Source organism: Stutzerimonas stutzeri (genome assembly GCF_002890915.1).
Classification (GTDB): domain Bacteria; phylum Pseudomonadota; class Gammaproteobacteria; order Pseudomonadales; family Pseudomonadaceae; genus Stutzerimonas; species Stutzerimonas stutzeri_AF.
This window is the reverse complement of record NZ_POUT01000002.1, coordinates 113,564-170,757: the sequence shown is the minus strand read 5'-3', so window position 1 is coordinate 170,757 and position 57,194 is coordinate 113,564. Positions and strand designations below refer to the sequence as shown.

General features: G+C 66.7%; 50 protein-coding genes (2 of these 50 running past the window's edge). 17 read left to right on the top strand and 33 right to left on the bottom strand.

Annotated elements, in window-relative coordinates; all coding sequences use genetic code 11:
- The 7 genes from eno to CXK94_RS04465 form a co-directional block, all read right to left on the bottom strand.
- Nucleotides 1-292: the start of a phosphopyruvate hydratase gene (eno, locus tag CXK94_RS04495; protein ID WP_102893453.1), read on the bottom strand. It extends 998 nt beyond the left edge of the window; the window shows 292 of its 1,290 coding nt (coding positions 1-292); its start codon is at nt 290-292; its stop codon lies beyond the left edge, outside the window.
- A gap of 33 nt (nt 293-325) precedes the next feature.
- Entirely contained in the window at nt 326-1,171 is an 846-nt protein-coding gene (gene kdsA / locus CXK94_RS04490) for a 3-deoxy-8-phosphooctulonate synthase (protein WP_037042033.1), read from the bottom strand.
- Nucleotides 1,168-2,799 carry a CTP synthase gene (locus CXK94_RS04485; protein WP_102893452.1) on the bottom strand — a complete coding sequence of 544 codons (1,632 nt, stop codon included), beginning with the start codon at nt 2,797-2,799 and terminating at the stop codon, nt 1,168-1,170. Before CXK94_RS04485 ends, kdsA begins: the two co-directional genes overlap by 4 nt.
- Before the next feature lie 168 nt (nt 2,800-2,967).
- A complete protein-coding gene (gene tilS, locus CXK94_RS04480; protein ID WP_102893451.1) occupies nt 2,968-4,257 on the bottom strand; it encodes a tRNA lysidine(34) synthetase TilS in 1,290 nt (429 codons plus the stop codon).
- Nucleotides 4,258-4,311: 54 nt separating this feature from the next.
- On the bottom strand, nt 4,312-5,079 hold the full coding sequence (locus CXK94_RS04475) for a PAS domain-containing protein (protein ID WP_102893450.1): 768 nt from the start codon (nt 5,077-5,079) through the stop codon (nt 4,312-4,314).
- Nucleotides 5,076-5,762, bottom strand: a complete 687-nt coding sequence (locus CXK94_RS04470; RefSeq protein ID WP_102893449.1) for a response regulator — start codon at nt 5,760-5,762, stop codon at nt 5,076-5,078. The genes CXK94_RS04475 and CXK94_RS04470 overlap by 4 nt, the downstream gene beginning before the upstream one ends.
- Nucleotides 5,759-6,898: a sensor histidine kinase gene (locus CXK94_RS04465; RefSeq protein WP_102893448.1), complete on the bottom strand. Its 1,140-nt coding sequence runs from the start codon at nt 6,896-6,898 to the stop codon at nt 5,759-5,761. The genes CXK94_RS04470 and CXK94_RS04465 overlap by 4 nt, the downstream gene beginning before the upstream one ends.
- 338 nt (nt 6,899-7,236) lie before the next feature.
- Between CXK94_RS04465 and CXK94_RS04460 the strand changes: the two genes are divergently transcribed.
- The 7 genes from CXK94_RS04460 (at nt 7,237) to CXK94_RS04435 (ending at nt 17,655) form a co-directional block, all read left to right on the top strand.
- Complete coding sequence (locus CXK94_RS04460) at nt 7,237-8,622, top strand: NAD(P)-binding domain-containing protein (RefSeq protein WP_102893447.1); 1,386 nt, start codon at nt 7,237-7,239, stop codon at nt 8,620-8,622.
- A gap of 134 nt (nt 8,623-8,756) precedes the next feature.
- Nucleotides 8,757-11,102 (top strand): DUF1989 domain-containing protein, encoded by a 2,346-nt coding sequence (locus CXK94_RS04455; protein WP_102893446.1) that lies wholly within the window; start codon nt 8,757-8,759, stop codon nt 11,100-11,102.
- Nucleotides 11,103-11,351: 249 nt separating this feature from the next.
- Nucleotides 11,352-12,350 carry a methyl-accepting chemotaxis protein gene (locus CXK94_RS22810; protein ID WP_102893445.1) on the top strand — a complete coding sequence of 333 codons (999 nt, stop codon included), beginning with the start codon at nt 11,352-11,354 and terminating at the stop codon, nt 12,348-12,350.
- 215 nt (nt 12,351-12,565) lie between these two features.
- Nucleotides 12,566-13,972: an ammonium transporter gene (locus CXK94_RS04445; RefSeq protein ID WP_256045978.1), complete on the top strand. Its 1,407-nt coding sequence runs from the start codon at nt 12,566-12,568 to the stop codon at nt 13,970-13,972.
- A gap of 55 nt (nt 13,973-14,027) precedes the next feature.
- A complete protein-coding gene (locus CXK94_RS22365) occupies nt 14,028-14,204 on the top strand; it encodes a hypothetical protein (RefSeq protein ID WP_180984381.1) in 177 nt (58 codons plus the stop codon).
- A gap of 138 nt (nt 14,205-14,342) precedes the next feature.
- On the top strand, nt 14,343-16,160 hold the full coding sequence (locus CXK94_RS04440; protein WP_102893443.1) for a methyl-accepting chemotaxis protein: 1,818 nt from the start codon (nt 14,343-14,345) through the stop codon (nt 16,158-16,160).
- Nucleotides 16,161-16,176: 16 nt separating this feature from the next.
- Nucleotides 16,177-17,655 (top strand): aldehyde dehydrogenase family protein, encoded by a 1,479-nt coding sequence (locus tag CXK94_RS04435; protein WP_102893442.1) that lies wholly within the window; start codon nt 16,177-16,179, stop codon nt 17,653-17,655.
- 195 nt (nt 17,656-17,850) lie between these two features.
- On the opposite strand, the gene CXK94_RS04430 is transcribed toward CXK94_RS04435, so the two are convergent.
- The 11 genes from CXK94_RS04430 to glnT form a co-directional block, all read right to left on the bottom strand.
- Nucleotides 17,851-18,543, bottom strand: a complete 693-nt coding sequence (locus tag CXK94_RS04430) for a type 1 glutamine amidotransferase (protein ID WP_102893441.1) — start codon at nt 18,541-18,543, stop codon at nt 17,851-17,853.
- Nucleotides 18,544-18,553: 10 nt separating this feature from the next.
- Nucleotides 18,554-18,895, bottom strand: coding sequence for a DMT family transporter (locus CXK94_RS04425; protein WP_037037761.1), 342 nt, complete (start codon nt 18,893-18,895; stop codon nt 18,554-18,556).
- A 69-nt stretch (nt 18,896-18,964) separates the two neighbouring features.
- A complete protein-coding gene (locus CXK94_RS04420) occupies nt 18,965-20,098 on the bottom strand; it encodes an aminomethyltransferase family protein (RefSeq protein WP_042857350.1) in 1,134 nt (377 codons plus the stop codon).
- A gap of 59 nt (nt 20,099-20,157) precedes the next feature.
- Nucleotides 20,158-21,183 (bottom strand): heme-dependent oxidative N-demethylase family protein, encoded by a 1,026-nt coding sequence (locus CXK94_RS04415; protein WP_102893440.1) that lies wholly within the window; start codon nt 21,181-21,183, stop codon nt 20,158-20,160.
- 44 nt (nt 21,184-21,227) lie between these two features.
- A complete protein-coding gene (locus CXK94_RS04410) occupies nt 21,228-22,172 on the bottom strand; it encodes a PDR/VanB family oxidoreductase (protein WP_042857351.1) in 945 nt (314 codons plus the stop codon).
- Nucleotides 22,169-22,708, bottom strand: a complete 540-nt coding sequence (locus CXK94_RS04405) for a dimethylamine monooxygenase subunit DmmA family protein (protein WP_042857352.1) — start codon at nt 22,706-22,708, stop codon at nt 22,169-22,171. Before CXK94_RS04405 ends, CXK94_RS04410 begins: the two co-directional genes overlap by 4 nt.
- A gap of 333 nt (nt 22,709-23,041) precedes the next feature.
- A complete protein-coding gene (locus CXK94_RS04400) occupies nt 23,042-24,370 on the bottom strand; it encodes an ammonium transporter (protein WP_042857353.1) in 1,329 nt (442 codons plus the stop codon).
- Between the two features lie 111 nt (nt 24,371-24,481).
- Entirely contained in the window at nt 24,482-25,804 is a 1,323-nt protein-coding gene (locus tag CXK94_RS04395; RefSeq protein ID WP_102893439.1) for an FMN-binding glutamate synthase family protein, read from the bottom strand.
- A gap of 93 nt (nt 25,805-25,897) precedes the next feature.
- Nucleotides 25,898-26,581: a protein glxC gene (locus CXK94_RS04390; RefSeq protein ID WP_102893438.1), complete on the bottom strand. Its 684-nt coding sequence runs from the start codon at nt 26,579-26,581 to the stop codon at nt 25,898-25,900.
- Between the two features lie 12 nt (nt 26,582-26,593).
- Entirely contained in the window at nt 26,594-27,499 is a 906-nt protein-coding gene (locus tag CXK94_RS04385; protein ID WP_102893437.1) for a class II glutamine amidotransferase, read from the bottom strand.
- Nucleotides 27,500-27,596: 97 nt separating this feature from the next.
- Nucleotides 27,597-28,931, bottom strand: coding sequence for a type III glutamate--ammonia ligase (gene glnT, locus CXK94_RS04380; protein WP_102893436.1), 1,335 nt, complete (start codon nt 28,929-28,931; stop codon nt 27,597-27,599).
- A gap of 252 nt (nt 28,932-29,183) precedes the next feature.
- On the opposite strand from glnT, the gene CXK94_RS04375 reads away from it, so the two are divergent.
- The gene (locus tag CXK94_RS04375; protein ID WP_037037745.1) at nt 29,184-29,783 is read left to right on the top strand and encodes a helix-turn-helix domain-containing protein; all 600 of its coding nucleotides are present in this window, start codon (nt 29,184-29,186) and stop codon (nt 29,781-29,783) included.
- A gap of 6 nt (nt 29,784-29,789) precedes the next feature.
- Here CXK94_RS04375 and CXK94_RS04370 read toward each other — a convergent pair whose 3' ends face one another.
- The gene (locus CXK94_RS04370; RefSeq protein ID WP_180984380.1) at nt 29,790-30,632 is read right to left on the bottom strand and encodes an IclR family transcriptional regulator; all 843 of its coding nucleotides are present in this window, start codon (nt 30,630-30,632) and stop codon (nt 29,790-29,792) included.
- A gap of 108 nt (nt 30,633-30,740) precedes the next feature.
- On the opposite strand from CXK94_RS04370, the gene CXK94_RS04365 reads away from it, so the two are divergent.
- The 9 genes from CXK94_RS04365 (at nt 30,741) to CXK94_RS04325 (ending at nt 40,631) form a co-directional block, all read left to right on the top strand.
- Nucleotides 30,741-32,051 (top strand): NAD(P)/FAD-dependent oxidoreductase, encoded by a 1,311-nt coding sequence (locus tag CXK94_RS04365; protein WP_102893434.1) that lies wholly within the window; start codon nt 30,741-30,743, stop codon nt 32,049-32,051.
- Nucleotides 32,052-32,231: 180 nt separating this feature from the next.
- Nucleotides 32,232-33,098, top strand: coding sequence for a formyltetrahydrofolate deformylase (gene purU / locus CXK94_RS04360; protein WP_102893433.1), 867 nt, complete (start codon nt 32,232-32,234; stop codon nt 33,096-33,098).
- Entirely contained in the window at nt 33,095-34,018 is a 924-nt protein-coding gene (folD, locus tag CXK94_RS04355; RefSeq protein WP_102893432.1) for a bifunctional methylenetetrahydrofolate dehydrogenase/methenyltetrahydrofolate cyclohydrolase FolD, read from the top strand. Before purU ends, folD begins: the two co-directional genes overlap by 4 nt.
- A complete protein-coding gene (locus CXK94_RS04350; RefSeq protein ID WP_102893431.1) occupies nt 34,000-35,241 on the top strand; it encodes an FAD-dependent oxidoreductase in 1,242 nt (413 codons plus the stop codon). The genes folD and CXK94_RS04350 overlap by 19 nt, the downstream gene beginning before the upstream one ends.
- A 90-nt stretch (nt 35,242-35,331) precedes the next feature.
- Nucleotides 35,332-35,640, top strand: coding sequence for a sarcosine oxidase subunit delta (locus CXK94_RS04345; RefSeq protein ID WP_102893430.1), 309 nt, complete (start codon nt 35,332-35,334; stop codon nt 35,638-35,640).
- The gene (locus CXK94_RS04340; protein ID WP_102893429.1) at nt 35,637-38,540 is read left to right on the top strand and encodes an FAD-dependent oxidoreductase; all 2,904 of its coding nucleotides are present in this window, start codon (nt 35,637-35,639) and stop codon (nt 38,538-38,540) included. Before CXK94_RS04345 ends, CXK94_RS04340 begins: the two co-directional genes overlap by 4 nt.
- Nucleotides 38,541-38,542: 2 nt before the next feature.
- A complete protein-coding gene (locus CXK94_RS04335; protein WP_102893428.1) occupies nt 38,543-39,223 on the top strand; it encodes a sarcosine oxidase subunit gamma in 681 nt (226 codons plus the stop codon).
- 158 nt (nt 39,224-39,381) lie between these two features.
- A complete protein-coding gene (locus CXK94_RS04330; RefSeq protein WP_102893427.1) occupies nt 39,382-40,167 on the top strand; it encodes an IclR family transcriptional regulator in 786 nt (261 codons plus the stop codon).
- Between the two features lie 17 nt (nt 40,168-40,184).
- Entirely contained in the window at nt 40,185-40,631 is a 447-nt protein-coding gene (locus tag CXK94_RS04325; RefSeq protein ID WP_102893426.1) for a GNAT family N-acetyltransferase, read from the top strand.
- A gap of 129 nt (nt 40,632-40,760) precedes the next feature.
- On the opposite strand, the gene CXK94_RS04320 is transcribed toward CXK94_RS04325, so the two are convergent.
- From CXK94_RS04320 to frr, 14 genes are all read right to left on the bottom strand, one after another.
- Complete coding sequence (locus CXK94_RS04320; RefSeq protein WP_014819915.1) at nt 40,761-41,711, bottom strand: acetyl-CoA carboxylase carboxyltransferase subunit alpha; 951 nt, start codon at nt 41,709-41,711, stop codon at nt 40,761-40,763.
- Nucleotides 41,712-41,895: 184 nt separating this feature from the next.
- Entirely contained in the window at nt 41,896-45,429 is a 3,534-nt protein-coding gene (gene dnaE / locus CXK94_RS04315; RefSeq protein ID WP_102893425.1) for a DNA polymerase III subunit alpha, read from the bottom strand.
- 107 nt (nt 45,430-45,536) lie between these two features.
- Complete coding sequence (gene rnhB, locus CXK94_RS04310; RefSeq protein ID WP_102893424.1) at nt 45,537-46,193, bottom strand: ribonuclease HII; 657 nt, start codon at nt 46,191-46,193, stop codon at nt 45,537-45,539.
- The gene (gene lpxB / locus CXK94_RS04305; RefSeq protein ID WP_102893423.1) at nt 46,193-47,326 is read right to left on the bottom strand and encodes a lipid-A-disaccharide synthase; all 1,134 of its coding nucleotides are present in this window, start codon (nt 47,324-47,326) and stop codon (nt 46,193-46,195) included. Before lpxB ends, rnhB begins: the two co-directional genes overlap by 1 nt.
- A gap of 1 nt (nt 47,327) precedes the next feature.
- Nucleotides 47,328-48,104 carry an acyl-ACP--UDP-N-acetylglucosamine O-acyltransferase gene (lpxA, locus tag CXK94_RS04300; protein ID WP_102893422.1) on the bottom strand — a complete coding sequence of 259 codons (777 nt, stop codon included), beginning with the start codon at nt 48,102-48,104 and terminating at the stop codon, nt 47,328-47,330.
- The gene (gene fabZ, locus CXK94_RS04295; protein WP_037037726.1) at nt 48,101-48,541 is read right to left on the bottom strand and encodes a 3-hydroxyacyl-ACP dehydratase FabZ; all 441 of its coding nucleotides are present in this window, start codon (nt 48,539-48,541) and stop codon (nt 48,101-48,103) included. Before fabZ ends, lpxA begins: the two co-directional genes overlap by 4 nt.
- A 100-nt stretch (nt 48,542-48,641) precedes the next feature.
- Nucleotides 48,642-49,700: a UDP-3-O-(3-hydroxymyristoyl)glucosamine N-acyltransferase gene (gene lpxD, locus CXK94_RS04290; RefSeq protein ID WP_102893421.1), complete on the bottom strand. Its 1,059-nt coding sequence runs from the start codon at nt 49,698-49,700 to the stop codon at nt 48,642-48,644.
- A gap of 1 nt (nt 49,701) precedes the next feature.
- Nucleotides 49,702-50,205 carry an OmpH family outer membrane protein gene (locus tag CXK94_RS04285; protein ID WP_037037767.1) on the bottom strand — a complete coding sequence of 168 codons (504 nt, stop codon included), beginning with the start codon at nt 50,203-50,205 and terminating at the stop codon, nt 49,702-49,704.
- A gap of 48 nt (nt 50,206-50,253) precedes the next feature.
- Nucleotides 50,254-52,605, bottom strand: a complete 2,352-nt coding sequence (gene bamA, locus CXK94_RS04280; protein ID WP_102893420.1) for an outer membrane protein assembly factor BamA — start codon at nt 52,603-52,605, stop codon at nt 50,254-50,256.
- 68 nt (nt 52,606-52,673) lie between these two features.
- Nucleotides 52,674-54,026: an RIP metalloprotease RseP gene (gene rseP / locus CXK94_RS04275; RefSeq protein ID WP_102893419.1), complete on the bottom strand. Its 1,353-nt coding sequence runs from the start codon at nt 54,024-54,026 to the stop codon at nt 52,674-52,676.
- Between the two features lie 62 nt (nt 54,027-54,088).
- Nucleotides 54,089-55,279: a 1-deoxy-D-xylulose-5-phosphate reductoisomerase gene (ispC, locus tag CXK94_RS04270; RefSeq protein WP_180984379.1), complete on the bottom strand. Its 1,191-nt coding sequence runs from the start codon at nt 55,277-55,279 to the stop codon at nt 54,089-54,091.
- Entirely contained in the window at nt 55,276-56,091 is an 816-nt protein-coding gene (locus tag CXK94_RS04265; RefSeq protein ID WP_102893417.1) for a phosphatidate cytidylyltransferase, read from the bottom strand. The genes ispC and CXK94_RS04265 overlap by 4 nt, the downstream gene beginning before the upstream one ends.
- The gene (uppS, locus tag CXK94_RS04260; RefSeq protein WP_037037721.1) at nt 56,085-56,846 is read right to left on the bottom strand and encodes a polyprenyl diphosphate synthase; all 762 of its coding nucleotides are present in this window, start codon (nt 56,844-56,846) and stop codon (nt 56,085-56,087) included. The genes CXK94_RS04265 and uppS overlap by 7 nt, the downstream gene beginning before the upstream one ends.
- A gap of 146 nt (nt 56,847-56,992) precedes the next feature.
- Nucleotides 56,993-57,194, bottom strand: the final stretch of a protein-coding gene (frr, locus tag CXK94_RS04255) for a ribosome recycling factor (protein WP_037037719.1). 356 nt of this gene lie beyond the right edge of the window; 202 of the gene's 558 nt are visible here — the last part of the coding sequence; the start codon falls outside the window, past its right edge — the gene reads right to left on this strand; it ends in the stop codon at nt 56,993-56,995.

The window sequence follows — 57,194 nt, the reverse complement described above, 5'->3', positions numbered from 1 at the left end:
CCAGCTCGATCATCGCCTGGTCCAGGCCCTTCTGGTTGACCGGGTCCTTGCCCAGCAGCAGATCGCGGATCGGGCCGTTGACGTTGGCCACGGCGGTCAGCACGCCCTTGCCCAGGTAGCGGCTCTTGTCGCCATCACGCAGCTCCAGCGCCTCGCGCGAACCGGTGGATGCACCGGACGGCGCACAGGCACTGCCGATGATGCCGTTGTCGAGGATCACGTCGGCTTCCACGGTGGGGTTGCCACGGGAATCGAGAACTTCACGCCCCTTGATGTCGACGATCTTTGCCATTGTTGTTAACACTCCGTAGATAGCTGCAAGGCTTCAAGCAGTTTCGATTGGCGGGAAATTCTTGACCAAGTCATCCAGCTGCTTGAGCTGGGTGAGGAAAGGCTCCAGCTTGTCCAGGCGCAGGGCGCATGGACCGTCGCACTTGGCATTGTCCGGGTCCGGATGCGCTTCGAGGAACAGCCCGGCCAGCCCCTGGGACAGGCCGGCCTTGGCCAGGTCGGTGACCTGGGCACGACGGCCGCCGGCCGAGTCGGCGCGACCGCCGGGCATCTGCAGGGCATGGGTGACGTCGAAGAACACCGGGTACTCGAACTGCTTCATGATGCCGAAGCCGAGCATGTCGACCACCAGGTTGTTGTAGCCGAAGGACGAACCGCGCTCGCAGAGGATCAGTTGGTCGTTGCCGGCCTCTTCGCATTTGCGCAGGATGTGCTTCATTTCCTGCGGTGCGAGGAACTGGGCCTTCTTGATGTTGATCACCGCGCCGGTCTTGGCCATCGCCACCACCAGGTCGGTCTGCCGCGAAAGGAAGGCCGGCAGCTGGATGATGTCACAGACCTCGGCCACCGGCTGCGCCTGCCAGGGCTCGTGCACGTCGGTGATGACCGGCACGCCGAAGGTCTTCTTCACTTCCTCGAAGATCTTCATCCCCTCTTCCAGGCCGGGGCCACGGAACGAGGTGATGGAGGAGCGGTTGGCCTTGTCGAAGCTGGCCTTGAACACGTAGGGAATGCCGAGCTTCTCGGTCACCCGCACGTATTCTTCGCAGGCCTGCATGGCCAGGTCGCGGGACTCCAGCACGTTGATCCCGCCGAACAGCACGAACGGCTTGTCGTTGGCGATCTCGATGCCGCCTACGCGGATGGTCTTCTGGCTCATGCCTTCTTCGCCTTGTAGTCCAGTGCGGCGTTGACGAAGCCGCTGAACAGCGGATGGCCGTCACGCGGCGTGGAGGTGAATTCCGGGTGGAACTGGCAGGCGACGAACCAGGGATGGTCCGGCGCCTCGACCACTTCCACCAGCGCGCCGTCGCCGGAACGGCCGGTAATCTTCAGCCCTGCCGCCTGCAGTTGCGGCAGCAGGTTGTTGTTCACTTCGTAGCGATGGCGATGGCGCTCGACGATGCGCTCCTGGCCATAGCATTCGAATACCTTCGAGCCCGGCTCCAGGCCGCACTCCTGGGCGCCCAGGCGCATGGTGCCGCCCAGGTCCGAGGTATCGCTGCGGGTTTCGACGGCGCCACTGGCGTCTTCCCATTCGGTGATCAGGCCGACCACCGGATGGCTGCTGTTCTTGTCGAACTCGGTGGAATTGGCGTCTTCCCAGCCCAGCACGTCGCGGGCGAACTCGATGACCGCGACCTGCATGCCCAGGCAGATGCCCAGGTAGGGGATCCTGTTCTCGCGCGCATAGCGGACCGTGGCGATCTTGCCTTCCACGCCACGCAGGCCGAAGCCGCCCGGCACCAGGATGGCATCGACGCCTTGCAGCAGGCCGACGCCCTGGTTCTCGATGTCTTCGGAGTCGATATAGCGCAGGTTCACCTTGGTACGGCTCTGGATGCCAGCGTGGCTCATCGCCTCGATCAGAGACTTGTAGGCATCCAGAAGTTCCATGTACTTGCCGACCATGGCGATGGTGACTTCCTTCTCGGGATGCAGCTTGGCATCGACCACACGGTCCCACTCGGACAGGTCGGCGCCACGGCATTCGAGGCCGAAACGCTCGACCACGTAGTCATCGAGACCCTGGGCATGCAGGATGCCCGGGATCTTGTAGATGGTGTCGGCGTCCGGCAGGCTGATCACCGCGCGCTCTTCGACGTTGGTGAACAGCGCGATCTTGCGCCGCGAGGAGACATCGATGGCGCGGTCGGAACGGCAGACCAGCACATCCGGCTGCAGGCCGATGGAGCGCAGTTCCTTGACCGAATGCTGGGTCGGCTTGGTCTTGGTCTCGCCGGCGGTGGCGATGTAGGGCACCAGCGTCAGGTGCATCAGCATGGCGCGCTTGGCGCCGACTTCCACACGCAGTTGGCGGATGGCCTCGAGGAAGGGTTGCGACTCGATGTCGCCGACGGTACCGCCGACTTCCACCAGGGCCACGTCGGCATCGCCGGCGCCCTTGATGATGCGGCGCTTGATCTCGTCGGTGATGTGCGGGATGACCTGGATGGTCGCGCCCAGGTAGTCGCCACGGCGTTCACGACGCAGCACGTCCTCGTAGACGCGGCCGGTGGTGAAGTTGTTGTTCTGGGTCATGCGGGTGCGGATGAACCGCTCGTAGTGGCCCAGGTCGAGGTCAGTCTCGGCGCCGTCGTGGGTGACGAACACCTCACCGTGCTGGAACGGGCTCATGGTGCCCGGATCGACGTTGATGTAAGGGTCCAGCTTGAGCATCGTGACCTTCAGGCCCCGCGCCTCCAGGATGGCCGCCAATGAAGCCGAGGCGATGCCTTTCCCCAATGAAGAAACAACACCACCCGTGACGAAGATGTAGCGCGTCATGAAAAACCCTAGAAGTCTGCGTTAAGCGGCCGGCGCCGCCGGGGGAAAGCGAAGGTGCCATTGCTCGCCGATCGGCAATAGCGCAACTGCCACGGAGTCGAAGAAACCGCAGAAGCTGTATTGAGACGGGAGCGTAGTCTACCGGAAAGGCCTTATCAGCTCAAACCGCTAAAAAGGGGGGGTGCGCCAAGACAGGGCAGGCCATCCCGCGCTCAACTGCGGCAGATTGGCCACCGCGATCAGCTCGCCGTCGCGGTACAGCAAGGGCAGCCGCGCGCGCACGAAGCCCGGCAGACCGGCCTCGTTGAGCAGGCGCTTGAGATCGCGGCGGCCGCGCCCGGGTAGCGCGAGCACTTCGCCGCCCTGGCGGTAGCGCACCTGCAATCGGCCGGAGGGCGGCGCCCCGTCCAGCCGCAGCGTTCCGTTGCCGGGCAGCTCCAGGGCGACACCCGGCTGCGGCCAGTCGACCGGGCCGCCGGCCGGCTCCAGCCAGCCGGCGGGCAGCCACCAGATCCTCTCCCCGCCGCGTTGCAGTTCGCCACCGGCCAACCGCCAGCGGGGCATGGCGTCCGGCCTGGCGTCACGCAGCGCGTTCCAACCCGCCCAATGGTCGCCATCGGGCGCCAGCGTCAGATCCGCCAGCCAGTGGCGCAGTGCGTTGCGCTGCCGTGCCGGCGTCAGTGCGCGCAGCGGCGGCAAGGCGAGGCTGGGCAGCGGCAGCCAGTCGAAACGACTGGGGCCTTGCGCCGTGGCCAGATCCTGCACCGCCAGCTCATCCAGCAGCGCCTGCGCCTCGGCCATGTGCGCGGCCGTGCGCGCCATGTTCGCAGCCGCCTGCGGCCAACGCTGGCGCAGCGCCGGCATGACCCGCTGGCGCAGGTAGTTGCGCGCATGTTCCAGGCTCTGGTTGCTCGGGTCCTCGATCCAGTCGAGCCCATGCTGGCGCGCATAGAGCTCCAGTTCGGCCCGCGACACATCCAGTAGCGGCCGCAGCAACCGCCCCCGCGCCAATGCCCGTTCGGCCGGCATCGCCGCCAATCCGCGCACGCCGGCGCCGCGCAGCAGGCGGAACAGCAGGGTCTCGGCCTGGTCGTCGCGGTGCTGGGCGGTCAGCAGCAGTTCGCCCTCGCCCAGGCAATCGGCGAACGCGGCATAGCGCGCCTCGCGCGCGGCCCGCTCCAGGCTGGCGCCCGCCGCGACCCGGACCCGTACCACCTGCAGCGGAACCCCCAGCCGCTCGCAGACGGCCCGGCAGTGCGCCGACCAGTCGTCGGCGGCGACCTGCAGGCCGTGGTGCACGTGGATGGCGGCAATCGGCGGCAACGCCTGCCCCCCGGCGAGCCGCGCCAGGGCATGCAGCAGCACGCTGGAATCCAGGCCGCCGGAGAAGGCCACCCACCACTTCGGTGACGCCAGCCAGGGAGCGAGTGCGCGAAGCAGACGGGATTCGAGAGACATACGGACGGACTTGGCAGGATTTTTCGACGCCAAGCATAAGCCAGAAACGGACGGTTACGCAGAGGCCAGTACCACACCCTCGAGCCCGAGCACTTCGCCATTGGCGGCGTAGATGCCGTTGCCGTGCTCCCGCACCTGCTTCTCCTGCCCGTCGGCGCATAGCAGCCGGTAGTCGAAGACGAACGCACGCTGCGCCTGCAGACCGGCCTGGACTTCAGCCCAGACATGTTCGCGGTCGTCCGGGTGGATCAGGTCGTTGAAGGTCAGGCTGCGGCTATCCAGCAACTGCTCGGGGCGGTAGCCGGTCAGTTCCAGGCAGCCGGCGCTGACGTATTCCATGCTCCAGTGGCGGTTGTTGCGGCAGCGATAGACCATCATCGGCAGGCCGTCGAGCAGGTTGCTCAGGCTGCGGTGGCTGGCCTGCAGGGACTGGCGCCGCTGCATCTGCCCGGTGATGTCGCCCAGGCTGGCGACGAAGCCGCCGAGCCGGCGCCGCAGGCGTACCTCGACCCAGCGACGCTCGCCGCTGCAGGTGAGATAGCGCAACAGCAGCACCTCCGTCCGCGCCGGGCGCAGCTGTTCCAGCGCCTGGGTCCAGGCCTGCACATCCGCGGGATGAAGGAAGTTGGCCAGCGGCTGCCCCAGACAGTGGCTGAGCCGATGGCCGGTCAGCTCGTACCAGCCGCTGTTGAGCTGGCGAATGCAGCCCCCGGCATCCAGCCGCGCCCATGCCAGCGGCACTTGATCGAGATCGCCGGGCGCGGCGAGCAGCACCTGACGCAGCCAGTCGAACAACCAGAATGCCGTCGATGGAGAAATCATGGCCGCTCCCGTTCCGGCGCACGCGCCGCCAACCGATCGAGGAAGCCGCCCCGGTGGGCCCAGGCTGCCAGCTCCAGCCGCGAATGCAGGTTGAGCTTGGTCAGCAGGTGGCGCACGTGGATCTTCACCGTGCCGTCGCTGATGCCCAGCTCGCGGGCGATCAGCTTGTTGCTCAGGCCTTCGGCAATCAGCGCCAGCGTCTGGCATTCGCGTTCGGTCAGCTCCTGCGCCACGGCCCGCTCGGGCCCTGACGCAGGTACGCGCGGTTCTTCGGCCAGCAGCCGCATGAGCCCCGGCTCCAGCGTGACCCGGCCGCGGGTGCAGCCCTGCAGGTAGGCCACCAGTTGCTCCGGCTCGGTGTCCTTGAGCACATAGCCGTCGGCCCCGCCGCGCAATGCGGCCAGCAGGTCGTCCTGGGAATCGGATGCCGTCAGCACGACGACCTGGCTGTCCGGCAGCACGCGCTTGAGGGCGGCGAGGGTTTCCAGGCCGCTCATGCCCGGCATGTGCAGGTCGAGCAGGATCATCGCCGGCGCCAGCCGCTGCGCCAGCGCGATGCCTTCCGGACCGGACGCCGCCATGCCGAGCACCTGGAAATCCGTCACCGCGCCGAGCAGTTCGGCCAGCCCGCAGCGCAGCAGCGAGTGATCGTCGATGAGGATCAGCGTCAGCGGCTCGTTCATGCGCCGCTCCACAGCAGCCGTATGCAGGTACCGCGCGGCCCGCCCCTGGTGAATTCCAGCCGCGCCCCGATGCCGGCGGCCCGTTCGCGCATGATGCGCAGGCCGAAGTGGCCGCTGTCCGGCAGCTCGTCCGGCAGGCCGATGCCATCGTCTTCCACCCGCACCTCCACGCCGTCGCCTGGCCGGGGCAACAGGCTCACCTGCACGCAGCGGGCATGGGAATGACGCACCACGTTGGCCAGCGCCTCGCGGATGATCTGCAGTACCTGCAGCTCCGCCTCGGGCGTGATCAGGCCGGCCGGGATGCGGTTGTCGAGTTCGAAGACGCAGCCGCTGCAGCGGGCGAACTCGTCCACCGAGGCCTGCACGGCCTCGTTCAGCGTGCGGCCGCCCATGGTCAGGCGCGCCGAGGCGATCAGCTCGCGCACCTGGCGGTGCAGCAACTGCAGCGTGCCGCGCAGCTCGTCGAGCATCGGCTGGGCCGCGGCTTCCTGCTCCGATGTGGCAAGCAGCGCCTGGATGCGGCTGGCACGGATCTGCAGGTAACTGAGCTGTTGCGCCACCGTATCGTGCAGCTCACGCGCGAGCACCGCCCGCTCGGCGGCCAGTTCGCGCCGCTGCCGGCGGCGTTCGCCGGCCAGCGTCTGCAAGGTGTCGCCGAGCAGCAGCCCGATCTCGCGCAAGCGATCGCGCTGGGCCTGGCGCGGCGGGCGCGGGAAATCCACCAGCAACGCACCGGACTCGCCGGCGTCGCTGGCGACCCCGCAGATCAAGCGCTGGCGCCCGGCGCGCAGGCAGCGGGCGCAGTTCATCAATCCGCCGCCCACAGGCAACCGCGTGGGGTCGGCACGCCAAGGACAGTCGTCCTGCGCACTGCAGCCCGCCAGTGCGCCCAGCTGTCGCCAGCCGGCTGCACCTTCGCCCGGCAACAGCAACGACGCATGTTGTGCGCACAACTCGCGCTGCAGGGCCGCCAACAGCTTCAGCAGCGGCTCGTCGCTGCCCGGTTGGCGCAGCAGCCGCAAGGGCAGCTCGCGCAGCAGCCGTTCACCGGATGCGGCATCACGGCCACGCAGCCAGGGCCAGGACCATGGCCAGTTCACCAGGGCGTTGCGCATGGTTGTCTGCGGTGGCATCGGCTCTCTCGGTTGCGGCTCGGGGTCATGCGCAGCGGAGCAAGTTTCATGCCCTGTACGAGGAAAGCGGCAGGAAAGCGGGGAAACACCATCAGGAATTTATTTTTCCCATTGGGAAATATCGCCATCGTTGCCGCCGCCGCTCGACAAACGCACCAGAACGAGGCCGCACGGGCCTTTCCCGCCTTTTTGCGGTGCCGCTCCGGGGCCCTGCGCAAGGCGAGATACCCCAAAGAGGATATGCACAGGAGGAGAGTTGCAGGCGGGCCGCGCTGAATTACCTTCGCTGCACCAAGGCATTTCCGGCGGATGTCCAGCCGACACTTCAGGAGAACGACATGACCCAACGCATCGCCATCATCGGCGCCGGCCCCTGCGGCCTGGCCCAGCTTCGCGCCTTCCAGTCCGCCGCCGCCAAGGGCGCGGCGCTTCCCGAACTGGTCTGCTACGAGAAGCAGAGCGACTGGGGCGGCATGTGGAACTACACCTGGCGCACCGGCCTGGACGAGCACGGCGAGCCGGTGCACGGCAGCATGTACCGCTACCTCTGGTCCAACGGGCCGAAGGAATGCCTGGAATTCGCCGACTATACCTTCGACGAGCACTTCGGCCGGCCGATGGGCTCCTACCCACCGCGCGAAGTGCTCTGGGACTACATCAAGGGCCGCGTCGAGAAAGCTGGCGTGCGCCAGTACATCCAGTTCAACACCGCCGTGCGCGGCGTTGTCTTCGACGAGGCCAGCGGCCAGTTCGAGGTCACCGTGCACAGTTACGAGCAGGATCTGACCCGCACCGAGCGCTTCGACTACGTGGTGGTCGCCAGCGGCCATTTCTCCACGCCGAACGTGCCCTACTTCCCCGGTTTCGAGAGCTTCGCCGGGCGCGTGCTGCACGCCCACGATTTTCGCGACGCACTGGAATTCAAGGACAAGGACGTGCTGGTGGTGGGCAGCAGCTATTCGGCCGAGGACATCGGCTCGCAGTGCTACAAGTACGGCGCCCGCTCGATCACCAGTTGCTATCGCAGCGCACCGATGGGCTACCAGTGGCCGCAGAACTGGGAGGAGAAGCCCATCCTCACCCATGTCAGGGGCAGCACCGCATTCTTCGCCGACGGCAGCAGCAAGCACATCGACGCCATCGTCCTGTGCACCGGCTACAAGCACCACTTCCCGTTCCTCGCCGAGGAACTGCGGCTCAAGACCGACAACCGCCTGTGGCCGCTGAACCTCTACAAGGGCGTGTTCTGGGAAGACAACCCCAGGCTGATCTACCTCGGCATGCAGGACCAGTGGTACAGCTTCAACATGTTCGACGCCCAGGCCTGGTATGCCCGCGACGTCATCCTCGGCCGTATCGCCCTGCCCGACCGCGCCCATATGCGCGCCGAGGACCTGGCCTGGCGGCAGGAGGAGGAAACCCTGGAAACCGCCCAGCAGATGTTCGAATTCCAGGGCGAGTACATCCGCCAGCTGATCGAGGCCACCGATTACCCGAGCTTCGACATCGCCGCGGTGAACAAGACCTTCCTCGACTGGAAGCACGACAAGTACGAGGACATCATGGGCTACCGCAATAAATGCTACCGCTCGTTGATGACCGGCACCCTGGCCACGCCGCACCACACCCCCTGGTTGCAGGCGCTGGACGATTCGCTCGAGGCCTACCTGGGCGGCGCTCCGCTGGCCGAAAGCCCGACGCCCGGCATCGAGGCGGTGGGCTGACGCCTCGACCCCGTAGGAGCCGGCTTGCCGGCGATCGCTCGGCAACGTCCCGGGGATCGCCAGCAAGCTGGCTCCTACCAAGAAACCGGGGCGCCCCCGTACGCCCCGCATTCCCCAGCCTTGCGGAGCCATCCATGCAGCAACCCATGATCAGCCGGCCGCACGAGCCGGCGCTGTTCGCCCGCGCACCGGGCCTGGAGCGACATCGCGTCGCCCCTGGCGGATTGACCGTGGTGGCGCTGGAACCCGGCGACCACCTGGAGGTGATCGACCTCGAAGGCGACCAACTAGCCGAACTGCTGGCCTTCGCCGCGGATGGCCGCGAGGCGCTGGCGGCGCTGGGCCTGCACGCGCAGCCCGGTGCCGACTTCATCGCCCGCCTGCTGGCGGGCGGCAGCGCCGAAGCGGCCCACGTGCGCCTGGGGCTCGCCAGGCGCGACATCGACTGCCGCCAGCTGCCCCCGGCCGCGCGCCTGTGGCAGGCAGCGACTCCCGCCGGCTTCGCCCGCAGCCTGACCGCCGAGGCCACACTGCTGGTGATCGTCGCCGCGCCCGGCGGCCCGGTGCCGGTGGACAGCCAGTTGCGCGCCAGCGAACTGCGCCTGACGATCCGCCGCGCCAACCCGCGCCGCCTACTCACCCCGGCGTTGCCGGAACCGCTCGGCGAGCTGGTCGACGAATTCACCATCCATCCCGGCAGCGCGCGCGACTACGAGGTCGGTGCCGGGCAGTACATCCAGGTGATCGACGTCGCCGGTCGGCAATGCTCGGACTTCGTCGCCTTCGACCGCCGCGGCCTCGACGCCGGCCGCGAGATCGACCTCGACCCCACCGTGACCCGCACCCTGAACGGCAACGCCTACCCCGGCCCCGGCCTGTTCAGCAGGTTCTTCGACCGCGACATGCAGCCGATGCTGGAAGTGGTGCGCGACACCGTCGGCCGCCACGACACCTTCGCCCTGGCCTGCACCGCGCGCTACTACGAAAGCCAGGGCTACTTCGGCCACGCCAACTGCAGCGACAACATCAGCCGCGTCCTGCACCCGTACGGCGTGCGCGGCCGCCCCGGCTGGCCGGCGATCAACTTCTTCTTCAACACTGCCGTCGACGCGCATCAGCAACTGACCCTCGACGAGCCCTGGTCGCGCCCCGGCGACTACGTGCTGCTGCGCGCCATGACCGAGCTGGTCTGCGCCAGCAGTTCCTGCCCGGACGACATCGACCCGGCCAACGGCTGGCAGCCCACCGACATCCATATCCGCGTGTATTCCGACAAGGAGCGCTTCAGTATCGCCATGGCCAACCGCAAGACGCCCGACGCCGACCCGGTGCTGACCCGCGAAAGCGGCTTCCACCCCGGCACCTCCGCCCTCACCCGCCACTTCGTCGACTACCGCGGCTGGTGGACCCCCACCCATTTCGATGGCTACGGAGCCATCGAGGAATACCACGGCTGCCGCGAACGGGTGGCGGTGATGGACCTGTCCGCCCTGCGCAAGTTCGAGGTCATCGGCCCCGACGCCGAGGCCCTGCTCAACTACTGCCTGACCCGCGACGTGCGCAAGCTGGCGGTCGGCCAGGTGGTCTACAGCGCGATGTGCTACGAGCACGGCGGCATGCTCGACGACGGCACGCTGCTGCGCCTGGGGCCGGACACCTTCCGCTGGATCTGCGGCGAGGACTACGCCGGCGTCTGGCTGCGCGAGCAGGCCGAGAGGCTGGGCATGAAGGTGTGGGTCAAGTCCGCCTCCGAGCAGATCCATAACATCGCCGTGCAAGGACCGCTGAGCCGTGAACTGCTGGCACGGATGATCTGGACACCCGGCACCCAGCCGCCGCTCGACGAGCTGGGCTGGTTCCGCTTCCTGGTCGGCCGCCTGGACGACTACAACGGCTGCCCGTTGATGGTCTCGCGCACCGGCTACACCGGCGAGCTGGGCTACGAGATCTGGTGCCACCCGGACGACGCCATGCGGGTCTGGCGGCGCCTCTGGCAGCTGGGCGAGCCGCTCGGCCTGGTGCCGCTGGGCCTGCACGCGCTGGACATGCTGCGCATCGAGGCCGGGCTGATCTTCGCCGGCTACGAATTCAGCGACCAGACCGACCCGTTCGAGGCCGGCATCGGCTTCTGCGTACCGCTCAAGAGCAAGCAAGACGACTTCATCGGCCGCGAGGCCCTGCTGCGGCGCAAGGAGCATCCGCTGCAGCGGCTGGTCGGCCTCGAACTGGAGGGCAACGAAATCGCCCACCACGGCAACTGCGTGCATGCCGGCCGTGCCCAGGTCGGGGTGATCACCAGCGCCACCCGCTCGCCGCTGCTCGGCAGGAACATCGCCCTGTGCCGGCTCGACGTGGCGTATTGCCAGCCCGGTACGCGCCTGGAGATCGGCAAGCTCGACGGCCAGCAGAAGCGCATCGGCGCCACCGTCGTCGCCGGTACCGTCGCCTACGACCCGGACAAGAGCCGGGTCAGGGCGTAGCGGCAAGCCACAAGCGGCAAGAAAAGCCTGGAGCGCGTAGGTTGGGTCGGGGCGCGCAGCCTGAGGAGCGCAGCGACGAAGCCCAACACGTTCGTACCGGTCCCGTTGGGCTTCGCTGCGCTCAGCGCCAACCTACCCATGAGCGCCCGTCTGCACTCGATCTTGGAAAGGGAATTGCTTGGCAATCAGGCAGTGGCGGTCGATACGAAAGCGGCCGCCTCGTATCACCTACTCGAGGAGAACCGGCCGATGTGGTTCAGCAACGCTTCCCGGAGTCTGGCCGATGAACTCGGCCAACTGTTCGATCGGCTACTCGCCGAACAGCCGCTACAGCTGCATGCGCAGCCCAATCTGCAGCGCCAGCCGCAACTGCTTGCCGGCCTGGAACGCCTGCATCGGCACTGCGACGAATTGCGCCGTATCCGCCACGCCAGCGAAAGCGCCCCGCCGCCTCCCTGCACGGCAACGGAATACGCCGGATTGCAGGCTCGCCTGGAGGCCTCCGAGGCCCGCAATGGCGAGCTGCAGCGGGAACTGCTCGACACCCGGCATCAGTTGGCCGAACTGCAAGCCGAGCACGTCGCCTGGCAGGCGGAGCGGCAGGTCTGGGAGCTGACCAAGCGCACCCTGACCGAAGGCTGCTGGGACATGAACGTGGTCGACGGCGACCCCGACCACCCGCAGAACCTGATCCGCTGGTCCGATCAGTTCCGCGCGCTGATCGGCTACCGCCGCGAGGAATTCCCCGACGGCTGGGACAGCTACTTCGCGGTGACCAACCCGGACGACGTAAAGAACGTCATGCGCGTTTTCGGCGCGGCGATGGCCGACACCGAAGGCGATGGCTCCTATGCCGTGGAATACCGCATGCGCCACAAGACCCGCGGCGAAGTGTGGTTCCGCGAGCGCGGCCGCTGCCTGCGCGACGGCAGTGGCGTGCTGCTGCACATCACCGGCGCGGTGCGCGAGATCAGCGACGAGAAGGCCGCCGCCGAGATGCACGAACGCGAGCAGGCCAGCATCCAGACCACCTACGGACAGATCGCCCAGGTCGCCGGCGTGATCAAGGGCATCGCCGAGCAGACCAACCTGCTGGCGCTCAACGCCGCCATCGAAGCGGCCCGTGCCGGCGAGCAGGGCCGCGGCTTCGCCGTGGTGGCCGACGAGGTGCGCAACCTCGCCCGGCGCACCCAGGAATCGGTGCAGCAGATCCAGGCGATGCTGCAGAACAGGAGCCCGGCGAGCTGAACGTTCGCCCCGGTTTCGAACCAATTTCAGGCGCCAGCGCGAAGCTTGAACAGAAAGGGGGCACACGTCCGGCGCAACGAAATCTCGCAAGCCTTCTACGGCGCTCCCGAACGGGTTCTGGCACAAGGCTTGCTATTTCTTCACGAGAACTTTTTATAACTATAGATAAAAACGCAACGACACCTTGTACAGGCGCGACCGCCACTGATCTGCCGGTGACAACCAACTCCAACTACTGCATCGAGGATTCGGCGATGGAAGAGCAGACGACACCTACACTGCAAGAGCTGCAGGCCCTGATAGAAATGACCAACACCCTGAATATGGAAATATTCTACTGGTGGTGTACGGCATTGATGATCCTGATCCACGCGGGCTTCCTGTCCTACGAGATTGGCGCCTCCCGCCTGAAGAACGCCCTGGCCGCCGGCGTCAAGAACATCCTGGCCTTCGGCTTCGTCATCCCCAGCGTGTTCCTGCTCGGCTGGGCCGTGTACAACGCCTTCCCCGACGGTCTGGTGCCGCGCATGGACGCGCTCCTGGCGGCGATGCCCTGGAGCGAGTCCATGGGCCCGAACCTGCAGGACAACGCCACCGGCATCTTCTGGGGCGCCTTCGCCCTGTTCGCCGCCACCACCGGCTCGATCCTCTCCGGGGCGATCATCGAGCGTACGCGGATGAGCGCCTTCATCATCATGACCATCATCCTCGGCGGCGTGCTGTGGCTGCTGGCTGCGGCCTGGGGCTGGCACCCGGAGGGCTGGCTCACGGTCAAGTTCGGCTACCATGACGTCGGCGCCGCCGGCGTGGTGCACATGATCGCCGGCTTCTTCGCCCTGGCCGTGGTGATCAACCTCGGCGCGCGCATCGGCCGTTTCAACCCGGACGGCTCGGCCAACGAGATCGTCGGCCACAGCATGCCGATGAGCGTGGTCGGCCTGATGCTGATCATCGTCGGCTTCTTCGGCTTCCTCGGCGGTTGCATCATCTACAACAGCGGCGCCCAGTGGATCAACATCTACGGCCAGCCGACCAACCTCTCGGCCTTCGCCTTCAACACCCTGATGGGCTTCGCCGGCGGCCTGATCGGTGCCTACCTGACCACCCGCGAGCCGTTCTGGATGATGTCCGGCGGCCTGGTGGGGATCATCTCCGTGGCCCCGGCCCTGGACCTCTACCACCCCGGCCTGGCCTACCTGATCGGCATGGGCGTCGCCGCGGCCGCGCCGCTGGTCAACAACCTGCTGCTCAAGTTCCGCCTCGACGACGCGGTCGGCGCCTTCGCCGTGCATGGCTTCAGCGGCTTCGCCGGCCTGCTCATCAGCGGCGTGTTCCTCTCCGGCTACCCGAACGTCAACGGCATGGCCGAGATCAGCTTCACCGGCCAGCTGGTCGGCGCCCTGGTCATGGCCGCGCTGGGCTTCATCCCCGGCTATGCCATCTCCTACGGCCTGAAGAAGATCGGCATGCTGCGCGTACCGGCCCACGCCGAGGAGCGCGGGCTCGACCTCACCGAAGTACCGGCCCAGGCCTACCCCGAATGGAGCACCCTGTACGGCCACGCCACCGTCGACGACGGCCGCGAATTCACCACCCTCATCGTCGAAAGCAAACCCGCCTGACGACCCATCCCGGGGCGGGCGCCAAGTGCCACGCCCCCAGCACAGGAGCTTGACCATGAGCATCACGACCTTCGAAGGCGCCGCCGCGGTTTTCACCTTCGCCGACAAACCCGCCATCCTGATGGTGATCACCTTCTTCGTTGCCGCCGTGAGCCTGTTCGCCCTGGTGGCGACCATGATTCACGAGAAGCACAGCTACGCCGACCCGGAGCCGAAGAAGCTGAAACACTGAGCCACCGGCCCGTACCCGCGACCGGGTACGGGCCCGCCCGCCGGGCGGCGCCCCTCGCCGCGTCGTCTTCCCCACTCGTCACCGCCCCCACCCGCGGGCCGTGCCGATCGACCACACCGCCTGACACAGGAGACCGCCATGTGGTGGAGCACAGGCCGCGAAACCAGGGCGCCCCGCCCACACTGGCAACAGGCCCTGCTCGAGGGCGACATCGACACCGCCCTCGCCCTCGAAGCAGGGCAGATGCCCGCCACCTTGCGCGCCCGCCTGATGGCCCCGCCGCCAGCGCCCGCCATCGACGAATCCCCCGCCCTCGCCGCCTTGCTCGACCGCCTGGAAGCCCTGCAACGACATAGCCGCCAGGCCGTCGAGCAGGTCGAGAACGTCTTCGGCGAGATCAGCGCGCGCAGCGCCGAGCAACTGCGCTACGTCGGCGATACGCGGGGCTTTCTCGACGACAGCAGCGCCGGTGCCGAACAGCTGCGCAATGAAGTCGGCTTGGAGCTCAAGGCCACCCACGGTTTTTTCTCCGAGCAGTTCAGCGCCCTGGTCGGCCTGATCGAGGACCGCTCCGCCGCCTCGCACAAGGTCATCGGCGACATCGACAACATCGGCCGCACCGTACAGCTGCTGTCGCTGAATGCCGCCATCGAGGCGGCCCATGCCGGCGAGGCCGGACGCGGCTTCGCGGTGGTCGCCAACGAGATCCGCAACCTCGCCCTGCGCACCCAGGAAAACGCCCGCCAAGCCTACGAGCAGATCGACCTGGGCATCCTCGCCGAGCGCCTGAACGGCCTGCTCGATGCCTCCGAGGAACGCTTCGACCAGCTCAGCGCGCGGGTCGGCGAATCCCTGGCGACGCTGCACGACCTGCTCAAGCACATGAGCGAACACCTCGCCGAGATCGAGGGCAACAACCGGGTCATCGCCGCCGGCGTGCGCCTCGGCGAAGGCGCCGACCGCCACCTGCGCAGCCGCAGCAACTGGAGCCAGGGCCTGATCGGCGACCTGCAGGGCTTGTACCGCCAAGGCGAACCGGCGCAGCGCACCGAACACCTGCGCCGCCTGCTGCAGGAGGAAAAGCTGCACCTGGATGCCGGCTACGACCGCCTCGCCGACATCCGCCGGCGCGGCGAGATCCGTATCGCCATCGAACCGCAGTTCAAGGGACTGTCCTTCCGCGAAGTACCCGGCCAGCCGCTGCAGGGCCTGGATGCGGAAATGGCCCAGGCACTGGCACGCTGGCTGGGCGTCAAGTGCCGCTTCATCGAATACCCCTGGGACCGCTGCCTGCAGTTGCTTGAGGCCGGCAGCCATCGCCGCGAACAGGAGGCCGACCTGGTCTGGAGCGCCCTGCCGCCGATGCCGGGCTACGATCACGTGGCCTTCTCCGCGCCCTACGTGTTCCTGCCCTACGTGCTCGCCAAGCGCACCGGCGACGCGCGTATCCGCGGCCTCGACGACCTGCAGGGCAAGGTCCTCGGCTGCGTCAACGACCCCGCCGCCATCGCCGTGCTGGAAGACCTCGGCCTGCGCTGGCCGGCCAATGAGGCCAAGCCCGGCGGACGGATCCGGCTGGCCAACCTGCTGGCCTACAACGACCAGGGCATGATCCACGACTGCCTGCTCGACGGCGTGGTGGACGCCTTCGCCATCGACCTGCCGATCTACCACTGGGCCTGCCATGGCGAGACCAGCCCGTGGCGCGGGCGCCTCGAAATACTGCCGGGCAACCTCGCCCCGGAGCTGTGGTTCTATTGCGCGGCGGTCGCCAACGCACCGGCCAACATCGGCCTGCTGGAGGCCATCGACCGCTTCATCGGCGAATACCGCCAGGGCCACGAATACCGGGAACTGGTCGGCCGCTGGCTGGGCCAGGTCTACGACGACCCGCAGTGGCGCTTCGTCGACGGCGTGCATGACGCCCGCAGCCTGCTGAGCACCACTCAATCCTGACTGACGAGGACCGTCCATGCTCGACCGCCCCCACCTGTACATCGATGGCCAGTGGCTCGCCCCGCAGGCCGGTGGCCGCTTCGAAGTGTTCGACCCCAGCGACGAAGGCCTGCTGGCGCGGGTCGCCGCCGCCGGCCCGGCGGACGTCGACCTGGCCGTGCGCGCCGCACGCCGGGCCTTCGACCAAGGCCCCTGGCCACGCTTGCCCGGCACCGAGCGCGCGACCGTGCTGCGACGCATCGCCGAGGGCATCCGCGCCCGCCAGGACGAACTGGCCGTGCTCGAAGTGCGCGACAACGGCAAGCCGCTGCCCGAGGCGCAGTGGGACATCGCCGACGCTGCCGGCTGTTTCGACTACTACGCGGACCTGGCCGAGCGCCTGGACGGCGAGGAGTTCCCGGTGACCCTGGCCGACGCGCGCTTTCGCGCCAGCGTGGTACGCGAGCCGGTGGGCGTGGCGGCAGCGGTGATCCCCTGGAATTACCCGCTGCTGATGGCCGCCTGGAAAGTCGCACCGGCCCTCGCCGCCGGCTGCTGCATGGTCCTCAAGCCGTCCGAACTGACCCCGCTGAGTGCCCTGGAGCTGGCGCGCATCGCCGACGAAGCCGGATTGCCGGCCGGCGTGCTCAACGTCATCCCCGGCCTAGGCGGCGAAGCCGGAGCGGCGCTGGTCGAACATCCGGGCGTGGACAAGGTGGCCTTCACCGGCAGCGTGCCCACCGGCAGCCGGATCATGCAGGCGGCCGCTCGCGACGTGAAGAACATCAGCCTGGAGCTGGGCGGCAAATCGCCGCTGCTGGTGTTCGCCGACAGCGGCCTCGACGCGGCGGTGGAATGGATCATGTTCGGCATCTTCTGGAACCAGGGCCAGGTCTGCTCCGCCACCTCGCGGGTACTGGTCGAGCGTTCGCTGTACCCCGCCCTGCTCGAACGCCTGGTCGAGCAAGCCCGGAAGATCCGCATCGGCAACGGCCTGGAGGACGGCGTGCTGCTCGGCCCGCTGGTCAGCGCCGGCCAGCACGCCAGGGTCGGCGCCGCCATCGCCCGCGGCCTTGCCGACGGCGCACGCCTGCTATGCGGCGGCGAACGTCCCGCCAGCCAGCCGAAAGGCTGGTTCATGCAACCCACGGTATTCGCCGACGTGCCGCTGGGCAGCGCCCTGTGGCGCGAGGAAATCTTCGGCCCGGTGGTTTGCGTCAACCCGTTCGACGACGAGGCCCAAGCTCTGCACCTGGCCAACGACAGCGACTACGGCCTGGCCGCCGCGGTGATGTCCGCCGACACCGCGCGCTGCGAACGCGTCGCCCGTGGCCTGCGCGCCGGCATCGTCTGGATCAACTGCTCGCAACCCACCTTCAGCGAATTGCCCTGGGGCGGCGTCAAGCGCAGCGGCATCGGCCGCGAACTGGGCGAATGGGGCCTGGACAACTATCTGGAGACCAAGCAGATCACCCGCTATGAAAGTGGCGAGGCGTGGGGGTGGTATCTGAAGTGAACGGCCTCGGCGCCAGCCCTGACACGTGGCGAGAGGAGGTGGAGCCTGTCAGACACACCGCGCGTCGGGTTTCGCTTCGCTCGACCTGGGCGGGCCCGCCCAACCAGGACCGTTGGGACGGGGCGCGCAGCACCGAAGCCCGGCGCATGGCGGAGCTGGCGCGGGACATGCACACGGTGCCCCTTTCGCTCATGGTCACGCTTGCAGCAGGTATTCCAGCACCTCCCCCATCAATACCCGCCCCGCTGCATAGTTCGCCAGGGGCGTGGCGGCCAGTTCATCGACCGTCTGCACCCAAGGTCCCGGACGCAGCTCATCGGCGCACTCGGCCAGCAGGTCAGCGACGATGGCCGGGGTCATTTCCGGGTGGCACTGCAGGCCGATCACCCGTCGGCCGAATTGGAACGCCTGGTGCCGGCAAGCCTCGCTGGACGCCAGCAGCGCGGCGCCAGGCGGCAGCTCGAAGGTTTCGCCGTGCCAGTGCAGCAGTTCGATGCGCTCGGGAAAGACGAAACGCCCCGCCTCCGCCTCGTCCGCTCGCCAGACCGGGAACCAGCCGATTTCCGCCTCGCCGTTGGCATACACCCGGGCACCCAGGGCGCTGGCGATCAGCTGCGCGCCGAGACAGACGCCCAGCACCGCCACGCCGGCATCGATGGCTGCGCGCAGGAAGGCCTTCTCCGCCACCAGCCAGGGCAGCTCGGCTTCGTCGTTGACGCTCATCGGCCCGCCCATGGCAACGATCAGGTCGCACTCGTCCAGGGCGGGTAGACGCGCATCGGGCATGAAGAAACGGGTGTGTTGCACCTCGGCGCCGCGCGCGGCGAACCAGTCGGCCATGCTGCCGACATCCTCGAACGGTACGTGCTGCAGCACCCGTACGCGCATGTTTCGCTCCTCAGGCCAGCGGTTCGGGGCTGGCCAGTTTCAGGCCGACGATGCCGGCGATGATCATGACCAGGCACAGGCTACGCAGCAGGCCGAGCTGCTCGCCCATGTAGAACATGGCGTACAGCACCGTGCCGAGGGTACCGATGCCGACCCATACCGCATAGGCCAGCCCCAGCGGCAGCACGCGTACCGACAGGCTCAGCAGGTAGATGCTCAGCAGCAGGAAGAAGCCGCAGTACAGGCTCGGCCACAGGCGGGTGAAGCCATCGGTACGCGGAATGATCGAGGCGTACAGCACCTCGCAGAGCCCCGCCAGCAGCAGGAAGCCCCAGCCATTCAACCAGGCCATCGTGTTTCTCTCTCTTCGGACAGGACGCAGGGCGGTCGAACCCGCCCTGCGCCAGTGCAGCGAACGCGCTCAACCCTTGGCGGTGCGCTTCTTCTTTTCCGGGTCGTCGAACGGCATGCTGTGGGCGATCGCCCTGGCCGTGAGGCTGCCACGTACCTCCAGCGGCGTGCCCTGCTCGGCGTAGGGCACCTCGAAGCGGGCGATGGCCATGGATTTGCGGCTCAGCCGCGAGTACATGGCGCAGGTGATCACCCCGACCTGCTTGCCGTCGGCCCAGAGGGTATCGCCTTCGGCCGCCGCCTGCTCGCCCTCGAGCAGTACGCCGAAGATCCTGAAGCGCTCCCGGCCCTTGAGCCGCGCATGCTCGATGCCGCCGCGGAACTCGCCCTTGGTCGGCGACACGGTGAAGTCCAGGCCCAGCTCCCAGAGGGTGTCGCCGGCCGGCTCGTCGGCGAAGGGGTACTTCTCCGAGTTGTCGTAGGGGAAGAACAGCAGGTAGCTCTCGACCCGCAGCCAGTCCAGCGCGGTGAACGCGCAGGGGATGATGCCCAGCGCCTTGCCCTTTTCCAAGATGCCGTCCCAGATCGCCGGCGCATCGGCGGCCTTGCAGAAGATCTCGTAGCCGCGCTCGCCGGTGTAGCCGGTGCGCGAGATCATCACCGGGCGGTCGAACAGCCTGGTCTGGATGTGGTGGAAGTACGGCAGCTCGCGGATGCCCGGCACGTGCTCGGCGAGGAAATCCACCGCCAGCGGCCCCTGCAGCGACAGGTCGTGCAGGTCGTCGTCGAACAGCACCGCCACCTGGCGACCCTGGGCCGAGCGCACCAGCATCTCGTAGCCATTGCCGGCACCGTGCACCACCATGAAGGCGTTGGGCCCGGTACGGTAGATGACGCAATCGTCGACGAACTTGCCCGCCTCGTTGAGCATCGTCGCGTAGACCGACTTGCCCGGGTAGAGCTTGGAAATGTCGCGGCTGGTGGCATATTCGAGCAGCGACTCGGCATGCGGGCCAACGTAGTGCACCTTCTTCAGCCCGGACACGTCCATCAGGCCGGCGCGGGTGCGGATCGCCTCGTGGGCATCGGCCAGCGAGGTGGTTCCGTAGGTCCAGGCCGTGCCCATGCCGTTCCAGTCTTCGAGTGCGGAGCCCAGGGCACGATGCCGGGAAGCCAGGGCGGAAATGCGCCAGGAATTAGCCATGTTGTTCTCCTGTTCGTTTGCAAGGCCTGCACGCAGGCGTCGTTCGGGTGGATCGGAATTCAGGCGACCCTGGCCTGCGGATCGAACTGGCTGAGCCAGTCCACCACCGTCTGCCGGTAGAGGGTCAGCCCCTTGTAGTCGGCGATGGCCTCGGGCAGGTCCCTGAGCACGCGGTGCAGGCGGCAGGCCCAGGCCGGGTTGGTGGCCAGTTCCTCGAGGCTGATCAGGTAGGTGCGGATGCCGAACAGCAAGGCGTTGCTGCGCGGCAGGCGCGGCATGAACTGCAGCTCGACGCGCAGGTGTACCAGCCGGGCGACGTTCTCCGGGGTCACCTGGGCGCGCTCGTGGCCCCACTCGTGGAAGGTCTCCGAGGAGGTATCCAGGCGCGGGTTGATGGTCATGGTCCAGTTCAGCCGGCGCACCGGCTGGCCGACCTGGATGTTCATCAGGTACTTCAACGCGCGGTCGAACACGCCCATCTGCGGCGCCAGCGGCACCGGCGCGTGCCACTGCTTGAAGCTCATGCCGGCGTCGAACTTGATCGACCAGTCCGCCGGGCAGGTGACCATGCCGGCGTCCATGAACAGGTCGCCGTCGCGCTGGTCGAGCACGGCGAAATCGCCCTGGGCCTGGCGGGTGATGTATTCCAGCGGCTCGCACGGCAGGCTCGCCGCATCGCCGAAGGTGAAATGCTGCTCGATGCCCAGCGGCCGGTTGATCCAGGTCCAGCGCTCGCCGTCGCGATGCAGCTCGAAGTGCTCCGGGTAGTCGGCGGCCAGGTGCTCCATGAGCATTTCCAGGCTGTCCCAGGCAGCCTGGGCCATGTGCGGCATGACCAGGCAGCGGCCGGGGTCCTTCTCCAGCACGCGGGCGCGCTCGGCCATCTCCGAGACGTAGTGCTCGTCGATGTCGAACCAGTGCTCGAACACCGAACCCGGCGCGCCACCGTTGGCCGGCTCGAGGTTCACCGAGTACATGTAGCTGTCCTCGGGGAACGGGAAGGGAAAGCGGGCGATGGCCGCGGGGCTGTTACGGAAGGTGAAATCGTCCCGGTAGGTTTCCAGGGGGTTCATGACGACGGGCATAGCGGGCACTCTCCTGGGGTCGAAAGGGTGGCGGATGGGGCTGCCTACAGATCGAGCAGCAGCGGGCTGGCACAGCTGCCGCGGGAAACGCAGGGCATCAGCGAATCGGCACGCTGCCCTTCGTCGAGGTAGTGGTCGCGATGCTCCACCGCACCGGCCAGGTAGCGCGTCGCGCACTGGCCGCAGACGCCGCCGCGGCACAGGTTCGGCAGCTCGACACCGGCGGCTTCCAGCGCCTCCAGTAGGCTGAGGTCGGCCGGCACCTCGATGTGCCGGCCGCTGCGCGCCAGCTCGACGCGAAACGGCAGGCCCGGCTCGGGCGCGGCGAAGGCTTCCCAGTGCACCCGGCTATCCGCCCAGCCCAGCGCGCGGGCCTGCTCGCGCAACCCGTCCAGCAGCCGTTGCGGGCCGCAGGCGTAGAGGTGGGTGCCGAGCGGCTGGCCGGCCAGCAGCGCGGCAAGGTCCAGGCGCTGGCCGGCGCTGGAGTCGTAGGCATGCAGGCGCTCGCCGAGACGTTCGGCCAGTTCCTCGACGTAGGCGTCGGTGAGCCGGCCGCGGAAGGCATAGTGCAGCTCGAACGAAGCGCCGCGGGCCTGGAGCTCGGCGATATAGGCCATGAACGGGGTGATGCCGATACCGCCGGCCACCAGCACGTGGTGGCTGGCCTGCGAATGCAGTGGAAACAGGTTGTGTGGCAGCGAGAGTTGCAGGCGGTCGCCCACCGCCACCCGCTCGTGCATGTAGCGTGAGCCGCCGCGCGAGTCGTCCTGCAGGCGCACGGCGATTCGGTAGCAACTACTGTCGGCCGGATCGCCGAGCAGTGAGTAGGCGTTGCGCAGGGTGCGCTCGCCGAGGGGCATCAGCACCTGCACGTGGCTGCCGGAAGAAAAGCCCGGCAGTTGCCCTTCGGCCGCCTCGAAGGTGAATTCGCGTACCACCGGCGTCAACTGGCGCACGGCGGTGACCTTGACCTCCAGCAGCGCGCTCATGGCCGCCCCTCCCCGTAGGGGCGGCTCGGATCGAGGCAGACGCCCATGTAGGCACCCAGGCGCTGGGAGAAGTGCTCGCGCACCAGCAGGTGGACGCCGCAACCGCTGCAGCCGGCCTCGCCCTCCTCGCCGATCTCCTGGAAGGTGCCACAGTGCACGCAATAGAGCCGCCGCCGCGCACCGTTCTTGAACAGCTCGATCTCGTCGCCGAGCAGACCGGCATGCCGAGCCAGGCGATAGACGTGCCAGAGGAACGCCTCGTCGCCGACCACGTACAGCCGCGTGCCCACCTCGGCCTGCTCCAGCAGCAACTGCAGGCGCAGGTAGAGGGCCGCGGGGTTCGCGAAGCGCTCGTGCGGGAGGTCCGCCGCCAACTCGCCGCCCAGGCTGAGCAACTGGGATAGCGGATGGTCCAGCAAGGGCGCGGCGCAGGCCGCATCCTGCGCCACCACGAGGCGGCGGCATGCCGGTTGTGGCGAAGCCACGGTGCGATAGCGGGGTTTGCTGAAGATCGTATCGCTGCCTGACGCGGTCATCTGAAGCCTCCCTGAAACACGAATTCGGCGAGCATGGGTGAACGGATCATTCACTCGTAAAAATTCCCACAAGGAACATTTTGTTCTTTTAAAGAAAGCATGGACCATGCCAGTTCCCGATCTGCCAGTGTTTCCCGGGGCTTGGCCTTCCGTAGCGGTATCGCCCGAAAGAACGGCTGGGAAAATGCACAAATCAGGATCAAATGGCGGGAATAACGCGCCGAATCGGCGCAAGAGGCGGAATTTCGAAGAGAGGCCTTCATGGGTGAATAACGGCTATGAAAGCCGAGGCCGCATGAACGGGGGGTGCGCCCAGGCGCACCCCGCGATGGTTCATGGGTTATAGGCGCGCTCGTTGTGCGCGGAGAGGTCCAGGCCGATCTGCTCGGTTTCCTCGCTGACCCGCAGGCCGCCGGTCAGCAGCGCGGTGAACCGGAGCAGCAGCCAGGTAAGGATGGCGCAATAGGCCAGGGTGAACATTACGCCCTTGAGTTGCACCCATAGCTGGGCCGTGATCGCGACTTCCTCGAAACCGCCGACAGCGGTCGAGGCGAACACGCCGGTCAGCAGCGAGCCGACGATGCCCCCGATCCCGTGCAGGCCGAAGGCGTCCAGCGAGTCGTCGTAACCCAGGCGGCGCTTGAGCGTGGCAATCGCATAGAAGCAGGCCACACCGCTGACCAGGCCCATGACCAGCGCGCCGCCGGGGCCGACGAAACCGCAGGCCGGCGTGATGGCTACCAACCCCGCCAGCGCGCCGGAGGCGGCTCCCAGGGCACTGGGCTTGCCGCTACGCAGGATTTCAGCCAGCAACCAGCCGATCACGCCTGCGCAGGCCGCCGCCTGGGTAGTGAGCATGGCCATGCCGGCCTTGCCATCGGCGGCGACGGCGGAGCCGACGTTGAAGCCGAACCAGCCGACCCACAGCAATGCCGCGCCCACCAGCGCGAAGACCGTGTTGTGCGGCGGCATCGCGATGTTCGGGTAACCGCGCCGGGGGCCGAGCACCAGGCAGGCCACCAGCCCGGCGACGCCGGCACTGATGTGCACCACGGTGCCGCCAGCGAATTCGAGGATGCCCCAATCCCATAGCAGGCCGCCGTCGCCGCCCCAGGCCATGTGAGCCAGCGGGGCATAGCAGACGGTGAACCAGAGTACGCAGAACAGCAGCACGGCGGAGAACTTCATGCGCTCGGCGAAGGAGCCGGCGATGATCATCGGGGTGATCATTGCGAAGGTCATCTGGAACGTGGCGAATACACTCTCGGGAATGCCGGCGACCAGGCCGTCGCGATCCAGGTGGCCCAGGAAGACGTACTGCAGGCCACCGACGATGCTGTGCCAGTTGACCACCCCGGCCTCCATGCCCGTGGCGTCGATCACCAGGCTGTAGCCGTAGAGCACCCACAGCACACCGATCGCGCCGCCGACGGCCAGGCACTGGGTAAACACCGAAAGGATGTTCTTGCTGCGCACCATGCCGCCATAGAACAGCGCCAGCCCGGGCACCAGCATCATCAGCACCAATGCCGTGGATATCATCATCCAGGCCGTGTCGCCGCTATCGAGCACGGCTTCATCGGCCAGGGCCAGCCCCGGCAGCACGGCCAGGGCGGCCAGTCCCGCGCGCAGCCCACGGGCTGCGCCTTCACTCAATCGCATCGTCGTTCCCCCAAGATTCGCTATAGAAATCGCACTCGCGTTCCGGCGCTCGCGTCCCCCCGCTTCGTCGCGAGACGCCGGAGGACGCCTGCGACGAAGCGGGGAACAGGCCTAGAAGCCCTGCCCCGGCACCCAGCGGGTGCCCGCCAGCGGCACACGGGCCATGGCAGCGGATTCCACGGTCAGCGCCACCAGGTCCTCGGGGTCGAGGTTGTGCAGGTGCGACTTGCCGCAGGCGCGGGCCATGGTCTGCGCCTCGAGCACCAGCACGCGCAGGTAGTTGGCCAGGCGGCGGCCGCCCTCCACCGGATCGAGGCGCTTGGCCAGTTCCGGGTCCTGGGTGGTGATGCCGGCCGGGTCGCGGCCGTTCTGCCAGTCATCGTAGAAACCGGCGGCCGAGCCGATCTTCTTCAACTCCTCGTCCAGCCGCGGGTGGTTGTCGCCCAGGGCGATCAGCGCGGCGGTGCCGATGGCCACCGCATCGGCGCCCATGGCCATGGCCTTGGCCACGTCGGCGCCGGTGCGGATGCCGCCGGAGACGATCAGCTGCACCTTGCGATGCATGTCCATTTCCTGCAGGGCCTGCACCGCCTGGGGGATGGCCGAGAGGATCGGGATGCCGACGTGCTCGATGAACACTTCCTGGGTCGCCGCGGTGCCGCCCTGCATGCCGTCGAGCACGATCACGTCGGCGCCGGCCTTCACCGCCAGCTTGACGTCGTAGTACGGCCGGCTGGCGCCGATCTTCACGTAGATCGGTTTTTCCCAGTCGGTGATCTCGCGGATCTCGGCGATCTTGATCGCCAAGTCATCGGGGCCGGTCCAGTCCGGGTGGCGGCAGGCACTACGCTGGTCGACGCCGACCGGCAGGGTGCGCATGCCGGCCACGCGTTCGGTGACCTTCATGCCCAGCAGCATGCCGCCGCCGCCCGGCTTGGCGCCCTGGCCGAGGACGATTTCGATGGCGTCGGCCTTGCGCAGGTCGTCCGGGTTCATGCCGTAGCGCGACGGCAGGTACTGGTAGACCAGGTGCTGCGACTGGCCGCGCTCCTCCGGGGTCATACCGCCGTCGCCGGTGGTGGTGCTGGTGCCGGCGATGCTGGCGCCGCGGCCGAGGGCTTCCTTGGCCTGGGCGGACAGCGCGCCGAAGCTCATGCCGGCGATGGTCACCGGAATCTTCAGGTGGATCGGCTTCCTGGCGAAGCGGGTGCCGAGCACCACGTCGGTGCCGCACTTCTCGCGGTAGCCTTCCAGCGGGTAGCGCGACATGCTGGCGCCGAGCAGCAGCAGGTCGTCGAAGTGCGGTACCTTGCGCTTGGTGCCGCCGCCGCGAATGTCGTAGATGCCGGTCTCGGCGGCGCGCTGGATTTCCTGGATGGTCAGACGGTCGAAGGTGGCGGACTCGCGCAGTACCGGTGGATGTTCGTTGCTCATGGGAAAACTCCTCGAAGGCTTTTTGTAGGAGCGGGCCATGCCCGCGAACGCTTTTTCGCGGGCATGGCCCACCCCTACAAGAGTCAGGGGTGGTCAGTACGCCGAGGCGTTGTCGACCTTGAAGTTGTAGAGCTGGCGGGCCGAGCCGTAGCGCTTGAAGCTGGCCGGGTCCTCGTCGAAGCCGGCGCGGTTCAGCAGTTCGGCCAGTTCCTCGAGGTGCTCGGCGCGCATCTCCTTCTCGATGCAGTCCGAGCCCAGCGACTTGACCGTGCCCTTGACGTAGATGCGCGTCTCGTAGAGCGAATCGCCCAGCGCATCGCCGGCGTCGCCGCAGACCACCAGGCGGCCGGCCTGGGCCATGAAGCAGCTCATGTGGCCGATGCTGCCGCCGACCACGATGTCGACGCCCTTCATCGAGATGCCGCAGCGCGCGCCGGCGTCGCCCTCGATCACCAGCAGGCCGCCATGGGCGGTGGCACCGGCCGATTGCGAGGCGCTGCCCTTCACGCGGACCGAGCCGGACATCATGTTCTCGGCCACGCCGACGCCGACGTTGCCGTGCACGGTGACGCTGGCCTTCTGGTTCATGCCGGCGCAGTAGTAGCCGGCGTGTCCCTGGATATCGATGGACAGCGCCTCGTTCACGCCCACTGCCAGGTTGTGCTTGCCGTCCGGATGGGTGACGACCCACTCGCGCTCGTCGAGGGTCCTCGCCTGGTCGTGCAGCGTCTGGTTGAGATCACGCACGGTGGATTCGCTGAGATTGATGGTTTTCATTCGGTGCGCTCCTCAAACAGCCTTCTTTTCCCAGACATACAGGGTGGCCGGCTCCGGCTCCCAAACCTTGGCCTTGTCGATCCCCGGCAGGCTGGCCAGCGCCTGGTACTCCGAGGCCATGGCCACGTAGTCGTCGGTCTCGGCGAGGATCGCCGGCTTGCAGGCGATCGGATCGCGGATCACCGCGAAGCCGTCACGGGTGCCAATGGCGAAGGTGAAGAAGCCGTCGAGGTCTTCCAGGGCGTGATCGAGCGCCTGCTGCAGGCTATCGCCCTGCTGCAGGCGCCAGGTCAGGTAGCCGGCGGCGACCTCGGTGTCGTTCTCGGTCTCGAAGCCGATGCCGTGGCGCTCGAGCTCCTGGCGCAGGCGGAAATGGTTGGACAGCGAGCCGTTGTGCACCAGGCACAGGTCATCGCCGGTGGAGAACGGGTGGCTGCCCTCCATGGTCACCGCGCTTTCGGTCGCCATGCGGGTATGGCCGATGATGTGGCTGCCCTGCATGCCGGCCAGCGAGAAGCGCTCGGCGATCTCCGCCGGCAGGCCCATGCCCTTGAGAATCTCGATGCTGCGCCCCGCACTCATCACGCGCACGTCCGGCGCCAGCGTCTTCAGCGCGGCGCGCACCACGGCCTCGTCGGCATCGATTTTCAGCACGGCGGCGCTGGCATTCCTGAACCAGTCCACGGAGCAGCCGAGGCAGCCTTCCAGTTCGCCCATCAGGGCCTTCCAGTCGTAGTCGGCCTCGCTGCTCTGCAGGGTCAGTTTGACCCAGCCGTCCTTGACCTCGTCGCCATAGATGGCGAAACCGGCACTGTCCGGCCCGCGGCCGGTCATGGCCAGCAGCATCGGCTCGAACAGCTTGCCGAGCTGGGATTCCAGCGCGGGATTTTTCAGGTAAAGACCCACGATTCCACACATAAAAACTCCTCACTGCGTTCGGGCTGGAAGCCGGAAGCTTGAAACTGAAAGCCGGCACGCGGCCGCTCTTGCTTCCAGCTTCTGGCTTCCAGCTATCTCAAAAGAATTCGGTGTAGCGCTGGATTTCCCAGTCGGAGACATGGCGGCTGTATTCCACCCACTCCATGCGCTTGAGCTTGAGAAACTCGTCGACGATCTCGGCGCCCAGCGTCTCGCGGAACAGCGGGTCGGCCTCCAGTGCGTCGCAGGCTTCCTTGAGCGACTGCGGCAGGGTCTGGATGCCGCGCGCGGCGATCTTTTCCAGGCCCAGGTCGTAGAGGTTCTCGTTGCACGGCGCGCCCGCCTCGAGCTGGCGGTCGATGCCGTCGAGCCCCGCGGCGATGACCGCGGCGGTGACCAGGTAGGGATTGCAGCCGGCGTCCGGCAGGCGGAACTCGATGCGGCCGTAGGGAATGCGCACCATCGCCGAGCGGTTGTTGGCGCCGTAGGCGACGAACGCCGGCGCCCAGGTCGCGCCGGACAACGAGCGCCCCACCACCAGTCGCTTGTAGGAATTCACCGTCGGCGCGGCAAAGGCGCACAGCGCCGGGGCATGCGCCAGCAAGCCGGCGGCGAAGTGATAGGCCAGCTTCGACAGGCCCATGCCGCTGGGATCGCTGGCGTCGTGGAACAGGTTGCCGTTGTGCGCGTCGCCGATCGACAGGTGAAAGTGCATGCCGTTGCCGGCGCGCTTGGGGTCCGGCTTGGGCATGAACGAGCAGATCATGCCCAGCTCGTTGGCGATCTCGCCGGCGGCCATGCGGAAGAAGGTGAAGCGGTCCGCCGAAGTCATGGCGTCGCTGTAGGTGTAGTTGATCTCGAACTGGCCGTTGGCGTCCTCGTGGTCGATCTGGTAGACCTCGAAGTCGACCTTCTGCAGGGCTTCGGTCAGCCGCTCGAGGAATTCACGCGAACGCGACAGGCCCTTGTAGTCGTAGCAGGGCTTGTCCAGGTTGTCGCTGGCATCGACCAGTTGCAGCCGGCCTTCGCCGTCGCGGCGGAACAGGCTGAACTCGGGTTCCAGCCCGGTGTTCAGGGTCCAGCCGCGTTCGCTCAGGCGGCGGATCTGCTGCTGCAGCACGTAGCGGCTGTCGTAGGGCCAGGGCTTGCCGTCGACATGACCGATGCACAGCACGCGCCCGTAGCCCGGTTGCCAGGGCACCGGCGTCAGGGTGGCAAGGTCGCCGCGCGCCATGAAGTCCGGCCCGTGGGGCTCCATGCCCATACCGCAGATGGCGAAGCCGGCGAAACCGGCGCCCACTTCCGCGACGGACTCCAGGCCGCACACCGGTACGGATTTGGTCTTGGCCGAGCCATGGATATCGACAAACTGAGCCAGCACATACTTGATGCCGTGCTGGTCGATGATTCGCTGTGTTTCGCTGGGCAACATTGGATTCGCTCCTCGGTAGAACCGCGCATATTCCGCAAGGGAAATTAATTTTCTCTTTGGGAAATGCAAAGCGCTTGCCAACCCGGCCCGGAGAGCACCGAAACACGTCGCGGGGCCCGTTTCTTCTATATAAGGAGGAAAAATGTTTTCATAGGGCGAAATTCGTACCGCCCGGCATCCTGTTTCGACAGGCGAAGCTGATCATTCTTGGTGCGAAACTTATATTCCAGGAACTAAAATCGCGCAGCCTCAATGACCAAATCGACCGATACGCCGCCCCGCCTCAAACTCGAGCAGTACCTCGGCATCCAGCTCAAGCGCCAGCGCCAGGCCCAGGGTCTGAAGATCGCCGACGTGGCCCGCATCGCCGGCATCAGCCAGGGCATGCTGAGCAAGATCGAGAATGCCCAGGTGTCCACCAGCCTGGATTCGCTCAGCCGTCTGTGCGACGTGCTCGGCATGCCGATGTCCAAGCTGTTCAGCCAGTACGACCAGCAAGGCAGCGGCGCCCTGCTGGTCAAGCAGGGCGAAGGCATGGAGGTGGTGCGCCGCGGCACCGAGAAGGGCCATACCTACCATCTGCTGAACCATACCCGCGGGCCGAAGAAGAGCTTCGAGGCCTACATGATCACCATGGACGATGCCAGCGAGGAGTTCCCCACCTTCTCTCATCCGGGCACCGAGTTCATCCATCTGCTCGAAGGCGAACTGGTCTATCGCCACGGCAACCTGCTCTACCCGATGCACGCCGGCGACAGCCTGACCTTCGACGGCGAAGTCCCGCATGGCCCGGAGAAGCTGGTCGAAGTACCGATCCGCCTGCTCTCGATCATGAACTACGACAAGGATTGAGCAGGTTCACGGCAGAGCCTCCAGGCGCAACAAGCCCCGGGCTTTTGCCAGCATCCGACTGACCTCTTCGGCCATCGCCGCGGCCAGCGCCAGGCGCCTCTGCTGGGACATCCGCGGCCGTGACAAGGCGCAGCTGAGGGCGCCGAGCACCTGCCCGCCGGCATCGACGATGGGCACCGCCAGCCCGGTATAGCCCGGCAGGCGTCGATCCGGCACGCCACAGGCGAAACCCAGGCGGCGCACGCTGTCCAGCGTACCTGCTATGACCTGCGGGTCCAACCCGTAGTCGATGCGCAACAGCGCGGCATTGTGTTCGAGAATGGCGTTGCGCTCGACCCGGCCCAGTTGCGCCAGCAGCACCTGCGAGCCCTGCCCCACGCCCATGGGGATACGCCCGCCCACGGCGTGGCTGTAGCAGCGCACGGGCTGCTCGCCATCCTGCATCTCCAGGCACAGGACGTGATGGCCGTCCGGCACCAGCAGGAAAAAGCTGTCGCCGAAACGCCTGGCCAGCCGCCACAGCGCCGGACGGGCCAGATCCCGCAGGCCATGGGCATTGCCCGCCTGTGCCGCGAGCGCGAACAGTTCGTAGCCCAGCACGAAGCGGCCGCGCTGCCTGCCGTTGCCGACGAACCCCAGCCGGCGCAGCGCCTGCAACAGGCGGTAGGTCGTCGTCTTCGAGCAACCGCTGCTGGTGCACAGGCGCTGCAGATCGGCGCCGGCTTCGCCCGCCGCGGCGATCTCGCGCAACAAGCCCAGGCCGCGTTCCAGCGTCTGGGTGCCGGTCACCTCGCAACCCCGCCGCTTCGATTCCGCCCGGCCAGCAACCGTGCCATCCGATTCGCCCATCCGCGTTTCCCACATGTTGATAAAAATGCCGACAGCGCAGCCGATGCAAATTGCACACCGCGGCGGCCAGGGCACGCTCGGCTCATTTCCCGAACCGAGGCACGCGCCATGTACCCGCATATCCATACGATCAACAGCGACACCCGTCTTCCCACCCATATCGACGTCGCCATCATCGGCGGCGGCATCATCGGCGTCTGCACCGCCTATTTCCTGGCCGCCCGCGGGATTTCCGTGGCGGTGCTGGAAAAGGGCCGGCTCGCGGCGGAACAGTCCTCGCGCAACTGGGGCTGGTGCCGCACCTTGGGCCGCGACCTGGCGGAAATCCCGCTGGCCATGGCCAGCCTGAAGATCTGGGACGACTGGCGGACGACCCTCGGCGAGGACACCGGCTTCCAGCGCAGCGGCATCCTCTATGTCTGCGAGAATGCCCGGCAGCAGGCGGAACAGGCACAGTGGCTGCGCGCGGCCGGTGCGCACGGGGTCGTGGCCCGCGAGCTCGATCCAGCCCAGCTGCGCCAGGCGCTGCCGCAGGCGGGCCGCCACGCCTGGCTCGGCGCGCTGCACGCCCCCGAAGACGGACGAGCCGAACCGCACATGGCCACGGCGGCGATCGCCTGTGCCGCGCAGCGCCTGGGCGCACGCTTCCACGAGCGCTGCGCGGTGCGCGGGCTGCTCCGCGAAGCGGGCCGCGTGAGCGGCGTGGTGACCGAGCACGGCGAACTACGCTGCGCCAGCGTGGTGCTCGCCGGCGGTGCCTGGTCGTCGCTGTTCTGCCGCAACCTCGGCATCCGCCTGCCGCAGCTCAAGGTGATCGCCTCCGTGTTGCGCACCGCGCCGATGCCGGGTGGGCCGGAACTGGCCGTGGGTGCCCATGACTTCGCCTTCCGCAAACGCCGCGACGGCGGTTACACCATCGCCCAGCGCAGCGCCAACATCGCGCCGATCACCCCGGACAGCTTCCGCTACCTGGCGGATTTCCTCCCGGCCCTGGGCCGGCAGTACCGGGAGTTGCGGGTACGCCTAGGCCGGCAGTTCATCGACGAGTGGCGGTTGCCCGCGCACTGGTCGCCGGACCAGCCCAGCCCGTTCGAAGCGCTACGGGTGCTCGATCCGCAGCCCGACCTGGCGATCCTCGCCGAAGCGCGCCGGGCGCTGTGCCGGCACTTTCCGTTCTTCGAGGGGCTGCAGGTCAGCCAGGCCTGGGCGGGCGCCATGGATGCCACGCCCGACGCCCTGCCGGTGATCGGCCCGGTCGCCGAGCTGCCCGGGCTGTTCCTTTCCACCGGTTATTCGGGCCATGGCTTCGGCATCGCGCCGGGCGCCGGCGCGCTGATGGCCGACTTGCTCAGCGGCCAGGTCCCGGCGGTCGACCCACGGCCCTTCCGCTTCGAGCGCCTCCAGGCCGCCCACCCCTGAGTTTCCTGTAGAGATATTTTTTTTCACAAAACTATGGACCGATGCGATCCGTTCGCTTATAAAAACACCGCAGCGAATAATATATTCATGACAGTTAAAAATATTCGCCTACGAAAAAAGAATTCACTCATCAAATTTCGCCTTTGCGCCTTCTGCCCTCCACCCCCTTGAGGACTAGACATGCAACACGCACAGGACCACTTCATCATCAAGATCAGCTGCCCGGCCACCTCGGGCATCGTCGCCGCGGTGACGTCCTTCCTCTCCGCCAACGGTTGCTACATCAGTGAAATGGCGCAGTTCGACGATGAGTTCAGCGGTCGGTTCTTCATGCGCGCGGTGTTTCGCTTCAATGCCGGCCTGGAAGGCGACATCGCCAGCATCGAGCAGGGCTTCGTCGCCGTCGCCAACGACTTCGACATGACCTGGGAACTGCACAGCACGGCCCGCCCGATGCGGGTGCTGCTGATGGTGAGCAAGTTCGACCATTGCCTGAATGACCTGCTGTATCGCTACCACAAGGGCGAGATGGACATGCAGATCACCGCCATCGTTTCCAACCACCTGGACCTGCGGCCGATGGCCGAGCGCGAGGGCATCCGCTTCATCTACCTGCCGGTGACCAAGGAAACCAAGGCCCGCCAGGAAGCCGAGCTGATGAAGGTCGTCGAGGAGACCGGCACCGAACTGGTGGTGCTGGCGCGCTACATGCAAATCCTCTCCGACGACCTGTGCAAGCAACTCTCGGGCCGCGCGATCAATATCCACCACTCGTTCCTGCCCGGCTTCAAGGGCGCCAAGCCGTACCACCAAGCCTTCGAGCGTGGCGTGAAGCTGATCGGCGCCACCGCCCACTACGTCACCTCCGACCTCGACGAAGGCCCGATCATCGAGCAGCAGGTGCAGCGCGTCGACCATGCCTACAAGCCGGACGATCTGGTGAACATCGGTCGCGACACCGAAACCGTGGCGCTCTCCAAGGCGGTCAAGTACCACCTGCAGCACCGCGTCTTCCTCAACCACGACAAGACGGTGATCTTCCGGTGAACAGCCCGACCTGCGACAAACTCATCGACGGCAAGGCCGTCTCGGCGAAGGTTCTCGCCGAAGTGGCGGCCGACGTCGCCCTGCTCGCCGCCGAAGGCATCCTGCCGGCGCTGGCGGTGGTGCTGGTCGGCGACGACCCGGCCAGCCACGTCTACGTGCGCAACAAGGTGCTGCGCGCCGGCGAGGTGGGCATCCGCTCGCTGGAACACCGGCTGCCGGCCGAGGCCAGCGCCGAACAGGTGCTGGCGCTGATCGCCGAGCTGAATGCCGACCCGCAGGTGCACGGCATCCTCGTACAACTACCGCTGCCGGCGCACATCGACGAGACCCGGGTGCTGCAGGCCATCGACCCGGCCAAGGACGTCGACGGTTTCCACAGCGAGAACGTCGGCGGCCTCAGCCAGGGCCGCGATGTGCTCACCCCCTGCACACCGGCTGGCTGCATGCGCCTGCTGCACGACACCCTCGGCGACCTGCGCGGCAAGCACGCGGTTGTGATCGGACGCTCGAACATCGTCGGCAAGCCGATGGCGGCGCTGCTGTTGCAGGCCGACTGCACGGTGAGCGTGCTGCATTCGCGCAGCCAGGACCCGCAGCGCCTGTGCCGCCAGGCCGACATCGTGGTCGCCGCGGTCGGCCGGCCACGGATGATCGACGCCAGCTGGCTGAAGCCCGGCGCGGTGGTGATCGACGTCGGCATCAACCGCATCGAAGAAGATGACCGCACCCGGCTGGTCGGCGACGTCGATTACGCCAGCGCCCTGCCCGTGGCCTCGGCGATCACCCCGGTGCCGGGCGGCGTCGGCCCGATGACCATCGCCATGCTGATGCAGAACACCCTGACCGCTGCCCGCCAGCAGCGATCGCAAGCACCGGCCGCCACGGCCGCGGAGGAGGCAGCATGCCGTTCAGCCTGCTGAAATACGGTCTGTCCTCGGAGTACCCGGCGGAAGTCGACCTGCCGGCACCGAAGGAACTCAGGGACAGCTATGACGTAGTGATCATCGGCGGCGGCGGCCACGGCCTGGCCACCGCCTACTACCTGGCCAGGTACCACGGCGTGACCAACGTCGCGGTGCTGGAGAAGGCTTACCTGGGCGGCGGCAATACCGCGCGCAACACCGCGGTGATCCGCTCGAACTACCTCACCAGCGAAGGCGTGCGCTTCTATACCGAGTCGGTGAAGCTGTTCAAGGCGCTCTCCAACGAGTTCGACTTCAACATCATGTACTCCGAGCGCGGCCAGCTCACCCTGGCGCACACCGACGCCACGGTGCGTGCCTTCCGCCAGCGCGCCGAGGTCAACAAGCACTTCGGCGGCCGCACCGAGATGATCGACCGCCAGCAGATCCGCGAACTGGTGCCGACGCTCAATCTCGATCCCGGGCACCTGCCGGTGCTCGCCGGGCTCTGGCACATCGACGGCGCGACGGCTCGGCATGATGCGGTGGCCTGGGGCTATGCCAAGCAGGCGGCCAAGCGTGGGGTGGAGATCCACCAGCTCACCGAAGCGCAGGATTTCGTGGTCGAGAACGGCCGTGTCGTCGCGGTGAAGACCAACCGCGGCACCGTGCGCTGCGGCTGCGTGGTGCAGGCGATCGCCGGCTACAGTTCGCTGCTGATGAACAAGCTCGGCATCCGCGCGCCGATCCACAGCTACCCGCTGCAGGCGATGGTCACCCAACCGTTCAAGCCGTTCCTCGATCCGCTGGTGAGTTCCTCGGCGCTGCACTGCTACGTGCAGCAGACCGGTCGTGGCGAGGTGGTGATCGGCGGCGGTTCGGACCCCTACCCGCTGTACAACACCCGCTCGACCCTGGAGCTCAAGGAGGGCCTGCTGGCCCATGCCATCGAGATGTTCCCGTTCCTCGCCAACGCGCGATTGATGCGCCAGTGGGCCGGCATCACCGACATGACCCCGGACTACAGCCCGATCATGGGCCTGTCGCCGCTGGAGAACTACTACCTGGACGCCGGCTGGGGCACCTGGGGCTTCAAGGCCACGCCGATCTGCGGCAAGACCATGGCCGAACTGGTCGCCAGCGGCGGCAAGGTCCCGGAGCTCATCCGCCCCTTCGCCCTGGAACGCTTCTCGCGCTTCCAGCAGGTCAACGAGATGGGCGCGACGGCGGCCAGCCACTGACAACCAACCGGATTTTTCACGTAGGAGCCAGCTTGCTGGCGATCGCGACGACGCGAACGACCCCCAGCCTTGCTTGCCAAGGAGTCAATCATGAAGATCATGCCCTGCCCCCTCAACGGCCCGCGCAACATCAGCGAATTCACCTACGGCGGCGAGCTCAGGCGGATGCCCGACCCGCAGGCCTGCAGCGATGACGAGTGGGCCGATTACGTCTTCAACTGCGACAACCGCGCCGGCGTGGTCACCGAGTGGTGGCTGCACAACGCCTCCAGCTACTGGTTCCTCGCCGAGCGCCATACCGTCAGCGACGAGATCATCCGCACCTTCGACCCGAAGGAGCTCTTCGACCGCCGCGTCGACTTCGCCCAGCCGGCGGCGCGCCAGGAGGTGGTCGCATGACCGCCTTCAACCGCCTGCCCGCCCCCATGGGCCTGCTGGTCGACCGCGAGCGACCGCTGGCCTTCACTTTCGACGGCAAGCGCTACCAGGGCCTGCAGGGCGACAGCATCGCCAGTGCGCTGCTCGCCAACGGCCGCTGGCTGATGTCGCGCTCGTTCAAGTACCACCGTCCGCGCGGGCCCCTCACCCTGGCCGGGCAGGACGCCAATACCCTGGTGCAGTTGCCCGACGAGCCCAATGCGCTGGCCGACATGCAGGCGCTCGCCGAGGGTCTCGAGGCCGGTGGACAGAACTTCGCCGGCTCCCTGGACAATGATCGCGATGCCCTGCTCGGGCATTTCTCGCGCTTCATGCCGGTCGGCTTCTACTACCGCTCCTTCTACAAGCCCCAGGGCATCTGGAGGGTCTGGGAGCCGGTCATCCGCAAGAAGGCCGGCCTCGGCGTGCTGAACCTGAAGTTCCAGCCGGAATACCACGACAAGGCCTTCCTCTTCGTCGACGTCGCGGTGGTCGGCGCCGGGCCGGCCGGGCTCAGCGCCGCGCTGCATGCCGCCAACGCCGGCGCCAAGGTGCTGCTCGTCGAGCAGCAGCCCTACCTCGGCGGCGCGCTGGCCTGGGCGCGCTTCGACCTCGAAGGCGTACGCGCCGGGGCGCTGCGCGAGCGGCTGGTGGAGGCCGTGGAACGGCACCCGAACATTCGTCTCCTCACGGAGGCGACCTGCAACGCCTGGTTCACCGACAACTTCCTGCCGGTGATCCAGGGCACGCGGCTGTACAAGGTGCGCGCCAGGGAGTGCATCGTCGCCGCCGGTGCCTTCGACCAGCCGGTGGTGTTCCGCAACAACGACCTGCCCGGCATCATGCTGACCAGCGCTGCCCAGCGGCTGATGAAGCTCTACGCGGTGAAACCGGGCAACCGCGCGGTGGTACTGACCGGCAACGACGACGGCTACCTCGCCGCGCTCGACCTGCACGAGGCCGGGGTGAGCGTCGCCGCGGTCATCGACATGCGCGCCGCGCCCGCCGACGGCCTGCTGGTCACCGCCCTGCAGACCCGCGGCATTCCCCACCTGCCGGGTCATACCGTCTACGAGGCGCTGCACGCCAAGGGCATGCGCCACGTCAGCGGCGTCGACGTGCGCAGCATCGTCGGCGAAGGCCAAGTCGCCAGCGACAGCCAGCGCATCGACTGCGACCTGCTGTGCATGTCCGCCGGCTACATGCCGGCCTACCAGTTGCTGTGCCAGGCCGGCGGCAAGCTGGCCTACGACGACGCCCAGGCCGCCTTCAGCCTCAGCGGCCTGCCGCAGCGGCTGGACGTCGCCGGCTCGGTGAACGGCCTGCATACCCTGGACAACGTACTGCTCGACGGCGCGCGGGCCGCTGGCGGCGCCACCGGGCGCCTGGGCCTGGGCGGCAGCGCGGAGGCGATCTTCGCCGCCGAGCCGAGGGTCAATTTCGACTGGCCGATCTTCCCCCATCCGGACGGCAAGGATTTCGTCGACTTCGACGAGGACCTGCAGGTGCGCGACATTGTCAACGCCACCCGCCACGGTTATCGCGACGTGCAACTGGTCAAGCGCTTCTCCACCGTCGGCATGGGCCCGTCCCAGGGCCGCCATTCGGCGCTGCCCACCGCCCGCCTGGTGGCCAGGGCCACCGGCCGCAGCGTCAGCGAGACCGGGGTGACCACCGCGCGGCCGCCATTCGTCGCGGAAAAGCTCGCCCATGTCGCCGGACGCGGCTTCGACCCCTACCGGCAGACGCCCATGCACCAGCGGCACCTGGAAGCCGGCGCGAAGATGATGCCCGCCGGCGTCTGGCAGCGCCCGGCCTACTACGGCACGGCCGAGGACCGCGAGCGCTGCATGCAGGAAGAGGCGCTGCACGTGCGGCAGAAGGTCGGACTGATCGACGTTTCCACCCTCGGCGGCCTCGACGTGCGCGGCCCGGACGCCGCCGAGCTGCTCGAACGCCTCTACACCTTCGCCTTCGCCAAGCAGCCGGAAGGCCGTTCGCGCTATGCGCTGATGACCAACGAACACGGCGTGGTGATCGACGACGGCGTCTGCGCGCGCTTCGCGCCGAACCACTTCTACGTCACCGCCACCACCAGCGGGGTCGACCGCCTCTACCAGCAGATGCTCAAGTGGAACGCGCAGTGGCGCCTGGACGTGGACGTCACCAACGTCACCGCCGCGCTGGCCGCGGTCAATCTGGCCGGGCCGGATTCGCGCAAGGTGCTGCAGACGTTGTGCAACGACGTCGACCTGTCGGCCGAGGGCTTCCCCTACCTCGGCGTGCGCCAGGGCACGGTGGCCGGTATCCCGGCGCGGCTGCTGCGGGTCGGCTTCGTCGGCGAGCTGGGCTACGAGATCCACGTCCCGGCGCGCTACGGCGAAGCCCTCTGGGATGCGCTGATGCAAGCCGGCCGCACCTTCGACATCCGCCCCTTCGGCGTCGAGAGCCAGCGCCTGCTGCGCCTGGAGAAAGGCCACGTGATCATCGGCCAGGACACCGACGGCATGACCCATCCGGCAGAGATCGACATGGGCTGGGCCATCGCCCGCCGCAAGCCGTTCTTCGTCGGCAAGCGCTCGGTGCAGATCCTCGAAGCCCAGCCGCTCGCGCGCAAACTGGTCGGCTTCAGCCTGCCGAAGGAGACGAGCAAACCGCTGGAAGGCCACCTGGTGCTCGATGGCGAGGCCATCAGCGGCAGCGTCACCTCCTGCGAATACTCGCGCACACTGGACCGGATCATCGGCCTGGCCTATGCGGCCAGCGGGCAATGCACCCCGGGCAGCCATATCCCGATTCGGGTCGAGGGCGGCGAAGTGGTACAGGCCACGGTGGTCGAACTGCCGTTCTTCGATCCGCACAACCAACGCCAGGAGCTGTAAACATGGCCACTCTGCAAGCACAAGACTTCAGCGAGCGCAGCCCGCTGTATCCCCGGCATGCCGACGCGCGGCTCGGCCAGTTGGGCCATGCCGCCGTGGTCGCCGGCTATGGTGACGGCGACGAAGGCGCGCAGCTGCAACGCTGCGCGCTGATCGACCTGAGCAACCTGGCGCGGGTCGGCTTTCGCGGCAACGCCGCGGCCGAATACCTGCAGGCCAGGGGCTACCACCTGCCGGACCGGCCGAACCAGGCACAGCCGCAGGAAGATGGCTGTCTGGTCGCACGCCTGTCGCAGAGCGAATACCTGCTGCTCGGCAGCCTGCGCGACGCGGGCAGCCGCATCCAGCAGGAAGAGGCCGGCTGGCAGCTCGGCGACAGCGCCAACTACCTGCTGCCGCGCCAGGACAGCCACGCCTGGCTGCTGCTGACCGGCGAGCACGCCGGCGCGGTGATGGCCAAGCTCTGCGGCGTCGACCTGCGTGCCGAGTCCTTCCCGCCCGGCTCGGTGGCGCAGACCTCGGCGGCGCGGATCAACGTCATCGTCATCAACGCGTCCCAGGGCGAACTGCCGTGCCTGCAGTTGCTCTGCGACCGAGCGTCGGCCAGCTATTTCTGGGACGTGCTGCTCGACGCCATGGCCGAGTTCGACGGCCGGCCGGCGGGAATCGACGCCCTGCTCTGAGCCGGTCTGCCGGCAGGCGCGAAAAGCATCGCGCCGGGGCGGGCAATCCACAAATGTGGGCGATGTACACCGGCCCCTGTGGGAGGCGCGCCCTCGCGGCGATGCGGGCCGCAGGCCCGCCTTCAACCTTCGAGCACTCCCGAAACAGGAGAAACTACATGGCCAGCAGCGAAGACGCCGAATCCGAACGCGACACCGACTACCGGGTCCCCGCCCTGCAACGTGGCCTGAGCATCCTGCAGATGTTCGGTGCCCGCCAGCGCACCCTCGGCAGCCAGGAGATCGCCGAACGCCTTGGCGTCAGCGTGTCGGCGATCTACCGCATCGTGCATACGCTGAACGAGATGGGCTACCTCCGGAAGGTCGCCAAGAACACCTACGAACTGGGGCCGCAGGTGGTCTCCGACGGCTTCGCCTACCTGGCCAGCCGCGACCTGGTGGACATCGCCCAGCCCCACCTCAATGCCCTGCGCGACCGCACCTCGCTGTCCTGCCACCTGAGCATCCGCGAGCAGACCGACAGCCTCTACATCTACCGCGCCTTCGCCGCCCAGCGGCTGTCGGTGAACATCCCCATCGGCACGCGCATTCCCTGTCACTGCACCGCCATGGGGCGTATCCTGCTGACCGGCCTGTCGCCGATGGCGCTGGACAGCCTCTACCTGCACGTACGCCTCGACGACTACCCGCCGCCGGCGCCGAAGACCCTGCCGGAGTTGCAGCAGACCATCGACGAGGACCGCTCGCGCGGCTGGGTGCTGCACCGCTCCGACTACTCCACCGCCATCGCCTGTGGCATCCACGACCACCTCGGCGACGTGGTCGCGGCCATCAACCTCTCCGGCCCCGAGGCGGTCATGGACAATCCGCAGGCCCGGGAACGCTTTCTGCATGAGTTGCAGCACACCGCACAGGCGATTTCCCGGGAGTTGGGGGCAGCATGACGCACCATCGAAAAACAGTGAGCATCCGCTGCGCGAGCGAAGAAGACATCCCCGCGCTCTGCGGCCTGCTCGGCCAGTTGTTCGCGCAGGAGGCCGAGTTCGCCCCGGACCCGGCTGCCCAGCAGCGCGGCCTGCACGCGATCGTCGGCGATACGCAAAAAGGACAGCTGCTGGTCGCCTGCCAGGACGAGCGCATCGTCGCCATGGTCAGCCTGCTCTACAGCGTCTCTACGGCGCTGGGGGCCAGGGTCGCGTTGCTGGAGGACATGGTGGTCGATGCGGCGCACCGTGGCGACGGTATCGGCTCCGCGCTGCTGCGGTACGCCATCGATTTCGCCCGCGAGCAGGGCTGCCGGCGCATCACCCTGCTCACCGACCAGGACAACCGGGCGGCGCAACGCTTCTATGCGCGCCACGGCTTCGGCCAGTCGCCGATGATCGCGCTGCGTCTGGCGCTGCCGTGACCGACAGCCGACGGTTTTCGAGGCGGGAATAGAAAGGAGGAAGGGCGCGGGCCGGGGCAAGCCCGGCACGGCCAGACGGGGAACGGCAACCAGCGGGTTTCGCCCCGCTTGCCGCTCCCCGGCGAGCGATCAGGCGATGCCGTAGCTCATCAGGCGCTCGTAGCGACGCGCCAGCAGCGCGTCGGTATCCAGCGATTTCAGCATGTGCAACTGGCTGTTGAGCTGCTCGCGCATGGCCGCGGCCATGACGGCCGGATTGCGATGCGCGCCACCCAGCGGCTCGGGGATCACCTTGTCGACGATGCCCAGGTCCTTCAGGCGCTCGGCGGTGACGCCCATGGCCTCGGCCGCTTCCGGCGCCTTCTCGGCGGTGCGCCAGAGGATCGAGGCGCAGCCTTCCGGCGAGATCACCGCGTAGGTGGAATACTGCAGCATGTTCAGCTGGTCGCAGACACCGATGGCCAGCGCGCCGCCGGAACCGCCCTCACCGATCACGGTGGCGATAATCGGCGTCTTCAGCCGCGCCATCACGCGCAGGTTCCAGGCGATGGCCTCGCTCTGGTTGCGCTCCTCGGCATCGATGCCCGGGTAGGCGCCGGGGGTGTCGATGAAGGTCAGGATCGGCATCTTGAAGCGCTCGGCCATCTCCATCAGACGGCAGGCCTTGCGGTAGCCCTCGGGGCGCGGCATGCCGAAGTTGCGGCGTACCTTCTCGCGCACCTCGCGGCCCTTCTGGTGGCCGATGATCATCACCGGCTGGCCGTCCAGACGCGCAGTACCGCCGACGATGGCGGCGTCATCGGAGAAGTGGCGATCACCGTGCAGTTCTTCGAACTCGGTGAACAGGTGGTTGATGTAGTCGAGGGTATAGGGCCGCTGTGGGTGGCGCGCCAGGCGGGCGATCTGCCAGCTGGTCAGATTGCCGAAGATGCTTTCGGTGAGCGATTCGCTCTTGTCCTGCAGGCGGGCAATCTCATCGCCGATGTTCAGCGAGTTGTCGTTACCGACCAGGCGCAATTCTTCGATCTTGGCTTGCAGGTCGGCGATCGGCTGTTCGAAATCCAGGAAATTCGGGTTCATAGGCATCCGTCATGCGTCGACGGCCAGGCGGCCGGGAGGCTGTTCCGTTTTTTGCGCCTTACCTTACGGGAGCGGCGCATTCAGGTCGAACAAAAATTGTTCTGAACCATGACCCGGTCAACACCGGGCCGTTCGGGGCGGGCTCGGAAAGCGCTCATCCAGCGGATTTTCCAAGCCAGACCCTCTAGCGGTATTGCAGGAAGACGTTGTCGCGCCCGAACTGGTCACGCAATGCCTGAATCAAGTTGTCGGCCGGGTCGATTCGCCAGCTCTCGCCGAACTGCAGCAAGGCCCGCGCATCGGCGCCGGTGTACTCCAGGGTGATCGGGCAGGCGCCGCGGTGGCGGCCGCAGACATCGGCCAGCCAGCGCATGCGATCGCCCTTGAGCGCCTCGCTGACGACCTTCACCCGCAGGCTTTCGGCCAGCCCGGTACGCGCCTCTTCCAGGCTCATCACGCGCTTGGCGCGCAGGCGCAGGCCGCCGGAGAAGTCGTCGTTGCTGACCTCGCCCTCGACCACCACCAGGGCATCGGTCTGCAGCAGCGCCTGAGCACTGGCGAAGGCCTCGGCGAACAGCGAGGCCTCGATGCGCCCGGAGCGGTCGTCGAGGGTGATGAAGCCCATCTTGTCGCCCTTCTTGTTCTTCATCACCCGCAGGTTGACGATCAACCCGGCCACGGTCTGCTCGCCGCGGGCCGGACGCAGGTCGATGATGCGCTGGCGAGCGAAGCGCCGCACCTCGCCCTCGTACTCGTCGATCGGGTGGCCGGTCAGGTACAGGCCGAGGGTGTCCTTCTCGCCCTTGAGGCGCTCCTTGATCGACAGCTCGCGGGCCTTGCGGTGGTTGTTGGCGTAGACATCCGCCTCGGGCTCGGCGAAGAGTCCGCCGAACAGATCCATATGGCCGCTTTCCTCGCTGCGCGCGGTCTGTTCGGCGGCCTGTACCGCCTCCTCCATGGCCGCCAGCAGCACCGCGCGGTTGCGGTCGATGTTGGCCTGGTAGGCCTTGGCTTCCTCATGGAAGTACGGGCCCAGGCGGTCCAGCGCGCCGGAGCGGATCAGCGCCTCGAGGGTGCGCTTGTTGATGCGCTTGAGGTCGATCCGCGCGCAGAAGTCGAACAAGTCCTTGAACGGCCCACCCTCGGCACGGCATTCGGCGATGGCTTCGACCGGCCCTTCGCCGACGCCCTTGACCGCGCCCAGGCCGTAGACGATGCGGCCGTCGTCGTTGACGGTGAACTTGAACTCGGAGACGTTCACGTCCGGCGGATCGATGCGCAGCTTCATGCTGCGGCACTCCTCGATGAGGATCACCACCTTGTCGGTGTTGTGCATATCCGCCGAGAGCACCGCGGCCATGAACGGCGCCGGGTAGTGCGCCTTGAGCCAGGCGGTCTGGTAGGAGACCAGGCCGTAGGCCGCCGAGTGCGACTTGTTGAAGCCGTAGCCGGCGAATTTCTCCACCAGGTCGAAGATGTTGCCCGCCAGGTCGGCATCGATGCCGTTGTTGGCGCAGCCTTCGATGAAGCCACCGCGTTGCTTGGCCATCTCCTCGGGCTTCTTCTTGCCCATGGCACGACGCAGCATGTCCGCGCCGCCGAGGGTGTAGCCGGCCATGACCTGGGCGATCTGCATCACCTGTTCCTGGTACAGGATGATGCCGTAGGTGGGCTTGAGCACCGGCTCGAGGCCCGCGTACTGGTAGTCCGGGTGCGGGTAGGAGACCTCGGCCCGGCCGTGCTTGCGGTTGATGAAGTCGTCCACCATGCCCGACTGCAGCGGGCCGGGACGGAACAGTGCCACCAGTGCGATGAGGTCTTCCAGGCAGTCCGGCTTGAGCTTCTTGATCAGCTCCTTCATGCCGCGCGATTCGAGCTGGAACACCGCCGTGGTCTCGGCCTTCTGCAGCAGCTGATAGGTCGGTTTGTCGTCCAGCGGGATGAAGTCGATGTTGACCAGTTCCTCATCCGAGGCACCGTCGCGCTTCTGGACGCGATGGATGGTCTCCAGCGCCCACTTGATGATGGTCAGGGTACGCAGGCCGAGGAAGTCGAACTTCACCAGGCCGGCCTGCTCGACGTCGTCCTTGTCGAACTGGGTCACCAGGCCCCCGCCTTCCTCGTCGCAGGCGATCGGCGCGAAGTCGGTCAGCTTGGTCGGCGCGATCACCACGCCGCCGGCATGCTTGCCGGTGCCGCGGGTGATGCCTTCGAGCTTGAGCGCCATGTCCCAGATTTCCTTGGCGTCCTCGTCGACGGCGAGGAAGTCGCGCAGCGGCTCCTCCATCTCGTAGGCCTTGTCCAGGGTCATGCCGACTTCAAAGGGGATCATCTTCGACAGCCGGTCGGCCAGGCCGTAGGACTTGCCCTGCACCCGCGCCACGTCGCGCACCACCGCCTTGGCCGCCATCGAGCCGAAGGTGATGATCTGGCTCACCGCGTTGCGCCCGTAGGCCTCGGCCACGTAGTCGATCACCCGGTCGCGGCCGTCCATGCAGAAGTCGACGTCGAAGTCGGGCATGGAAATCCGCTCGGGGTTGAGGAAGCGTTCGAACAGCAGGTCGTAGGCCAGCGGATCGAGGTCGGTGATCTTCAGCACGTAGGCCACCAGCGAACCGGCACCCGAACCCCGGCCGGGGCCGACCGGCACGCCGTTGTTCTTGGCCCACTTGATGAAGTCCATCACGATCAGGAAGTAACCGGGAAAGCCCATCTGGATAATGGTGCCCAGCTCGAACTCGAGGCGGTCGATGTAGACCTGCTTCTTCGCCTCGTAGTCGGGCGTGTCCTTGGGCAGCAACACTTCCAGGCGCTCCTCCAGGCCTTCGTACGACACCTGGCGCAGGTAGTCATCGATGGTCATGCCTTCTGGCACGGGGAAGTTCGGCAGGAAGTAGGTGCCCAGCTGCACCTCGATGTTGCAGCGCCTGGCGATCTCGACGGTGTTTTCCAGCGCCTCGGGCAGGTCGGCGAACAGCTCGGCCATCTCCTCGGGCGTCTTCAGGTACTGCTGGTCGGAGTAGCTGCGCGGCCGGCGCGGATCGTCCAGGGTGCGCCCCTCGCCGATGCACACGCGCGTCTCGTGGGCCTCGAAATCCTCCTGCTTGAGGAAGCGCACGTCGTTGGTCGCCACCAGTGGCGTGCCGCTGCGCGCGGCGAGGGCGACCGCGGCGTGCAGATGCTCCTCGTCGTGGACCCGGCTGGTGCGTTGCACCTCGAGATAGAAGCGATCCGGAAACACTTCCCGCCATTCGGCCAGACGGACGTCGGCCAGGGCTTCGTCGCCGTTGAGCAGCGCCTGGCCGATCTCCCCTTCCTTGGCGCCGGACAGGGCGATCAGCCCTTCGGCGGCCTGCTTCACCCAGTCGCGCTCGATGATCACCAGGTCATTGCGCTGGCCTTCGGTCCAACCGCGGGAAACCAGTTCGGTGAGGTTGCGGTAGCCCGTGGCATTCATCGCCAGCAGGGTCAGGCGGCTGAGCGGACCGTCCTCGTCGCAGCCGGCCAGCCAGATATCGGCGCCGCAGATCGGCTTGATCCCGGCCCCCTGCGCCGCCTTGTAGAACTTCACCAGCGAGCACATGTTGCTCATGTCGGTCACCGCCACCGCCGGCATCCCGCCCGCCGCCACCGCCTTGATCAGCGGCTTGACCCGCACCAGCCCATCGACCAGCGAGTACTCGGTGTGCAGACGGAGATGGACGAATGAAACAGGCATGGACGGCCCCTGGAGTGGAAAAACGACAAGCGCGGGATTGTACCGGAAAGCGGCGACGGCCTGGGGGAGAAGCCGGCGCACGGAACCCGGCGCGGCCGCTCAGAGCCTCAAGCTAGAGGAGATGGATCAACGAGCAGGACATTACCCGGCAGGCTCGCCTCCGCGGCGGCTCGTTCGAGCAGCTCCCGTACCGGCGCAAAGGAACGTCGGTGGATCGGCGTCGGCCCCAGCTGGCGCAGCGCCTCGAGATGGCTGGGCGTCGGGTAGCCCTTGTGCCCGGCCAGGCCATAGCCGGGATAGCAGAGATCCAGCGCCTGCATCTCGCGGTCGCGGCTGACCTTCGCCAGGATCGAGGCCGCGGCGATGGCCGGAACCTGGCCGTCGCCCTGGATCACCGGCGCGCTGGGGACGTTCAGGCGGGGGCAGCGGTTGCCGTCGATCAGCGCCAGCCGCGGGGTGACGCTCAACCCCTCCACCGCGCGCTGCATCGCCAGCATGGTCGCATGCAGGATGTTCAGCCGATCGATCTCTTCCACCTCGGCACGCGCCACGCACCAGGCCAGCGCCTTCTCGCAGATCTCGTCGAACAGCGCTTCACGGCGCGCTTCGCTGAGTTTCTTCGAATCGTTCAGGCCGATGATCGGCCGTGCCGGATCGAGGATCACCGCCGCGGTGACCACCGGCCCGCAGAGCGGCCCACGGCCGACCTCGTCGACGCCCGCCACGAGCTCCTCGACCAGGTTGAAATCGAGCCCGAACTGCATCAGCGGACTCCCACCAGGCGCAGCACGGCATCGGCCGCCTGGCTCGAGGCATCGCAACGCAAGGTGCGATGGATGCTGTCGAAGCCCTCGGTCTGGACCTCGCCACCATCCAGCAACGGTGACAGCGCCTGGGCCAGCGCCTCCGGCGTCGCCGCATCCTGCAGCAGCTCGGGGACCAACAGGCGCTGCGCCAGCAGGTTGGGCAGCGCCACGTAGGGGCTCTTCACCAGGCGCCGGAGAATGCGGTAGGTCAGCGGCGCCACGCTGTAGGCCACCACCATCGGCCGCTTGAACAGCAGCGCCTCCAGCGTTGCCGTGCCGGAAGCGATCAGCACCGCGTCGCAGGCGGCCAGCGCCTCATGGGAACGGCCGTCGAGCAGGGTCAGCGGCAGGTCCCGCGTCGCCAGCATCTGCTCCAGCTGCAACCGCCGCTCGGGACTGGCGCAGGGCATCACGAAGCGGATACCGGGGCGCATGGCCCGTAGTCGCTCGGCGGCACTGAGGAACAGCTCGCCCAGGCGCGCCACTTCCCCGCCACGGCTGCCGGGCATCAGCGCCACGACCAGCCCTTCCTGCGGCAGGCCGAGCGCCCCGCGGGCTGCCGCACGATCGGCGCACAGCGGAATGGCATCGGCCAGCGGATGCCCGACGAAGCGCACCGGCACCTGATGGGCATCGTAGAACTTCGCCTCGAAGGGAAACAGTGTGAGCATCAGGTCGCAGGCTTCGCGGATCTTCAGTACCCGTTTCTGCCGCCAGGCCCAGACCGAAGGGCTGACATAGTGCACGGTCTTGATGCCGGCGCGCCTCAGCTTGAGCTCCAGGCCCAGGTTGAAATCCGGCGCATCGATGCCGATGAAGACGTCCGGGCGGACCTCAACCAGCGTTTCCACCAGCCTTCTGCGCCGGGCCAGCAGCTCGGGCAGTCGGCCGAGCACCTCGACCAGCCCCATCACCGCCAGGCGCTCGAGCGGAAAATAGGACACCAGCCCCTCGGCCTGCATGCGCGAGCCGCCGACGCCAATGAACTCGACGTTGCCATGCAGGGCCTTGAGCGCCTGCATGAGCCCGGCGCCGAGGATGTCGCCGGAGGACTCGCCGGCAACCAGCGCGACCCTGAGCGGCCGGCTCATCTCAGCGGGTGATGCCACGGGTGGAGGCCTGGATGGAATCGCGGAACAGCGCGACCTCGGGGAATAGCTGCGCGCTCTCGGCCAGTTCGGCGAGCGCTGCTTCCACTGTCAAACCCTTGCGGTAGACGGTTTTATAGGCATTGCGCAAGGCATGCACGGCTTCATTGCTGAAACCCCGTCGGCGCATGCCTTCGAAATTCATGCTGCGCGCTTCCGCCGGGTTGCCGAAGACCGTCACGAACGCCGGCACGTCCTTGCCGATGGCGGTGCCCATGCCAGAGAAGCTGTGGGCGCCGATATGGCAGAACTGGTGCACCAGCGTGTAGCCGGACAGGATCGCCCAGTTGCCAACGTGCACATGCCCGGCCAGCGCGGTGTTGTTGACCAGGATGCAATGGTCGGCGATCACGCTGTCATGGCCGATGTGCGCATAGGCCATGATCAGGTTGTGATTACCGATGGTGGTTTCGGAACGATCCTGGATCGTGCCGCGATGGATGGTGACGCCCTCGCGGATCACGTTGTGATCGCCGATCACCAGCCGCGTCGGTTCGCCCTTGTATTTAAGGTCAGGGGTGTCTTCACCGACCGAAGAAAACTGATAGATGCGATTGTGCCGGCCGATGCGGGTCGGCCCCTTGATGATCACGTGGGAGGCGATCACCGTTCCCTCGCCAATTTCGACATCCGGCCCGATGATCGACCAGGGCCCGACCTGGACGTCATCCGCCAGCCGGGCCGCAGGATCGATGATGGCGCGAGGGTCGATCAAACTCATATTTCCTGTTCCGCGCAGATGATTTCGCCCGAGCAGACCGGCTTGCCATCGACGCTGGCCCGGCAATCGAATTTCCAGATGCCGCGCTTGACACTGAGGAAGGTCGCCTCGAGCACCAACTGGTCACCAGGGCGCACCGGCTGGCGGAAGCGCAGCTTGTCGGAGCCGACGAAGTAATACAGGGTGCCATCGGAAGGCCGGACGCCCATCATCTTGAATCCGAGCAAGCCGGCCGCCTGGGCCATCGCCTCGATGATCAGCACGCCCGGCATGATCGGGTGCTGCGGGAAGTGTCCGTTGAAGAACGGCTCATTGATGGTTACGTTCTTGTAGGCGCGAATGCGCTTGGCCTCGGTATCCAGCTCGACCACCCGGTCGACCAGCAGGAACGGGTAGCGGTGAGGCAGGTATTCGCGAATCTCGTTGATATCCATCATGTCAGGAAAGAGCCTGTAAAAAAGTATAGGGCTGCCTGCGCCAGAGCTTGCGCCAACATCGCCAGGCATTACCCCGAAAAAACCGGATCAGACGGTGAGTTCAGGCATCAGAAGCCGGATTCTGGGCCTGGGTCACGGCAGCCAGGCTTTTTTCCAGCTGCTGCAGCCGCCGAGCCATGTCATCCAGCTGGCGAATGCGCGCGGCGCTTTTTCTCCAATCGGCGGCATTCTGCATCGCGGTCCCCGAGGAATAGCTGCCTGGCTCACTGATGGAACGCGTGACCATGGTCATCCCGGTGACGAATACGTTGTCGCAGACCTCGATGTGACCCACCATGCCGACCCCGCCCGCGATCATGCAGTTGCGTCCGATCTTGGTGCTGCCCGAAATCCCCACACAACCCGCCATCGCGGTGTTATCGCCGACCTGCACGTTGTGCGCGATCATGATCTGGTTGTCCAGCTTGACGCCGTTGCCGATCAGGGTATCGGACAATGCGCCGCGGTCGATCGTGGTATTGGAGCCGATCTCGACATCGTCACCGATCCGGACGCCGCCGATCTGGGCGATTTTCTGCCACGCGCCCTTTTCCTTGGCGAAGCCGAAGCCCTCACCGCCGATCACCGCACCCGACTGGATGACCACGCGCTTGCCGATCACCACATCGTGATAAAGCGTGACCCGCGGCGCCAGCCGCCCGCCCTCGCCGATCCGGCTGCGCGCACCGATGAACGACTGTGCGCCGACCACCACGTCCGCGCCGATGCTCGCGCCCGACTCGATGACCGCGTAGGCGCCGATACTGGCCGAAGGATGAACCTCCGCGTCGGCCGCTACCACCGCGGTGGGATGAATCCCGCTGGATGCCGCGGGACGGGTCTCGAACAGGTGCGAGGCATGGGCGTAGGCGAGGTAAGGATCGTCCACGATGATCGCCGCGCCCTCGTGGCCCTGTGCATCGGCAGGCGACAACAGCACCGCAGCCGCCCGGCTGGTCGCGAGGTACTTGCGATACTGGCTATTGGCAAGGAAGCTCAGTTGGGTAGGGCCGGCTTCCTGCAAGGTCGCGAGCCCGTCGATGGGCTGGGCGGCATTGCCGCGCAGGCTGCCTCCCAGCTCTTCGGCCAGTTGGCCAAGCGTAAGGACTGCGCCGGACATATCAGCGCAGCTGGTTCATGCGCTCGATGACTTGGCGGGTGATGTCGTACTGCGGCTTGACATCGACCACGGCACCGCGCTCGAGCACCAGATCATAGTTGCCTTTCTTGATGACCTCTTCCACCGCCTGGTCCAGCTTGGGCTTGAGCTGCTTGAGCATGTCCCGGTCGGCGACGGCCTTGGCCTCGTTCAGCTCCTTGGACTGGAACTGGAAGTCACGCGCCTTCTGCTTGAATTCGAGTTCGAGGCGCTCGCGTTCGGCCTGCTGCATCTTGTCGCCATCCTTGACCAGGCGGTCCTGGATGCGCTTGGCATCGCTTTCCAGCGTCTTGAGCTTGGTCAGCTGGGGGCCGAACTTCTTCTCGGCATCCACCGCATAGCGCTTGGCGGCATCGGATTCGAGCAGTGCCATCTGGTAGTTCATGACCGCGATCTTCATCTCGGCGAACGCGGGGGTCGCCACCAGTGCGGCAACGACGAGGAACAGTTGAGTCAACTTACGCACGGTATACACCACTCCTGAAAGAAAGCACTGCAGCATGACGCTGCAGCGTTAGAATGTTTGTCCCAGCGAGAACTGGAAGACCTGGGTATCGGCATCGTCCGGCTTGACCACCGGCATCGCCAGGCTGAAGCTCAGCGGGCCCATGGCGGTGATCCAGGTCAAGCCGACACCGACCGAACTGGCCATGTCGCCGAAGTCGATGTCGCTGCAGTTCTCCGAGCCGGACGGGCAGTTGGTGTCGAATACATTACCAACATCCCAGAACAAGGAGGTGCGCAACGAGCGCTGGTCCTTGACGAACGGCATCGGGAACAGCACTTCCAGGCCCCCCTGGATCAGCACGTTGCCACCGAACGGCAGCGGATCCTGATCCGGATCGGCGATGGTTCCCGGCCGCGTTCCGTCGCTCGGCGTACTGCGCGGGCCGAGGCTGCTGTCCTCGAAGCCACGCACCGAGTTGAAACCACCGGCGTAGTAATGCTCGTAGAACGGCAGGCGCGAAGTCGAGCCGTAGGCGTCGCCGTAGCCCAGGCGGGTATGCATGCGCAGGGTGTAGTCCTTGCTCATCGGCACGAACAACTGGCCGTTGTAGTCGAGCTTGTAGAACGACAGGTCGCTGCCCGGGATGGTGGTTTCGAGGACCAGACTCTGCGAGTGGCCGCGGGTGGCCAGCACGCCGCGGTTCAGGGTCGATTCCGACCAGCCCACCGAGGCCTTGAAGTTGAGGAAGCTGTCGCCCTCCTCTTCCATGAAATCGAAGATCTCGTCGACGGTGTAGCGACCGGTATCCAGGTCGTCCTGCTGGATCGACAGGCCGAACGACAGGCGCGAGGTCTCGCTGATCGGATAGCCGATGTTCACGCCCGCGCCCAGGCTGTCCACCGAATAGCTGGACACGTCGTAGTCCAGTTCGTCGTAGTCGGTGGTGCGGTAGAAGGCGTTGTAGCCGAGGCTGACGCCGTCTTCGGTCCAGTAGGGGTCGACGAAGCCGAAGTTGTAGCGCGACTGGTATTCGCTGCGGGTCAGGCCGAGCGATACCCGGTTACCGGTGCCGAGGAAGTTGTTCTGGCTGATCGAACCACCGAGGATGAGGCCGGCGTTCTGGGCGAAGCCGATGCTCGCCATGATCGAACCGGAGGGCTGCTCCTCGACGCTGTAGTTGACGTCGATCTGGTCGTCGGTGCCCGGTACCTGCGGCGTCTCGACGTTGACTTCCTTGAAGAAGCCGAGGCGTTCGAGGCGGACCTTGGATTGGTCGATCAGGTAGGTCGAGGCCCAGCCGCCTTCCATCTGGCGCATCTCGCGGCGCAGCACTTCGTCTTCGGTCTTGGTGTTGCCGCGGAAGTTGATGCGGTTGACGTAGGCACGCTTGCCCGGGTCCACCACGAAGGTGATGGATACCGTGTTGTCCTCGTCGTGGGCCTCGGGCACGCCGTTGACGTTGGCGAAGGTGTAGCCCTCGTTGCCCAGGCGGCGGGTGATCAGCTCGGAGGTGGTGGTCATCACCTTGCGCGAGAAGACCTGCCCTTGCTTGGCCAGCAGCAGCGCCTCGATCTCTTCCTGCGGGACCTTGAGGTCACCACTGAGCTTGACGTCGCGAACGGTGTAGCGCTCGCCTTCGTCGATGTTGACGGTCACATAGACGTCTTTCTTGTCCGGCGTGATGGATACCTGGGTCGAGGTGATATCCATGTTGATGTAGCCGCGGTCCAGGTAATAGGAGCGCAGACGCTCGAGGTCACCGGAGAGCTTCTCGCGCGCGTACTTGTCGTCGTTGCGGAAGAAGGAAAGCCAGTTGGTGGTCTTGAGCTCGAACAGGTCGACCAGATCCTCGTCCGGGAACACCGTATTGCCCACCACGTTGATGTGCTTGATGGCGGCGACCGAGCCCTCGTTGATCTTGATCTTCAGCGCCACCCGGTTGCGCGGCTGCGGAACCACCTCGGTTTCGATGGTGGCGGAGTAGCGCCCCTGGGCCACGTACTGGCGCTGCAGTTCGTTGCGCACGCCTTCGAGCGTGGCGCGCTGGAAGATTTCGCCTTCGGCCAGGCCGGACTGCTGCAGACCGGACAGCAGGTCCTCGGTCTTGATCGCCTTGTTGCCCTCGATTTCGATCGCCGAAATCGAAGGACGCTCGACCACACTGATGACCAGCACGTTGCCGTCGCGGCCAAGCTGGATGTCCTGGAAGAAACCGGTTTTGAACAGCGCGCGCGTGGCATCGACCAGACGGTTGTCATCGGCCGACTCGCCGACATTCAGCGGCAATGCGCCGAATACGCTGCCGGCGGAGACCCGCTGCAACCCGTTGACCCGAATGTCGGAAATAGTGAAGGACTCAGCGTGAACTTCGGCAATCATCAATGCGGAAATAACCGCAGGTAGCAGCAGACGTTTCATGAAGTCCTTTCTTGTTCAAACCTGATAAATGAGCCGGCGCCTGGAGCGGCGACACTACGGATTCAGTGTTACAGGCGGCCAAGATCATTGACCAGCGCAAGCAGCATCACCCCTACTACCAGGCTGATGCCGATCTGCACTCCCCACCCTTGAACCCTCTCCGACAGAGGGCGCCCGCGGACCCACTCGACCAGATAGAAGAGCAGGTGCCCCCCATCAAGCACCGGGATAGGCAGTAAATTGAGAACCCCCAAGCTTATGCTCAGGTAGGCGAGGAAATTCAGGAAGTCCCCGACCCCGGACTGGGCAGAAGCGCCCGCCACTTTAGCAATGGTTATCGGGCCGCTCAAGTTTTTTACCGAGAGCTCCCCGAAGAGCATTTTCTTCAGGGAATCCAGGGTCAGGAGGCTCATGCTCCAGGTGCGCCTGCCCCCTTCCAGGACCGCATCGAGCGGCCCGAAACTGACCTTGCGCAGCATCTGCGCCGGCCATTCGCCCGCTGCGACCCCCGCCCCCAGATAACCACGGCGGGCCTCGCCCTCTCCGCGCGAAGCGAGGGTCAGGGACAGCTCCAGGCGCTGGCTGTCGCGCTCGATCGTCAGCGCGGCCGGCTGCCCCGGCAGCTGCTTCACCACATCGATGACCTGCTGCCAATCCTCCAGCGGCTGCCCGTTCAGGTCGAGCAGGCGATCGCCGAGGCGAATCCCGGCCGCCTGCGCGGGGCCTTCCGGATCGAGCTGTGCGATGACCGGCGCGATCTGCGGCCGCCACGGACGAATGCCCAGCGAGGTGATCGGATCGGGCTCCTCGACACCCTTCAACCAGTTCCGTAGCGGAATCTGCAGGTGCCGCTCAGCGGAACCATCGAGCTCGCGCACCGCCAGGTCGAGGCTGCCACTTTCACCGAGGCGCCGGACCAGTTGCAGGTTGACGTCGGACCAGCCGTTGACCGGCTTGCCGTTGACCGCGACGATCTCCTGCTCGGCGACCAGCCCGGCCTGCGCGGCGAGGCTGCCGGATTCCACCGCACCGACGACCGGGCGCACCTGCTCGCTGCCGAGCATCGCCAGCAGCCAGAAGAACACCAGGGCGAGCAGGAAATTGGCCAATGGCCCGGCCGAGACGATGGCGAAGCGCTGGCGTACGCTCTTGCGATTGAACGCACTGTCGAGCAACGCAGGGGGCACCTCGCCCTCGCGCTCGTCGAGCATCTTCACGTAGCCCCCCAGGGGGATCGCCGCGATCACGAACTCGGTGCCGTGGCGATCATGCCAGCGCACCAGCGGGCTGCCGAAGCCGACCGAGAAGCGCAGCACCTTCACGCCGCAGCGCCGCGCCACCCAGAAGTGGCCGAACTCGTGGAAAGTGACCAGCACCCCGAGTGCAACCAGGGTGCCGACGATCATGTAAAGCGCGCCCATTCGATCCTCCGGCCTAGAGCCTCTGCCGTTCCGTTGCGAACCGCGACGAATTCCCAGCAGCCCTATCGCCCGCGGCGACCCAGCCACTGCCCGGCAAGCTCCCGGGCCCGGCTGTCCGCCATCAACACATCTTCGAGACAACGGGTCGCAACCGACGCCTCACGATTCAATACGTCGTCGATGATACTCGCGATCTCGGTGAAGCGGATGCGTCGATTGAGAAACGCCTCCACCGCCACCTCGTTCGCCGCATTGAGCATCGCCGGCGACGTGCCGCCCGCCTGCGCCGCCGCCCGAGCGAGGCGCAGGCAGGGAAAGCGCCGATCGTCCGGCGCCTGGAAGTCCAGCCGGCCGATGCGCAACAGATCCAGCGCCGAAACGCCGGAGTCGATCCGCTCGGGCCAGGCCAGCGCATGGGCGATGGGCGTGCGCATGTCCGGATTGCCCAGCTGCGCGAGCACCGAGCCGTCCACGTAATCCACCATGGAATGGATCACGCTCTGCGGATGGACCACCACCTCGACCTGGTCGGGGCGTGCATCGAACAGCCAGCAGGCCTCGATCAGCTCGAGCCCCTTGTTCATCATGCTCGCCGAATCCACGGAGATCTTGCGCCCCATCGACCAGTTGGGATGCGCGCAAGCCTGCTCCGGAGTCACATGCTCGAGCTCGGCAGACGCGACCTCACGGAACGGCCCGCCGGAGGCGGTCAGCAGTATCCGACGCACACCGACGACCGGCAGCCCCCGGGAATAATCCGCCGGCAGGCACTGGAAGATGGCGTTGTGCTCGCTATCGATGGGCAGCAGCACCGCGGCGCTGTCACGCAGCGCCTGCATGAACAGCCCACCCGACATCACCAGGGCTTCCTTGTTCGCCAGCAGCACACGCTTGCCGGCCTGCACCGCGGCGAGCGTGGGGCGCAGCCCCGCCGCACCGACGATGGCAGCCATCACCACGTCGACATCCGGATGCCCGGCCACTTCGCTCAGGCCGCCCTCGCCGCTGAGCACCCGCGTATCCAGGCCATCGCCGAGCAACTGCGCCTGCAGCGCCCGCGCCTGCTCGTCGTCACCCACCACCGCATAGCGCGGCCGATGCGCCAGACAGAGGGCACGCAGTTCGGCAATGCGGCTGAAGCCGGTCAAGGCGAAAACGCCATAGCGCTGCGGATGACGGGCGATGACGTCCAGCGTGCTGAGCCCGATCGAGCCAGTGGCGCCCAGCACGGTTATCTGCAAGGGTCCAGTCACAGCACGCCCCATCCGGCCAGCCACAGCAGCACGACGAACAGCGGAATCGCCGCGGTAAGGCTATCGATGCGATCCATGACCCCGCCATGACCGGGCAGCAGCTGGCTACTGTCCTTGATGCCGGCGCTGCGCTTGAACATGCTCTCGGTCAGGTCGCCGATGACCGATACCAGCACCACCAGCGCCGCCCCCAGCAACGCAAGGATCAACTCGCGGGCGGACCAGCCGCGGTAGATGCCCACCGCCAGCGTGACCAGCAGACTGGTCAGCAGGCCGCCGATCAACCCCTCCCAGCTCTTGCCAGGGCTGACCTGGGGCGCCAGCTTGCGGCGGCCGAAGGTCTTGCCGGAGAAATAGGCACCGATATCGGCAACCCATACCAGAACCATCACCGCCAGGATCAGCCAGTTGCCGAGTGCCCACTGCTTAAGCAGGACCAGCGCCTGCCAGGCCGGCAGCAGGATCAGCAGCCCGATCAGCAGGCTGCCGGCGGAGCCGCCCCAGAACCGGCTGCTTTGCGGGTAGGTGAGCACCAGATAGGTGGCGGCCAGCCACCAGAGCACCGCCAGTGCCAGCAACCAGGGCGCCAGTACCGGAAACCGATAGAGCACGCCAAGCAGCACGACGACCAGCAGCGCGTAGCCGACCCGCATCGCCTGGCTGGCGAACCCGGCCAGGCGCGCCCATTCCCACGCCCCCAGGGCCACGACCAGACCGATGAACAAGGCGAAGGCAAGCCCGTGGAGCAGGAAGAATCCTACGATCGCGATGGGCAGGAGGATTGCCGCGGTGATGATTCGCTGTTTCAGCATTCGGCCTTGACCTCGCTTTCGACCTGTTCGCCGGTCTTGCCGAAGCGCCGCTGCCGCGTAGCGAAATCGGCCAGAGCCTTGCGCATGGCGACATGCTTGAAATCCGGCCAGTACAGATCGGAAAAATACAGCTCGGCGTAGGCGAGCTGCCAGAGCAGGAAATTACTGATGCGTCGCTCGCCGCCTGTACGGATGCACAGATCCGGCAGCGGCATATCGCCGGTCGCCAGGCAGCTCTGGAACAAGGCAGGCGTGATCTCGGCGGGATTGAGCCGCCCCGCCTGCGCTTCGGCGGCCAAACGCTGGGTCGCCTGGAGGATGTCCCACTGCCCGCCGTAGTTGGCGGCGACCTGCAGCACGAAGCGGTGGTTGCCGGCGGTCATTTCCTCAACCTCGCGCATGGCCGCCTGCAGTTCGGGGTGAAAACGCGAGCGATCGCCGATGATACGCAGGCGAATGCCGTTCTCGTCGAGCTTGCGCGCCTCGCGGCGCAACGCCGAGAGGAACAGCTCCATCAGGGCGCCCACCTCATCGGCGGGCCGCTGCCAGTTCTCACTGGAAAACGCGAACAGCGTCAGCACCTCGACACCGGAGTCGGCGCAAACCTCGATCACCGCGCGCACCGCGTCGACGCCGGCCTTGTGCCCGGCCACACCGGGGAGTAGACGCCTTTTCGCCCAGCGATTGTTGCCATCCATGATGATCGCTACGTGACGGGGTAGGTTCCGCCCGGCAATCTGCCTGACCTTTTCCATGAACAACTCTACTTGCGCTAGAACACGCTACAAACAAAAGACAAAGCTGCAAGCGGCAGCTTCAGGGCATCCCGCCTCCGTTGCGCGCGCGAGCCGGCAATGAAGCGAACTCGACGAACACGCCACGGAGGCATCCGATGCAAGCCTTATACGGCCATCAGGTCGGCTTCTTTGGCCTCGAGAGCCTTGTCGATCTCGGCAACGAACTTGTCGGTTAGCTTCTGGACGTCATCCTGGCCGCGACGTTCCTCGTCCTCGCTGATTTCCTTCTCCTTGACCAGGTCCTTCAACTGCGCCAACGCATCGCGGCGAATGTTGCGCACCGCGACGCGGGCGTTCTCGGCCTCG

What these genes read in the sequence shown, in the direction of transcription:
- CXK94_RS04365 (WP_102893434.1), top strand. Translation starts at nt 30,741, where the DNA reads ATGTACCCGCATATCCATACGATCAACAGCGACACCCGTCTTCCCACC.
- lpxD (WP_102893421.1), bottom strand. Translation starts at nt 49,700, where the DNA reads ATGTCCGGCGCAGTCCTTACGCTTGGCCAACTGGCCGAAGAGCTGGGA.
- CXK94_RS04485 (WP_102893452.1), bottom strand. Translation starts at nt 2,799, where the DNA reads ATGACGCGCTACATCTTCGTCACGGGTGGTGTTGTTTCTTCATTGGGG.
- CXK94_RS04265 (WP_102893417.1), bottom strand. Translation starts at nt 56,091, where the DNA reads ATGCTGAAACAGCGAATCATCACCGCGGCAATCCTCCTGCCCATCGCG.
- CXK94_RS22365 (WP_180984381.1), top strand. Translation starts at nt 14,028, where the DNA reads ATGAGCATCACGACCTTCGAAGGCGCCGCCGCGGTTTTCACCTTCGCC.
- CXK94_RS04340 (WP_102893429.1), top strand. Translation starts at nt 35,637, where the DNA reads ATGACCGCCTTCAACCGCCTGCCCGCCCCCATGGGCCTGCTGGTCGAC.
- CXK94_RS04460 (WP_102893447.1), top strand. Translation starts at nt 7,237, where the DNA reads ATGACCCAACGCATCGCCATCATCGGCGCCGGCCCCTGCGGCCTGGCC.
- dnaE (WP_102893425.1), bottom strand. Translation starts at nt 45,429, where the DNA reads ATGCCTGTTTCATTCGTCCATCTCCGTCTGCACACCGAGTACTCGCTG.
- CXK94_RS04420 (WP_042857350.1), bottom strand. Translation starts at nt 20,098, where the DNA reads ATGGCTAATTCCTGGCGCATTTCCGCCCTGGCTTCCCGGCATCGTGCC.
- CXK94_RS04345 (WP_102893430.1), top strand. Translation starts at nt 35,332, where the DNA reads ATGAAGATCATGCCCTGCCCCCTCAACGGCCCGCGCAACATCAGCGAA.
- CXK94_RS04435 (WP_102893442.1), top strand. Translation starts at nt 16,177, where the DNA reads ATGCTCGACCGCCCCCACCTGTACATCGATGGCCAGTGGCTCGCCCCG.
- CXK94_RS04425 (WP_037037761.1), bottom strand. Translation starts at nt 18,895, where the DNA reads ATGGCCTGGTTGAATGGCTGGGGCTTCCTGCTGCTGGCGGGGCTCTGC.
- CXK94_RS04475 (WP_102893450.1), bottom strand. Translation starts at nt 5,079, where the DNA reads ATGATTTCTCCATCGACGGCATTCTGGTTGTTCGACTGGCTGCGTCAG.
- uppS (WP_037037721.1), bottom strand. Translation starts at nt 56,846, where the DNA reads ATGGAAAAGGTCAGGCAGATTGCCGGGCGGAACCTACCCCGTCACGTA.
- bamA (WP_102893420.1), bottom strand. Translation starts at nt 52,605, where the DNA reads ATGAAACGTCTGCTGCTACCTGCGGTTATTTCCGCATTGATGATTGCC.
- rnhB (WP_102893424.1), bottom strand. Translation starts at nt 46,193, where the DNA reads ATGCAGTTCGGGCTCGATTTCAACCTGGTCGAGGAGCTCGTGGCGGGC.
- CXK94_RS04465 (WP_102893448.1), bottom strand. Translation starts at nt 6,898, where the DNA reads ATGCCACCGCAGACAACCATGCGCAACGCCCTGGTGAACTGGCCATGG.
- CXK94_RS04410 (WP_042857351.1), bottom strand. Translation starts at nt 22,172, where the DNA reads ATGAGCGCGCTGCTGGAGGTCAAGGTCACCGCCGTGCGCCAGTTGACG.
- CXK94_RS04335 (WP_102893428.1), top strand. Translation starts at nt 38,543, where the DNA reads ATGGCCACTCTGCAAGCACAAGACTTCAGCGAGCGCAGCCCGCTGTAT.
- CXK94_RS04405 (WP_042857352.1), bottom strand. Translation starts at nt 22,708, where the DNA reads ATGACCGCGTCAGGCAGCGATACGATCTTCAGCAAACCCCGCTATCGC.
- tilS (WP_102893451.1), bottom strand. Translation starts at nt 4,257, where the DNA reads ATGTCTCTCGAATCCCGTCTGCTTCGCGCACTCGCTCCCTGGCTGGCG.
- CXK94_RS04395 (WP_102893439.1), bottom strand. Translation starts at nt 25,804, where the DNA reads ATGAGCAACGAACATCCACCGGTACTGCGCGAGTCCGCCACCTTCGAC.
- CXK94_RS04430 (WP_102893441.1), bottom strand. Translation starts at nt 18,543, where the DNA reads ATGCGCGTACGGGTGCTGCAGCACGTACCGTTCGAGGATGTCGGCAGC.
- kdsA (WP_037042033.1), bottom strand. Translation starts at nt 1,171, where the DNA reads ATGAGCCAGAAGACCATCCGCGTAGGCGGCATCGAGATCGCCAACGAC.
- CXK94_RS04320 (WP_014819915.1), bottom strand. Translation starts at nt 41,711, where the DNA reads ATGAACCCGAATTTCCTGGATTTCGAACAGCCGATCGCCGACCTGCAA.
- CXK94_RS04440 (WP_102893443.1), top strand. Translation starts at nt 14,343, where the DNA reads ATGTGGTGGAGCACAGGCCGCGAAACCAGGGCGCCCCGCCCACACTGG.
- CXK94_RS04455 (WP_102893446.1), top strand. Translation starts at nt 8,757, where the DNA reads ATGCAGCAACCCATGATCAGCCGGCCGCACGAGCCGGCGCTGTTCGCC.
- purU (WP_102893433.1), top strand. Translation starts at nt 32,232, where the DNA reads ATGCAACACGCACAGGACCACTTCATCATCAAGATCAGCTGCCCGGCC.
- glnT (WP_102893436.1), bottom strand. Translation starts at nt 28,931, where the DNA reads ATGTTGCCCAGCGAAACACAGCGAATCATCGACCAGCACGGCATCAAG.
- CXK94_RS22810 (WP_102893445.1), top strand. Translation starts at nt 11,352, where the DNA reads ATGTGGTTCAGCAACGCTTCCCGGAGTCTGGCCGATGAACTCGGCCAA.
- CXK94_RS04385 (WP_102893437.1), bottom strand. Translation starts at nt 27,499, where the DNA reads ATGTGTGGAATCGTGGGTCTTTACCTGAAAAATCCCGCGCTGGAATCC.
- fabZ (WP_037037726.1), bottom strand. Translation starts at nt 48,541, where the DNA reads ATGATGGATATCAACGAGATTCGCGAATACCTGCCTCACCGCTACCCG.
- CXK94_RS04350 (WP_102893431.1), top strand. Translation starts at nt 34,000, where the DNA reads ATGCCGTTCAGCCTGCTGAAATACGGTCTGTCCTCGGAGTACCCGGCG.
- CXK94_RS04375 (WP_037037745.1), top strand. Translation starts at nt 29,184, where the DNA reads ATGACCAAATCGACCGATACGCCGCCCCGCCTCAAACTCGAGCAGTAC.
- CXK94_RS04330 (WP_102893427.1), top strand. Translation starts at nt 39,382, where the DNA reads ATGGCCAGCAGCGAAGACGCCGAATCCGAACGCGACACCGACTACCGG.
- CXK94_RS04470 (WP_102893449.1), bottom strand. Translation starts at nt 5,762, where the DNA reads ATGAACGAGCCGCTGACGCTGATCCTCATCGACGATCACTCGCTGCTG.
- lpxB (WP_102893423.1), bottom strand. Translation starts at nt 47,326, where the DNA reads ATGAGCCGGCCGCTCAGGGTCGCGCTGGTTGCCGGCGAGTCCTCCGGC.
- CXK94_RS04370 (WP_180984380.1), bottom strand. Translation starts at nt 30,632, where the DNA reads ATGGGCGAATCGGATGGCACGGTTGCTGGCCGGGCGGAATCGAAGCGG.
- lpxA (WP_102893422.1), bottom strand. Translation starts at nt 48,104, where the DNA reads ATGAGTTTGATCGACCCTCGCGCCATCATCGATCCTGCGGCCCGGCTG.
- rseP (WP_102893419.1), bottom strand. Translation starts at nt 54,026, where the DNA reads ATGGGCGCGCTTTACATGATCGTCGGCACCCTGGTTGCACTCGGGGTG.
- CXK94_RS04400 (WP_042857353.1), bottom strand. Translation starts at nt 24,370, where the DNA reads ATGCGATTGAGTGAAGGCGCAGCCCGTGGGCTGCGCGCGGGACTGGCC.
- CXK94_RS04390 (WP_102893438.1), bottom strand. Translation starts at nt 26,581, where the DNA reads ATGAAAACCATCAATCTCAGCGAATCCACCGTGCGTGATCTCAACCAG.
- CXK94_RS04415 (WP_102893440.1), bottom strand. Translation starts at nt 21,183, where the DNA reads ATGCCCGTCGTCATGAACCCCCTGGAAACCTACCGGGACGATTTCACC.